This window comes from Brevibacillus porteri (assembly GCF_003013475.1).
GTDB classification, from domain to species: Bacteria; Bacillota; Bacilli; order Brevibacillales; family Brevibacillaceae; genus Brevibacillus; species Brevibacillus porteri.
The window spans coordinates 112,142-169,812 of the sequence record NZ_PXZO01000010.1 but is presented as its reverse complement, the minus strand read 5'-3'; the positions used below and the strand labels follow the sequence as shown (position 1 = coordinate 169,812).

Here is a 57,671-nt window from a genome sequence, read left to right as displayed (position 1 = left end):
GTACCGACACCGAACAATATGCCCAAGGGCTGCAAATTCGCTCCGCGCTGCAAGGATGTCATGTCTGTCTGCTGGGAAAAGGAGCCCGCCATTACGTCGGTGGGAGAGGAACGTTCTTGCCGCTGCTGGCTCTATCAAGAGGAAGGTAGGGATGTTCATGTCTAAATCACTGGTCGTGGTAGACGGTATCAAAAAAACGTTCCCGATTGATAGTGGTCTATTAAGCAGCAAAAAAAGCGTAAAGGCAGTGAATCACGTTTCGTTCGAGATTAAGGAAGGCGAGACGTTCAGTCTGGTCGGAGAGAGTGGCTGCGGCAAGTCGACGACAGGGCGCTTGGTCACAAGACTTTTGATGCCAGATGAGGGCAAGGTTTGGATCAATGGTGAAGAAATCTCCAAAATGAATGAGACAAAGCTGCGGGAAGTACGCAAGCAGGTACAGATGGTTTTTCAGGACCCGTACGCCTCACTGAATCCACGCATGAAAATTCGCGATGTGGTAGCAGAGCCTCTTCTCATTCATACGAAGCTGTCTACCCAAGAGCGGGATCGGATTGTAGCCGAAATACTCGAGGTCGTCGGGCTCTCCAGCTATCATGCGGAGAAATTCGCCCATGAATTCAGCGGAGGGCAACGGCAGCGTATCGGAATCGCTCGCGCCTTGATTCTGAAGCCGAAGCTGATCGTCGCGGATGAGCCAGTTTCCGCTCTCGATGTGTCGATTCAATCGCAAATCTTGAATTTGCTAAAAGATTTGCAGGAAGAATTTCATTTAACCTATTTGTTTATTTCCCACGATTTGAGTGTGGTCGAGCATATTAGCGACAAGATCGGCGTGATGTATTTGGGGAGTCTCGTAGAATCCGGCCCGAAGGAAACGATTTTTGCCAATCCCGGGCATCCGTATACAAAAGCGCTGCTCTCTTCTGTTCCGATTCCTGATCCACGGGCAAAGTGGGAGCGGATCATTTTGCAGGGAGATGTGCCGAGCCCGGTGAATCCGCCGTCAGGCTGTCTGTTTCATACGCGCTGTCCGTTCGTGATGGACATATGCAAGACGACACCGCCTGCATTGCGGGAAGCGGCAGACCGAGATCATTTTGTCGCTTGCCATTTGTGATTTGAATAAAAGGGATGGTTACATGCGTAGGACGGGTGATTTAAAGCTGATCCAGGAACTGAATCGCTCCATCATATTCGATACGATCCGTCATTACGGGCCCATTTCCCGGAGTGAAATAGCGAAGCGGAACAAACTGAGTCCTACTACCGTGACCTCGGCTGTCAGTGAGTTGATTCGTGACTCGTTCGTATGTGAGGTGGGAACAGGAGAGTCAAATGGCGGACGCAAACCGATATTGGTCCAGTTTTCTCCTAATAGTCGCTTTCTGATCGGCATTTCGATCTCTGGCTCGAAGATTACGATTGCCGAGATGAATCTGGAAGCTGCGGTCAAACGAAAGGAAGTTCACTCAATCAAGCAGTACCAAGGGGAGAGTGTCCTCGCTTATTTGATGGACATCATTGAGCAATTTTTGCGTGGAGCCGTGAGTCTGGAGACATGTATGGGAATCTCGATTGTCACGCAAGGCATCGTGGACTCGGTCCATGGGGTGATTCGCTATAATCCGAAGCTCCGCTTGCAGAACGCCCCTGTGAAAGAAATGATCGAGCAGCGTTTCCAGTTGAAAACATGGCTGGATAACGACACGAATGCGTATTTGCTCGCCGAGAAGACTATCGGGGATTTCAGTCATTATCAAAACATGCTGTACGTCACGATTGGGGATGGATTGGGAGCGAGTATTTTGATGAACGGTTCCATCTACAGGGGCTTTAAAGGCGGGGCCGGTGAGTTCGGTCATACCACGATTGATCGGGCAGGTGTGCGGTGCGACTGCGGAAATGTTGGCTGTCTGGAAAATTACGTGAGCTGGCCAACGATTTACTCCAAGCTGGTCTCCTCGCTTGCGAAAGGAAAGATGAGCCGCATCTCGGATTTGGTGGAGCAGGATGTTGGCCGGATTACTCCTGCGGTGTTTCGTCAGGCTTTGGCAGAGCAGGACCCGCTTGCGGTCAGCATTTTAGAGGAAACCGCTTCTTATTTGGCTTCGGGGCTGGTCAATCTGATTCATTTGTTCAATCCGGAAGTCATGATTCTGGGCGGCGAGATTGCCTTCGAAAATGAGCTGTTGATCGCAAAAGTAAAAGACTACGTGGGGGAATACGCGCATGGAATCCTGACGGAGGAATTGGAGATTCGGCCGAATTCGTTGGGTGAAAATGTAGAGGTCGCTGGAGCTGCCGCTGTTTTATTGCAGGATACGTTTCAGTTTTCGCTATAAGGGTTGTGTCAAGCAGTCCACAAAGCTCGAGGAGAGGGGGAGCGGGATCATGGTAAAAGTTGTGGTTGCAGGGGAAGCGGGAACAAGCGTCAAAAAGGCACAGGCTTGGCTTCGGATCAAAGAAGCAGAGATTGTAGGTGTGGCAGATAGCTTGTCTTCTTTGCGTGAAATCTTGCAGGGAACAGAAGTGGATATCGTGGATATTGGCTCGATTACGGACAGCGCTGACCCATGGGTGGCGCTTGCTGCCCAGGCGGGAAAGCATATTTTATACGCAAACGATTCTGCTCTAGGGTGTGAACGAATCAGTTTGTGCGATCAGCATGAGATCGTGCTGCAATTCGCAAATACACTGCGTTTTGCCCCAGAATACGAGCAAGCGTACGAACAAATAAAGAATGGGGCCATAGGCAAAGCAGGCGTCATTCGCTTGCGAAGAGGTGCTCCTGTATCGGCTGAAAATGTAGGGAAATGCATATTTCAAGAGCTTGGAATACGTGAATTCGATTGGCTGCGCTGGACGTTCGGCGAGGTTGAGCGCGTGATGGCACGAGAGGTTAAGCGCACGAATGAGTCAGGACAGATCGTCCATTATGCGCTTGTCATGCTCCGAATGGCAAGTGGGGCAATTGCGCATGTAGAGCTATCTTGGGCGGAGGGGGCCGAACATGCTTCCTTTGAGCTTACCGGTGATCAAGGAATGATTGCGCATGATAGCCGGGAAAGCACCCCCATTCGCTGGAGTCGGGGAGAGCAGTTTCTTTCGACAACATTCCCTGGGATGGACCTGATGCAGCGACAGCGGGAGCATTTCATTCGCTGTGTACAGAAACAGGAAGTGCCACGTCTGCATTCTCGTGATCTGCTCGCTGCTCTCGATGTCGCTTTGGCGGCGAGAGAATCGGTCAAGACGGGACAACCTGTGAAGCTCATGCACGGAGGTGACGAGGGATGAAGGTAGGAATCATCAGCTTCGCCCATATGCATGCGCATAGCTACGCTTCTTATTTGCAAAAGCACCCGGATGCGCAGCTGATAGCAGTCTGGGATGATGACTCGCGCCGTGGAGTGGAAATGGCGACTGCCTACCAGCTCGATTTTTACGAAGATCTGCAAGCCTTTTTACTATCTGGTATCAACGCGGTCATTATTTGCTCGGAAAATGCCAAGCACAAGGAGCACGTGATTGCGGCAGCACGAGCGAAAAAGCACATTCTGTGCGAGAAACCAATTGCTACTGAGATTGCGGATGCACGCGAAATGATTCAGGTCTGCAAACAGGAAGGTGTCATGCTTCAGGTAGCCTATCCTGTTCGTTTTGCACCCGTGATGGAAAACGTCAAACAGATCGTTCAGTCAGGTGCTCTCGGAGACATTCTCGCCATCGATGGCACGAACCACGGACAAATGCCAGGTGGCTGGTTCATTGAAAAAGAGCTGTCTGGCGGCGGGGCAGCGACGGATCACATCGTCCATCTGATGGACCTCGTACGCTGGATGCTCCAAGACGAAGTAAAAAGCGTCTACGCTGAGCTGGACACACGCTTTTACGAGATTGAGGTAGAGGATTGCGGCCTGGTTTCCGTGGAAATGGAGTCTGGCGTGATCGTCGGAATTGATCCGAGTTGGTCGCGGCCGAAGACGTTCCCGACGTGGGGAGATGTGACGATGCGGATTGTCGGCACCAAAGGTACGTTGGACGTCGATGTGTTCAAGCAACACGCGCTCTATTACAATGACCGCGATTCGACTGCAAAATGTACCTTGGGCTGTGGATATGGATGAGGGGCTTATTGCCGATTTTGTGCAAAATGTCAGGGAAGGCCGACCTCCGTCAATTACAGGAGAGGATGGACTGCGCACACTCGAAGTGGTGAAGGCAGCCTATGAATCCCATCGTCTCAAGCAAGTCGTGACTGTCAACAAGGTGCATTTCTCATCATGATGAGCAGTAGCCTTTCTATACAATAAACCGAATGAGGTGGAACGGATGAAAATTGGATTGAGCACTTACAGTCTGCTGACAGCAATCCGAGCTGGGGAAATGGATGTACTGGATGTCGTGCAATGGATCGCCGATAACGGCGGCGAACACATGGAAATCGTGCCGTACGGTTTTACGCTGGTCGATAACGACGAATTGGCAGACGCTGTTCGGGATAAGGCAAAAGCGGTTGGGATTGAGCTGTCCAACTACTCGATGCCGACCAACTTTATTCAACCAGACGAAGAAGCCTTCGAAGCAGAAGTCGCACGTGTAAAAACACATGTCGATCTGCTGCACCGCATGGGTATCAAGCATATGCGCCACGATGTGTCCGCCTTTACTGTTCCCGTAGAGGAGACGACGATCGAGTACTTCGAAAAGCATTTGGCTGAGATGGTCGAGGGAAGCCGCCGAATCGCTGATTATGCCGCGCAATTCGGAATAACGACGACAATCGAGAATCACGGCTGGCTGGTGCAGGCAAGTGATCGCGTGCAGCGTGTCTTGCATGAGGTCAACCGACCGAATTTCAAAACGACGCTGGATATCGGAAACTTCATGTGCGTAGATGAGTTATCGCTGGTCGGTGTGCAAAAAAATCTGCCTTACGCTTCGCTCGTGCATTTCAAAGATTTCTATTTCCGGCCGTCCTACCATGATCCAGGCGCAGGCAAATGGTTCAAGACCGTCAATGGCAACTTCCTGCGTGGAGCAATAGTCGGCCAAGGCGACATCAACATCCGTGAGGTCGTCAAGCTGGTGAAGCAATCCGGCTATGATGGCTATATCACGGTCGAGTTCGAAGGCATGGAGGATTGCCGCGAAGGATCCAAGATTGGGATGGACAACCTGCGACGTTTTTGGGACGAGGAGTAAAACGGTAATAGATCAAACGGCATTTGGGGAGTCCCAAACTGCCGTTTTTTCTTTGGACCAAAAATAAAAAACCTCTCCTTTATCAGGAGAGGTGATGGAGACTTTAGAAGGATTGCGAAGTTTTTGGATTCGCACCGTATTTGTTGTCTCCTTCGCTGTCTTTGCACAAGAATATGAGCAAAACAATTGCGCCGATTAAAGGAATAAACGAGAGAAGGATCCACCAACCGCTTTTTCCAGTATCGTGCAATCGGCGTGCAGTTACACTCAAACTAGGCAGTAAAACAGCTAATGAATAGATCATGCCTAAAATAGATCCTGTACCAATTAAGTAGTCTACGAGAGCAATTACCATAGATACGATGATGTTGAACAAAGTAAACATCCAATATTCTTGACGTCTAGCTCTTCCTTCAAAGGCAACATATTTCTTCAATACACTTGTATACCAATGCATGATAATTTCCCCCTTTCTTCTAAATTTTGACACACTTCGATATTTTATCACTAAACCAAGGGGATTAGAACCATATCCTGTAAAGTTTTACTAATGCTATTGAATCATTTTTGTATAGGACAAAAGTAATGGGTATTTATGAACGAGGTGGAGGAAAAAGTAAGAGCGAACGAGTTTTGGATGCTACCACAGGGGGAAATGCGCTTGGAACAAAAAACAGAACAAAACGTTACGCTGCATGGCTTCAACAATTTGACTAAGTCACTCAGCTTCAACATGTATGACATTTGCTACACAAAAACAAAAGCGGAACGGGAAGCGTATATCGAATACATAGATGAACAATACAATGCAGAGCGATTGACGAATATCCTGAAAAACGTGTCGGATATTATCGGCGCACATGTACTGAATGTCGCCCAACAAGATTATGTACCACAAGGTGCGAGCGTCACTGTTCTTGTATCCGAGGGGCCAGTTGTAGAAGTCCCTACTGAATCTTATGAGGAATCCCCCGGACCTTTGCCAGAAAATGTGGTGCTGCAATTGGACAAGAGCCATATTACGGTGCATACGTACCCCGAGTACCATCCAACGGAGGGCATCAGCACATTCCGGGCTGATATCGACGTATCGACCTGTGGCGAGATTTCTCCGCTCAAAGCACTCAATTATTTAATTCGTTCGTTTGATACAGACTTGATGACAATTGATTACAAGGTGCGCGGTTTTACCCGGGATATACATGGATACAAGCTGTTTATCGATCACGACATCAGTTCGATCCAAAATTATATTCCCAAGGAAATTAAGGAATTGTTCCACATGATTGATGTGAATGTATACCAAGATAATATTTTCCATACCAAATGCAAACGCAGGCAATTTGATCTGAACAATTATTTGTTCGGATACACGAAGGATAAGCTGACTCCGGAGGAGCAGGAGGATATTGCAAAGCAATTGCAAATAGAGATGGACGAAATTTACTATGGGAAAAATTTTGTGAATTAATTAGTAGCTCTAGTGGGGAAAGAAGCGCATTTCCAGTCTACGCTTCGGCCTACGCCCCGCTGTGGGTTAGACTGTCCACTCCGGGAGCCGCTTCAAAAGTAGGAGTTTCGTTGAGGTATTCGCAGAGTTGAAGCTAAAAGCACTCCCTCCATTCAGCCCTCCGCTTTGTCGGGCTCCAGAGGCGCTTGGACTGGAAATGCGCTTCTTTCTACGCAGCTTGTTGTGCTTTCTAAAAGTGAAATACTTCATGCAGATTACACAAGATGCTGAAACAAAAGATCATCTCCCTCAAAAAACTCCCAGACATAACTGCCAAAAAGGTCTAATCCCCCGAAATAATCATCTGCTGTTCGAAAGTCATGTCACATGTTTGGAAGGAGACCGCCCGAACGAAGAGAGGATACAGGCGACTGGAAAACATGTGGCATGGCTTCTCCCGACCTCAACAGTTGGAGGTGAATCTTTCATTTTTAGTAGGGTTCAGATAGTATGCCCGAATCTCCTCCAGCGTTTTTCTAGCAGGCTGCACGAATTCGCGGTCCCAATCTTCCGGAGGGGAATCCAGCGAGATGCCCTTTTCTTGCAAAGTTCGAAACAGCTCCTTATCCGCTTGCGTAGGTATCCACCACGTGTAGACGGGATTCGTTTTGCCATTGAGAAACGATTCGAACATAAATTTCACATAGGTAGCTGTAGAGAGTTCGCCGTAATTGACGTCGAATTCAGGCTCGGGTGCCGGATAATCCTCTGGATAGCGGAACGGGCCAAAGTGAATGGAAATACCGAGAAAGCCGACAGGTGGAATGTTGTTTCCATACCCCGGAAGGGAGAACGGCAGATCGGCTGCGAAGTGCAGACGAATCATGACGGAGTTGATGAATTGCCGTTCGAAGAAACTTTCTTTTTGCCAAATGCCGAGTTCTCGTGAAAGCGTATCCCAGTGAATAATGGACGTATTGTGCGCGAGCCAGAAGGAGGACGACATCTGTTCAAACGTTTTGTAAAATTCCTCGTCGTGATTATGGAATGGATCGATCATGTCGAACAGGCTGAAGCACCCGTGTTTTCTCCTCCATTTTTGCGCGATGATCAGAAAATCAATCAATCGTTGGATTCGCAGCTCGGGGCTGCTCTCATTATTGGCAAACAGATACGTAGCTTCTATCAAATCGGCAGTGAAGTTGCCGTTAACAAAATCCCAGTAATTGATTTCACCAGCTTCTACGCGTTCTTCATTAATCCGATTCGTGTCCGTTTCCCATCGCGCAAAGGTGGTGACATCAATGCCGAAATAAAGCTCAGGCAAGAGATCGCCAAAAATATGGAACCGATAAGGGCTGGATTGCTGGAACCAAGTTTTAATGAAGTCCAAGCGAGAAGAGGGAGACACGACTGCGGCCCGCTCCACATAGCTCGTTTTGGCAACGGTTGACTCGAATTCTTCAACGGATGAGGCGATCGCCACGAAAGGGGCTGCTGAGGTCAAGAAGTCCACTCCGTCTTCGTCGTTGTCGTATTGCACAATCATGTGCTGGAAGGTTGCTTCAGCCAAGGGAGATAACACGAGCTGATTCCAACGATGTGCGGTTGTATCGTCAATAGCGCCGATGACGACGACGGGTTTGTCTGATTCCCCGCGAAAAGAAATAGAGGCACCGTTTTGGACGAAGATCTTGTTTTGGCAGCGTACGTTGATGGAGGTACCTGCTTCAAAGCTGATTGAAGTCCCAGCAGTTATGATGGCATCCTCTGGTCCAATCATGTACGGACCATTTTCTACGGTAAATTCCTCCGATTGATGGATGATCCCCGATAGGCGTTTGTACTTATCCACGTGCAGTTGATAGATGTGCTGCGGGTCTGGATCAGGCCCAATCGTCAGTTGCACGTAGTAAAGACCATCCTCCTCCGGAAAAAAAGGAAGGATGATGGGGGCGTTCGGACTATATTCAGCTTCTGCGAGTTTGGTTCGATGGATGTCATAGATTCTGAGGGTAGTCAAAGGATGCGTCAGGTTACTCATATGGATTTCAATAGCGTCTGTAGAAGCAAGAAAGAGCTTGTACATCTCCACCTTGGCTTCAAGGTTAGGAGAAGCTTTTCGGATGCGTTTGTCCGTTTCCAAAATAGTTGTAAACGAGCTGACGGTCATGTAAAACAGGCTCCAATCAAAATGGTATAGGCATAATGGAATAGTCCACTAGTAATTGACGCCTGAATATAGAAAAAGTTTTGAGTTTAGCGGGGTCTTTTGGTCTAGAAAATAAGAAAAAGGATAGGGGTCAGGTGATTTCTGACGATCCTATCCTTCTTCATATGGGAGAAATTCTTTATTTACCGCCCGCCTGCGTGAGCATTTCAATCATTTCTTTGTAGCCATGCTTCTTCGCATGCCCGAGAGGCGTTACGCCATCGTGATCAGCGAGATTGACAGTTGCTTTGTGCTCGATCAGGAGCTTCACGATTTCCTGATGCTTCTTGCCACCATCGCCCAAAATCACTGCTTCTAAGAGAGCGGTCCAGCCCAATCTGTTGACGTGATCAATGTTGATATCAGAGGTGGTGAGCAGTTCCTTGACGATCTCGACATGTCCACGATCAGCTGCTGGAATCAAAGCCGTTCCGCCAAAACGGTTCGTAATGGTCGTGTCGGCACCTGCTGCTATCGAGGCTTTTACGAATGCGAGCTGGCCTGCTGCGCTTGCGAAGAGCAGGGGATTGTCTAAGTTGTTGTCTCGGATGTTGATGTTGGCGCCGTGTGTAACCAACAAGTTGAAAATGTCGAGTTGAGCAGTGTGGACCGCGATCATCGCAGAGGTGCGGCCCCTACTATCGGTAGCGTCAATATCCGCCCCCTCTGCAAGCAGCCTCTCAATCGCTGCTTTGTCTCCTTGACTGGTTGCTGTCAATAAGGCTTGATTTAGCTTATCCATTTCAACTTTCACCGCCTGGGTTGCTTGCTGCTCGCCACTCGCTAAAAGGGTATTCCAATTCATCTCACACCCAGTCAGAGCAATGGCGATCGTCATAAGACCAATACGCAGTATAGCGAGCCCACATCTTTCTGTTGATTTGGATACCTGCATCACACAAAGACTACCCCACTGTCAGCTCAGCAGAAGATTTGCCAGCCCAATCGCCGACAGGTGTTACCGTGTATGTGGTACCTGCTTTCAGTTTACCATCCTGCTGGATGTCAAACACGCCTGTGGTACCTTTGCGGCTGGAATATTTGTACGTCGCCAGCAGTTTTTCTCCGTCTGCACTAGTGAGTTCTACGCTGCGTCCGGAGAACAGCTCGTCTCCCGGGTCCTCTGTCAGGGTAATGGTGATAGAAGTTTCACTAGCTGCTTTAGCTTCGCTGATTTCGAGTGGAGCGATTTCTTTTGCGACGAAGGTAGGATTCCCGATATTCGCCCAGTCGGACGTAATGGTATACGTAACGCCCGGAGTCAGGACTTGGCCTTCTGGGAGACGGAATTTAATTTCTTGCTTGCCGTCTGTTGATTGTGTGAAAGGCACGTATTTCGCTACGATTGGTTGTCCGCCTTCCGGTGTAATGGTCACTTGTCTTGCTTGCATGGAAGGAATGATTTGATACGTTTTGCCGTCTGCACTGTTGTTTTGATCCAGCACCAATGCATTTGCTCCACGTCCGCCGCTGTAGGCAGAGATGATGTATCCGTAATCAAGGACACCATTTGCACGCAAGGACTCGACTTCAAACGTGTCGTTTGTTACTTGTCGTACTTCCGTCATGTCGATCTTGGTTGCGTTGCCTTGGAAGGTGCCCGCCTTTTTCCCTTTGTAAGTCAGCTCGTAGGTGATTCCTGGTTTTTGAACCGAGGTCGGCACAATGTAAGTATTGGTAGAACCCGTTTTCAGACGCGGCATGTTAGTCAGTGTCAGACCTTCGCTGAAGACAAAGTCTTCTTTTGCTTTTGCAAATGCTTCGTTTTCTGTGGTCAACGGAGCGTCGAAGGTCACAATCAATGTAATTTCGTTCAAGGCTTGTACATTCGTGATGCTCGCTTTGTCAGAAGGCATCGCCTGACGAGCCGTATTCAACAGATAAGCGGCTTCGCCGCGAGTAGCGGTGCTGTCTGCTGATAAGAAGCGTTCTGCCCAGTAGTTAACGGACTTCGCATCGCGCTTGAGCGCTTTTGCAACGACTTGAGTGAGCTCAGCATCCGTCACAGTTCCACGCGGATCGAACTTGCCATCTTTAGCTTGCATAATATCAAGAGATACCAGGTCAACCGCGTATTTGTAGAACCAATCATTTGTTTTCACATCCGTGAAGGTTACGGATTTATCTGTTTTGCCGCCTTGCAAACCAAATGTGTGCGAGACCATTTTTGCCAGTTCAGCGCGCGTAACTTGATTGTGAGCGTTGGAGTTGCTTTGCATCACTTGCAGCTTGGCGAGCTCACTAACCGCTTTTTGAATTTCTTGTGCACTCAGGGGAGTGGAAGCTGCTTGTACGTTCAGTACAGCGTAAGGAAGGGATGCTGTGCCCAAAACAGTGGCGAGCATCATGATTGCAATTTTATTGGAAAACTTTCTCATCGGTTGGTCCTCCTTTAGAGTCAGTTGTTACTTGATTACCTATAGGATAGACGAGAGACCTAAACTGCCAAGAAACAAGAGATTAATAGAATCTAAAAAAGTTCTTAAAAAAAGATAAAAAACCCCCAGATTTGACGTAGAGCGGAAAATCCGTCCTCGTTTTCGCTGAAGGTTTTTGTAATGATCATGGTGTTCACGCTTAGACAGTAAATCGGTAACCGGCACCCCAGACCGTCTCGATATACTGCGGGTTGGACGGATCGACTTCGATCTTTTCACGCAGCTTGCGAATGTGCACCGTAACGGTCGCGATATCTCCGCTGGAATCCATGCCCCAGATTCGTTCGAACAGCTCATTTTTGTTAAAAACTCGATTCGGGTGGGTTGCTAGAAATTCAAGCAGATTGAATTCTCTTGTCGTGAAAATGACTTCCTGATTGCGTACATAGACTCTTCGGGATACTTTGTCGATGACGAGACCGCGAATGTGAATCTCTGCGTTCGATGGTTGAGGTTGTCGGGCTGTCAAACGCTCGTATCTTGTCAGATGGGCTTTGGCTCTGGCTACTAATTCGCTTGGGCTAAACGGCTTTGTAATATAGTCATCGGCACCGAGATTAAAGGCGCGGATTTTATCGATCTCTTCTTTTTTGGCGGAGACGATCAGGATCGGCACTTCCTTGACTTGTCTGATCTGGCTGCACAATTCGAAGCCGTCCATGCCCGGAAGCTGCAAATCAACGATGATCAAACTGTAGTCGCCATTGATTGCAAGCGGCAAGCCCTCGTTGCCAGTGTGGCATAAATCGACCTGAAAGCCGTTCAGTTCAAAATAATCTCGCTCCAGCTGAGCGATGGTCGTCTCATCTTCAATGATGAGGATGCGTGAAGACATGGGAATGTGCACCTCCTATTGTTTGTGGGTACGTTTTAACGTAAAGAACAGGCTGGTACCTGCCCCTTGCTTGCTCTCCACCCAGATGGTGCCACCGTGACCCTCGACGATCTGGCGCGCGATGGAGAGTCCGAGACCGCTACCGCCCGTGGCAGAATTACGGGATTGCTCCACCCGATAAAAGCGTTCGAACAGGTGAGGAATGGCTTCTTGCGGGATACCGATGCCGTTGTCTTTTATTTCAATGGTCGCCCATTGGTCGTCCGCTTGAACCGAGACGTAGATGATTTTCTCAGGTTTATCCATGTATTTTTGCGAGTTGCCAATAATGTTTAAGACAGTGCGCTTGATTTTTTCCAGATCGGCGATGACCAGGGTGCCTTCGGCTGTACGCTTATTCCACTGAATCGTAATGCCCTTCTTTTCCAGATCGTAGTGTAGCTCGTCGATACAATCATCCAAAAACCGCACGATATCTACATGTTCAAACGTAAAGGGGACTTGTTTCAGATCGAGCTTGGAGTAGAGAAACAGCTCATCGACGAGCATGTCGAGGTCTACTGCTTTGGAGTAAATGATGTTCACGTACTTGTCCATTTTCTCTGGGGTATCAGCTACACCATCGCGGATTCCCTCGATGTAGCCTTTAATATTGGTAATCGGTGTACGCAAATCATGCGAGATGTTGGAAATCAATTCTTTGCGACTTTCTTCGTCCGCAAGGCGCAGCTGCACGGATTCCTGCAATCGTTTGCGCATGTTTTCGAACGCTTCGTTCAGTTGTCCAATCTCGTCCTTCGTGTGCAGATGAAGCTCAAAGTCCAGATTGCCTTCCTTGATGTACTCAGCCGAATTGCGCAGTAAATCAAGCGGCTTGACGACGCTGCGGGTAATCCAGCGGTACAACAAGACGTTTGCAATGACAATGACGCCGAGGAGGAGGAACACGAGAATCGGCAGCAGTTTGCGGATAACCTCACCAAATGGACTGCGTTCGCGGATTACAAAGACACTGCCTTTTGCGCCATCTGAAAACTTGAAGTCAAACTTGGCATACGCATAAAATCTTTCTCCGATGTTGAACGTGTTGCGAATCTGGTTGTTGTTCAAGTCATAGGGGGGCAAGCTGTTTTCCAGCTCGGGCTGATTGATGGTTGGGGAGGCAAAGACTTGATTACTCTCCCTGCGGACATACAGGCCGGCTCGTACCGTTTTAAGCTTGAAATCGTAATCGGCAAGCAGCTCCTGGTTTTGCAACTGATCCGGCTCATTCTTGGCGAGATATTTCAATTCAAGGAAAATATTCTCTTCTTGTTCAGTCAGCGGATTGAGCTGATAATGCACTTTATAAAAGTCGCGAAAGCTGTTAATATCGCCTGTCGCCGCAATTGTAAATAGGCTGGCGGCTACGAAAAACGTCAGCAAGCTGATTACTAGCATCCCTGTGTAAGAGAGCAGCAGCTTGATACGGATGGACATGGACTCACCTACTTTCGATAGGGTGAAAATAAATAGGCAAGATGACAAGTCCATTATATACAAGACGTCCAGCTGGTAAAGCATAATTACTTGGAACTCGGTCAAAATCAGTTATACTAGCAAGTAAGAAAACGAGAGCTTTGGATGAATGGAAAGGACGGGGGATACTCATGAAAGTAGCAATTGCCCAACTTACAGCGACGATGGATAAGACGCAAAATTTGCAAAAAGCAGCCGATTACATCGCAAAAGCAAAAGTAGCAGGGGCAGATTTTGTAATCTTGCCTGAAATGTACAGTGCACCTGCCACGCCAAAATCAGGGGTAACGCCAGCAGAGGTAGCGGAAAAGCTGGATGGTCCATTTGTCTCTGGCTTGGCAGAGCTTGCTCGGGAGCATGGAGTTTATGTGGTTTGCGGTGTGTTTGAATCGATCGAGAATGATGAAAACCGCGCTTACAATACGACTGTTTTTCTAGGCCGTGAAGGACAGCTGCTGCATACGTACCGCAAGACACATTTGTACGATGCCTTTTCCTACACAGAATCGGACTTCATCGCGCCTGGGGATAATCCGTATCAAGTGGTGGAAACGGAATTCGGCAAAATCGGGCTGATGGTTTGCTACGAGGTGCGCTTCCCGGAAATCGCGAGACAGTTTGCGCTCCAAGGTGCCGATATTTTGTTTGTGCCAGCAGGCTGGGTAGCCGGAGCGATGAAAGAGGATCACTGGGAGACGCTGGTTCGTGCGCGTGCCATTGAAAACACGATGTTTGTATGTGCGGCTGATCAGGTCGGAAATATTTTTGCCGGACGGAGCATGTTCGTCGATCCGATGGGGGTCGTGATCGCCAGTGCTGGGGAAGAAGAAACATTATTGATCACAGAACTGGATGTCAGTCGGATTGAACGAGTACGGGGCAAATTGCCAAGCGTAGCCAACCGCCGCGCGGAACTGTATACGAATTAAATGCCTATGCACACTTTCTCTTTTGTTCAATATGATGGTAATAGATAACTAGTCATTATTTTGGACCTTATGTAAGCGTCACCATCATGAGAGAGGGAGTGTGTACGAATGTTCTGGTTCGTATGGGCTGTCGTCGGTGTGGTCGTTTGGTGGGCAATGAGTAGGATCTGTTCAGGAAAAGCGGCAGGATCAGGCTGGTGGGCTTCGCTCATTGCTGCTCTTTTGGGTAGCTGGCTGGGCGATTTGGTACTGGGTGATTGGCTGTGGATGTGGGCCGGCTTCAACGTCATTGCCGGAGTCATTGGTGCGGTCGTCGTTACTTGGCTGTGGTGTTTGGTGGTGAAGCAGCTGAAATAAGAAAATATGGTTGTTCGACAAACAAACCAGGAGTCGTCCAAAGGGCGGTTCCTGGTTTTCTTATGTTGAGCTGTAGTGGAGAGAAGAATATTTCCAGACTAGGCTCCGTGCTCCGTCCCTCGGGAAGGTTGGACTGTCCGCTCCGAAGGGATTAACGGGGAACCGCAAAAGTGGTAGCCGCTTCGTCGCAGGGGCACGGTTGCGTTTCTATTGCCCGCTAATCCCTTCTCCGCTCGGTAGGACTCCACAAGTCGCTACGTCTGGAAATATTCTTCTCTGTCGTAACGGAGTACGTTCTTCATTCTTTTAAAGCTTTTAAAAATCGAATAACTCTAACAGCTAGTAGAGGAAACAGGAGAAAACAGCGAAGATCTTTGGTACACCGACCGAGACGCAATGCGAAAAGCGAAACACGTCTTAAGCGTCCACCTCTGAAATAACTTCGAGGAAGAGACCACTTTGGACGCGGTTTCGCTTTTTGCATGGAGTCGGGAAGTCAATCCCACAGCGGGTGGGACAAGAAGCTGAGCGTTTTCTCCTGTTTCCTCCCCACCACTACAGTTGGACAAGGTTTTTAAGACGTTATGTAAGACAGTTTGGAATAATACAAAAACAATTCATACTTGACCAGTAGGGATTGTTGGTAATATAACTATATTTATACCGAATACAATAATGAGAGGTACATAAAACGAAAGGGAGGGGAATATATGTCGACGTTACTGATCATCGTAAACATTGTTTTGTTGCTCTTATTCATTGCTGGATTGTATGCCATGCAAAAGAAGCATATTTCTTTTTCCAAGCGGGTATTTGTTGGTCTCGGACTCGGGATTTTATTTGGACTCATTTTGCAATACGTATACGGAGCCAAATCGGACGTACTTAAATCCACCATCGAATGGTACAACATTGTAGGTAAAGGCTATGTGAAGCTGCTTCAAATGATCGTAATGCCACTGGTATTCATCTCTATTTTATCGGCTTTCACCAAAATGAAATTAACTAATAACATTGGAAAAATCAGTACGCTGATTATCGGACTTTTGGTAGGAACGACTGCTGTCGCGGCAGCGATCGGGATTTCGACTACCTTGGCATTTAATCTCGACGGGGCACAATTCCAGCAAGGGGATGCGGAAGCGGCTCGGATTGAACAGGTGGAGCAGCGCTTGGGTGATATCCAGAACTTGAGCATGCCAGCCAAAATTCTGGAACTGCTTCCTGCGAATCCTTTCCTTGATCTGACTGGAGATCGGGCGACTTCTACGATTGCCGTCGTGATTTTCTCTGCGATTATCGGGGTTGCCTATTTAGGGGTAAAACGCAAAAATCCGGAGCAAGCTGAATTGTTCGCGAAAATTGTGGATACATTCCATACGATTACAATGCGTGTCGTGACTTTGATCTTGCGCCTGACGCCATATGGTGTACTGGCAATCATGATCAGAGTAGCAGCTACCAGCGATTACAATGCCATCTGGCAGCTGGGCAAGTTCGTTGTCGCTTCGTATGTGGCGATGATCATCATGTTTATCATCCATCTGTTGCTGTTGACGTTTGCAGGATTGAATCCAATCACCTATGTGAAAAAAGCATTCCCTGTCCTGACGTTTGCCTTCACTTCGCGTACCAGCGCGGGCGCGTTGCCGCTGAATGTAAAAACGCAGCAAAGCATGGGTGTTCCTGAGGGAATTGCCAACTTCGCAGGCTCCTTTGGACTCTCTATCGGACAAAACGGCTGCGCAGGGACGTATCCGGCCATGCTGGCCATCATGGTAGCACCAGTCGCAGGAATAGATCCGCTGACACCATCGTTCATCCTGACGCTGATCGCAGTAGTGGCACTCAGCTCCTTCGGGGTTGCAGGTGTTGGGGGCGGAGCGACCTTTGCAGCACTGCTCGTTTTGTCCACGATGAATTTGCCGATTGCAATTGTCGGTCTGCTCATTTCCGTTGAGCCGTTGATTGACATGGGCCGCACAGCGCTCAACGTAAGCGGAAGCATGACGTCCGGACTCTTGACGAGCCGAGTGACAAAAGAGCTGGATACAAAAGTATACAACGGCACAGAGCACCAATCGTCTGTGACTGTATAAAAAAGGAACCCGGTTGTACTGCCTCTGTGGCAGATTGCATCCGGGTTTTTCTGTATGCAAAATGTCTCATGAATGTGTTCCGATACTCGGATGACCGTTTTGTACCCATTCAAAAATGTACTGTTGCATGGTGCTGGCCAATTGAATCGCGCCCATGTCTTTTTCATTTTGCAGCGTCCAGTTTAAAAGCACCATGGCATTTGCAACGTAGAGCTTGGCCAGATAGTCAACCGAGACAGTTGGTGAAGACAGTGCCTTGTCCAAGTAAGAATAGCAGGCGTGGTATAAGATGAGCTCAACCTCTTTGCTCAAATCAGCGGAGGGAACATGCACGTTTAGCAGCGTGGCAATTTCCGTTTTATTCGCCGCGGTCAGATCGATGATCATTTCAATAACTTTTGCCACGTTGCCACGTTGGATGGACACGAAGCGACGCGCCATTTCTTTTTGAAAAAAGTCGGCCTGATACTTGACCATTTTTTCCAGCAGGTCGTACTTATCCGTATAGTGGCTGTAAAAAGTGGACTTGCTGGTGAGTGAGCGGGTACAAATATCCTTGATCGTAATTTGACTGAAATCTTTTTCCTTCAGCAGACTGACGAGCGCGCTTGCAATGCTTTTTTTGGTCTTATAGACGCGAACATCTTCATTCATCCAGTCAATCTCCTTTTAAAAGTCGCTTTTCGAACCATCAGCGTGCATATCGTCCGATTTCGTACGAATGAAGTGTTTTTGCTTATGGTTCGTTCAAGGTAGTCCCTATACGATGGGCTTGTAACCGATCAGAGGAGGGATACCATGTTTAAAATGTACGTGGACAACGAACAGTTCAATTTGCAAATCAATCGTTTTATCCATGACTACTATGAGGAAGATGAACGGACCAGCAGCGATTTGAAAACGATCGTTCCAAGATTGACAGATGCAGAAAGCTGGTATGAGGCTTGGAGAGAACATGCTGTCATGCGGGAAGATAAGCAGGATTACGATCTGGCTTCCGCCTATTATCAAGCAGCGGAATTTTATTTGCTGCCATCAGATCCGAACAAAGAGATAATGTACCAGAAATACCGCGAGACGTTTTATAAGGGATTCCATGATTTTGACTATGAATCCTTTCAAATTCCTTATGAAAATTCTTATTTGCCAGCGATCAGATTGTTCACGCCTGGTGCTACCAAAACCTTGCTAGTATTCGGGGGCTATGATTCCTACATGGAAGAACTCGTGAAGATGATGAGATTTTTGAGAGGGACTGGTTACCATATTATTGTGTTTGATGGTCCTGGACAAGGAACCGCACTAAAAAATGGGCTGAAATTCATTCATAGCTGGGAGAAGCCGATTGCGGCAGTCATTGACTACTTTCAGTTAAAGAGAGTCAGCGTGCTGGGAGGCTCATGGGGCGGATATTTGGCAATGAGAGCGGCCGCTTTTGAAAAACGGATCGATAAAGTGATTGCCTTCAATATTTTCTATTGCGGCCTCGATGCGCTGAAAATACGGATGCCGGATGAACTGTGGAAGAAGCTGACTGCCCTGTTGGCTACGGATGAAGCCGAGCAGGTCAATGCGATGTTTGAAAAAATGATGGAGGCAAGCATTGACGTGAAGTGGAAAATCACAAAAGGCATGGAAAACACAGGGGAGACAACGCCATTTGGCCTCTTGAAAAACTTTGAGAAGCATACGATGGAAGGGATTGGTGCATTGATCAACCAGGATGTATTGCTCCTGGCAGGGGAGGAGGATCAGTACGTTCCCATCAGCCGTCTGCCGCAAATTCAGCGGGAACTGTGCAATGCAGCGTCGATTACAACGAAAGTCTTTACCAGGGAAACGGGAGGCGAGCAGCATTGTCAGGCTGGGGCTCGTCATCTGGCATTTGATGAAATGAAAAAGTTTTTGTAAGAAAATGTGTACCGAAACAGAGCAACAGGCTGTACCGTCTGCGAAGGACTGGTACAGCCTGTTGTTCATGTTGCGTCGTTCTTATTTATTGACGGATGTGTACTTGAAGTACGCCCCACCGAGCGGGAAGATGATGAAATCTTTCACTTTGTCGTTCTTCACATACGGGCTTCCCCGGAAGTTGATCGGAGCGAGCGGCATTTCGTCCATCAAAATCGTTTCTGCGTCCAGCAAAATTTGCTTGCGCTTGTCGAGGTCAGGCTCGTTGTAGCTCTTGTCGATCAGCTCTTTGAACTTGGCATTTTCCCAATCCGGGTGGTTGTTTCCGCCCGTTTTGTCGCGGAACATCTCCAGGAAGTTGATCGGGTCGTTGAAGTCTGCACCCCATTGGAAGCGGATCATGTCAAAGTTGGCTTGCGATCTCATGTCGCGGTACACCTTCAGCTCCGCTGTGTACAGCTTCACGTCGACGCCGAGTGCTTTTTTCCACTGATCTTGCAGGGCTTCGGCCAGCTTTTTGTTGGTATCATTCGTGTCAAAGGTGTAAGTGACAGTCGGGAAGGTCGAGAGTCCGAGCTCCTTCATGCCTTCTTCCAGCAGTGCTTTGGCTTTCGCCTGGTCTTCTTTAAAGTAGCCGTCTGCTTTTAATCCCATGGAAGTCGGTACCCAACCATAGGCGGCTGGAACACCCGTCTGCAAAATATTGTCGATGATTTCCTGACGGTTGATGGCATAAGCGAAGGCTTGGCGAATTTTTTTGTTGTTGAATGGTGGTTTATTTGTATTAAAAACAACGGATTGTGTGCCTGGATTATCCGCGACCATCAGCTTGCCCGCATCTTTGAGTGTAGGGATTGCGTCGGTCGGAAGTGTGGAGGCAGGATAGCCGCCCCAGTCGATGTCGCCATTTTCGAACATCGAGAACGCAGTATTGTTGTCCTCGATCATAGCGATTTCAATCTGGTCGAGCTTGACGTTGTTCTTATCCCAGTAGTTCGGATTTTTCGTAAAGACGATTCTGCTTTTGTGCTCCCACTTGTCCATAATGAATGGACCATTTCCCACGATTGTTTTCGCTTCATTCGCCCATTTCGGGTTTCCTTCCAGCGTTTTTTGATGCAGCGGGAAGAGGGTCGGGAAGAAGGTTAGCTCACGGAAAAAGGGAGTCGGTGACTTCAGGTTGAACTCGACGGTGTAGTCGTCTACAGCCTTGACGCCTACATCCTCTGCTTTGCCTTTCCCCGTATTGTACTCCTCTCCTCCTTTAATGTAGTAAAGCTGATAGGCGTACTCGGACGCTGTTTTCGGATCGAGGTTGCGCTTGATCGCATAGACGAAATCATGGGCGGTGACAGGATCTCCGTTGCTCCATTTGGCGTCCTTGCGAATTTTGAAGGTGTAGTTCATGTAATCCGGCGAGTTGGTGAAGCTCTCAGCCGTAGCATTGACGAGTTGACCATTCAGGTCATAGCTGGTCAAACCTTCAAAGGCAGCGTAAATCATGTCAAACGAATCCGCGTCGACGGCGATCCCAGGGTCCATCGAAGGCGGCTCGCTGTTGATGCTCCATTTTAACACCATCGGCTCTGTTTTTGTCGCTTCTGCAGGTGTAGTGGAGCCAGTGGGTTCAGCAGGTGCGGAAGAGTTCGAGCACCCCGCTAGTACCCCGAAAAGCAAGGTAAGACAGGTTGCAATTGCCAGTCCCTTTTTCATAAATACCCCCCTTTAAAATGATAGAAAACGTATATTCAGAATATTTGTTTGCGTTTTCGATAGCAAAGGAATTTTTTTAGTTTCTCGATAAAAAATATTTACTTAGGTTATTGATAGATACGTATAGCGGTATGGAATTAATTGACTTTTCTTAAAGATTTACTTGTTTTAAAGTAAATGGTATATTTTGGTAGATGTTAATGATAGGAGAGGTGGGAATCACTATGTTCAAGAAAATGGTTTTTTCAGCATTAAGTGTAGCCGTATTTTCTGCAGTGTTAACGTCTCCGATTCAAGCCACTAGTGTTGGTGGGCAGAAAGAACAATCATTAGTTTCTGCCAGATGGAGCTCGGATGAGGAATGGATTCGTAAGTCTGCTGCTGTTCCAGCAGGGTGGGTCGTCATTCGTGAAGACCTAGGTTCCAAGCTCATTAAAAATACAGCAGGTGCTCCATATGGTACAGAATTAAGAGTTAGTAAATATTCTCCCGTTCCAGCAGGATGGGTAGTTTTACGAGATGAAGTAGCTGGTCGGGTGATCAAATATGTAATAGGAGCATCTTATCGTACGGAGTTCAATGTGACGAAGTTCTCTCCCATTCCAACTGGATGGGTTGTATCACGAGAAAATTATGATAGCAAAACGATCATGAATGTCGTTGGAGCTCCTTATGGAACCAGATTATTAGTAAGTAAATATTCACCTGTTCCACCAGGCTGGATTTACGAGGGACAAGTGGCTAATGGTAAGTACATTAAAAACTTGAATCGTTACTAGTCGTATAAAACATAAATCTTCGAACTCAACTTAATAAGAGAAAACTTTTCATAGAGAAAGAACTGATGGATAAGGTGTATATACCCATCAGTTCTTTTTAATTCTATTTAACCCGATTTTAGTTTCTCGACAAAAAATATTTACTCGCGGAATGAAAAAGTATTGTCCATTGACAAAAAAATACAGATGGATTACATTTCAAATTGTTAAGCGCTTAACTAAATAAGGGGGGAGAGTATGGCAGATGATCTCGAAACGTATGTAAAACAGCCCCCTTTACGGACAAAAGCATTCTTTTCCTTGGTAGACGCCACCGCAGATTTGGTGGGACTCTCAGAAAAATATTGGCATGCAAAAGGCATGAACGGTGCAAGAATCCGACTATTGGTAGAGATCGCGAAGCATGGTGACAGTATCCTGCCTTCACGCTTGGCAGCGTGCATTGGAGTGACGAAGGCCAACATTAGTCTTTTGCTTGCACCATTGGAAACAGACGGTCTGATACACCGGGCTCCCCATCCCAAAGACGGCAGAAAATCCGTAATCTCACTGACGGAAGCAGGTAAACAGCTTCTTTTCGAGCACCTTCCGGGGAATCGCCAGATAATTGCAGAGGGGCTAAGAGGACTGGAGGAGCAGGAGCTGCATCAACTGATATTTTTATTAGAGAAAATAAGGCAAAGTGTGAGATGAACTTTGAGCCACAGGGGAAAAGGGGGGAAAAGCAAAAGCATGGCCATTCTCATCACAGGAGCAACGGGCAAACTAGGGAGCTTGATTATCGAACAGCTTTTGAAAAGGGTGGAAAGAGAACGCCTCATTGCCTGTGTGCGCCGACTGGACAAAGCGACACGGCTAAGAGAGTTGGGAATTGAGGTAAGACAGGCGGATTATGATGACCCTCTGTCTCTGGAGCGCTCTTTTGCGGACGGCACGAAGCTTTTGTTTATTTCCAGCCCACACACTGATGATACCGTTCGTGTACGACAGCATAGTCATGTCATAGAAGCGGCGAAAAAAGCAAATATCACTCACGTGGTGTATACCAGCTTTGCCTTTTTGGAAAAAGCAAATATCTCGCTCACGCATCTCCATATGGCAACGGAACACGCCATTCGCACGACAGGGATACCGTATACGTTTCTGCGGAATGGACTTTACAGTGATGTGATTGCGGCATTTGGTATTCAGCAGGCAATCGAAACAGGAGAGCTCCTTACATACCCTGGCAAGTGGAGCTTTCATACAGTGACACGCGAGGATCTTTCATTGGCTGCTGCCACTGTCATCAGCACAGAGGGGCACGAAAATCAGACTTACGAGCTTACGGCTTCCCGAGCTTGGAATTTCGCAGAGCTGGCTGAAGTGTTGACGGCACATACAGACAAATCTATCAGGCATCGGGAGGACCCTGTTGCAGAAAGTTGGCTGTATCGCTTCTTGATGCAAATTGATACGAGCAGCACGACGACGGATTTGGAGAGAATCATCGGCAAGCCCACTGCTTCACTCGAACAAATGGTTATGCAAATCATGGAGCAAGCGTAGTACAGCATGCTTGGCATCCAGTAGACAAAGAGAACGGCACATGATATGAATGAGGAAAAGGTGTCGATCATGACCAGGTAGGAGAAAACGCCCTTATGTATAGAATCGGTGTTGTAGGACCGTTTCCTTCGGTGGAGCGGATACTGGCGGTTGCCAATGAGTTTGAGCATGAGATCGAATTTGTTCCTTTTCGTTATGAAGATGTACGGGATGTGAGTAAAATCGTTCTGGAGCATCATCCAGAATTAAACGGATGGTTTTTCTCAGGTCCGATTCCGTTTACCATCGCCAAAAACGTGCTCAGCCCGGATGCCAATCTCGTGTATTGCCCACCGAACGGTTCGAATCTGTATCGTTGCTTCATCCAGATGTCGATTGATCAAAAGACTGCGGTAAACCGTGTCTCCATTGATATGATTGACTCGGAAGGATTGCATTTGAGCGAGGCGATGTCGGAGCTGGACATACCTGATGAGGAGATTTATGTCAGTATGTATGACGAGAATTTTGACTTGGATGCGATCACGCAGTTTCATGTATCGCTCTGGCGTGAAGGCAAGACACAAGGAGCGTTCACCACATTTTCTGTGGTTGAACATGCGCTGCGCGAGGAAGGCATTCCTGTCTATCGTGTCCTGATGACGAAAATGGAGATTCGTCAGGCAATGAAAATCGTCATTGAAAAGGTGAAAAGCTCCTATTTCAAGGATACACAAATTGGGGTAGAGATCATTGAGCTGGAGCAGTTTGACAAGATTCCCGAGCGGACTAGCACGCGCTTTTACTTGCAGCATCTGGAGCTGAAGATCAGACAAATTCTGCTTGCGCTCTGCGATAGGCTGGATGGCTCTCTGCTGGCAAATGGCAACGGACGCTACCAGATTTTTAGCTCGCGTGGTGCGATTCAACGAGAGATTGAAATGCTACGACTTACAGTGGAACAGCTCTCTTTGGAGGCAGAGGTTCCGGTTGCAGTAGGTGTGGGCTTTGGAGATACAGCATTTTCTGCGGAAAACAATGCGCGAAAAGCAATCCAGCACGCAAAAGAACGACCGGGGGCGGGCATTGTCGTCGTACAGGATAATGGCGTCATGATGGAATCGGTGGGAGAAACAGAGGAGCTCGCCTATTCGTTCCGCTCCAGTGATCGCGAGCTGTTGGAAAAGCTGAACCGAGCCAATGTAAGTGTCAAATCATATCATAAGCTGCGTGCGTTGGTTCAGCGTATGGGCTGGAATTCGTTTTCGACGACGGATATCGCTTCGCATTTGTCGATGACGGTACGGAATGCACAGCGAATCATGGGCAGCTTGTGCGAAGTAAATTTGGCCGAGTTCAGCGGGGAAGAGCAGCAGGCTGTACGTGGACGACCGAAGAAGCTTTATCAGCTTAAAAAATGAGGGCACCCGACGTGATGTTCGGGTGTTTTTTCATTATGGGGCTGCGGTGAAGAGAAGAATATTTCCAGTCTAGGCTCCAGGCTTCGTCCTGCTGGGGGTTAGACTGCCCGCAAATCCCTTCTCCGCTCGGTAGGACTCCACAAGTCGCTACGTCTGGAAATATTCTTCTCTGTCGTAACTGCTGACATTCTTCAATCTTTTAGGGCTTTTAAAAATCGGATTCACACTGAAAGCTCGTAGAGGAAACAGGAGAAATAAGCGAAGATCTTAGGGACATCGACCGAGACTCCATACAAAAAGCGAAACACGCTCTTAAGCGTCCACCTCTGAGATACATCCTGAGTGGACCACTTTGAACGCGGTTTCGCTTTTTGCATGGAGTCGTGCAGTCAATCCCCCAGGGGGTGGCCCTAGAAGCTGAGCGTTTTCTCCTGTTTCCTCCCCACCACAACAGCCGGGAAAAGTTTCTATTTTTCAAGAAGTCTAACAACTTCTATTGAAAAAACAGAGAGGCAACTATATAATTCAATTAAGCGAAAATGTCTTTTAATATTCGTATATTGTAAGGGTTTACATTTGCCGGTCTTCTCATATTTCTAGAGCTTGCCTATCGGACCTGGGCATGGAAAAAGACATGCTCCAGAGTTAACAGGAGGAATTGAACGATGTTGGATCTGGTTTCGTTGCGAAGAGATTTTCATAGACATCCAGAGGTGGGTTTTACGGAGTTCCGTACCGCTTCCAAGGTAGTAGAGATTTTGACGTCCCTCGGCTATGATGTCATATACGGACAAGAAGCAATCGATGGAGATTCCCGTCGGGGCTTGCCTTCTGAGGCGGCTCTTGAGGCAGCGTATGAAAGAGCTTTGCGTGACGGTGCAAACCCGGCGATCGTTGAAAAAATGCGCGGTGGCTATACAGCAGTGATCGGTGTGAAGAAAGGGAAGGCACCTGGACCAACGGTTGCTTTTCGTTTTGACATGGATGCACTGCCTGTATTGGAAAGTACGGAGCAAGACCATTTTCCACAAGCGAATGGCTTCCGCTCCCATTATGAAGGCAACATGCATGCCTGCGCTCACGACGGCCATACCACGATTGGCTTGGGATTGGCAGAAGTGCTTGCAGCAGGAGATTTTTCCGGTACGCTCAAACTGATCTTCCAACCAGCCGAAGAAGGTGTTCGCGGTGCATACGCGATTGTGGAAAAAGGCCATTTGGACGATGTTGACTATATTTTCTGCAACCATTTGGGTGTCAATGTGCCGCTGGGTGAGGTACACGGCGGCTCCTATGGATTTTTGGCTACCACGAAAATGATGGCGCATTTCTACGGTGTTTCTTCTCATGCTGGTGCGTCGCCAGAACAAGGGAAAAATGCATTGCTCGGAGCGGCTACCGCCCTGTTGAACATTCATGCGATTCCTCGCTTCAGCACTGGTGATACGAGAATCAATGTGGGTGTGCTAGAAGGCGGAACAGCAGCGAATATCATTCCGGCTTATGCCAAGATGGTTGTGGAGACTCGCTCCATTACCGAAGAAGTAAATGCAGAAGTAGAAAACCGCGTACGCAACATCATCGCGCACAGTGCAGCTATGCATGAGCTCGACTACAAAATCGAAGTCGTCGGGGGAGCAATCCCGATCAATTACGATGTGGAGATGGCAGAGCTGGCACTGGAAGAAGCCAAGCAGGTAGAAGGCTTCCATTCCTTTAAGCACGGCGCTTACAACTCAATGGGCAGTGAAGATGCCAGCTTTATGATTAAACGCGTTCAGGATCGTGGCGGAAAAGGAACGTACATGGCAATCGGTACGGATATCCCGGCGCCTCACCACCATCCGAAATTCGATATACAAGAAGAGATTTTGCCACGCAGCGTAGCGCTTTTGAACCGAATTGCAAGACGATTGCTGACGTGAAAAACGTTCCTACCTGAGCGGAAAAGCACGTGGACAACGAGGGCAGAGAGGATGTTTGCGAATGCATACCAAACGAATTGCAGAAATGATTGAGAAAAAACGAGATACCTTCATCAAGGTGAGCGACCAGATTTGGGATTTCGCGGAGACGCGTTTTGAAGAGTACCAATCTGCAGAACTGCTGGCTCAAACACTCGAAGGAGAAGGGTTCACGGTTGAGCGCGGAGTAGGCGGAATCAAAACGGCCTTCATCGGAAGTTTTGGCAGCGGCAATCCTATCGTGGCGATTCTGGGAGAGTTCGATGCTCTGTCGGGCATGAGCCAAAAAAAAGGCCAAACTACAGAAGAGCCTCTCGTAGCAGGCGCAAACGGCCATGGGTGCGGACACAACTTGCTCGGTACCGCTTCTCTTGCGGCAGCCGTTGCAGTGAAAGCGTACATGGAAGAGAACGACATGACAGGGACTGTTCGTTACTACGGCTGCCCAGGGGAAGAAGGCGGTTCCGGGAAAGCGTTCATGGCGCGAGCAGGACTGTTTGACGACGTGGACTTCGCACTTTGCTGGCACCCAATGGGCTATAACAGCATCATGTCCATCGATTCACTCGCGAACTATCAAATTTACTTCAAGTTCAAAGGGAAGAGTGCCCATGCGGCAGCAAGTCCACATCTCGGTCGAAGCGCACTGGATGCAGTGGAATTGATGAACGTCGGCGTGAACTACTTGCGTGAGCACATTATCCCGGAAGCACGTGTGCACTATGCCATCACGAACTCCGGCGGCTTGTCGCCAAATGTGGTTCAACCAAAGGCAGAGGTGCTCTATCTCGTACGTGCGCCAAAGGTTGATCAAGTACAGGAGATTTACGAGCGCGTATGCAAAATTGCGCAAGGCGCTGCGCTCATGACCGAAACCGAGGTAGAGATCGTATTCGACAAAGCGTGCTCGAACCTCGTACAAAACAAGCTGCTCGAAGAGGTCATGTACAAAAACTTCCAGGAGCTGGGCGTCCCTGTGCATGACGAAGCAGAACTGCAATTGGCAAAAGAAATGCGTGCGACGCTGTCCAAGCAGGAGCTCGCTACTTCGGAAAAGCAGTCACCGGACATGCCTGCTCCAGACATGGTGACATGGCTCCATCCATTCGACGGATCAAAAATCCCGCTGAACGGCTCTACAGATGTAGGAGATGTGAGCTGGATTGCGCCGACCGCACAATGCACGACTGCGTGCTATATGAACGGCTCCACGCTGCACTCCTGGCAATGGGTGTCTCTCGGGGCGACATCCTTGGCACATAAAGGGATGCTGCATGCGGGGAAAGTCATGGCTTCTACAGCCATTGACATGCTAAATCATCCGGAGCTGATTGAACAGGCAAAAGCCGAGCTGAAACAGCGTCTGGGCGGTCAAACGTATGTGTGCCCGATTCCAGAGGGTGTCATGCCTACTGTGAAAAAATAAGAAAATAGACGGGATGGCTCCTGAATGGATGAGGAGCCGTCTTTTTTTGTTCTCGTTGGGATTGCAAGAACAGCATGGCATGCTGTAGAATGATTTTCAAATAAGTTTTGCCTTAAGGAAAAACTTTTTTCTTAGGTAAAAAAACATGGCGTTGTGCAGAAAGGATACGAATATGTATTCAGCTCAATCACCATCCGAAAGGTTGGCCAGGGAAGAAATGCCACTTCCGAACAAACAGGGGTTTCATTGCTTTCTCTTTTCAATGATTGGCTTGTGCTTGGCGCTCTTTGCTGTGATTGTATTCGCCAGTTCAGTCGGGCCTGTACCTATCCCCTTTGAGCAGACAATCGCCATCATTTTGGGAAAGCTGGGAGTACACATGGAAACAAACTTTACTGAGCGGGAACTACTGGTCATCTCAGAAGTTCGGCTACCGCGTATTCTCGTCGGAGCGTTGATTGGTGCAGCGCTTGGGATATCGGGGGCAGCTATGCAAGGTGTGTTTCGTAATCCGTTGGTGGAGCCAGGATATGTCGGGGTTTCCAGCGGAGCCGCGGTCGGAGCTGTATGCGCGCTATTCTTTGGGTGGAGTCAATTCAGCCTGTGGGCACTGCCCTTATCTGCATTCATGGGTGCCGTTCTTGCTGTGATCGTCATTCTGGCTGTCTGGCGGGGAAGCCGAAGCCGATCGATTGCTACATTGCTGTTGCTTGGAATCGGCATCAATTCACTATTGTCAGCGCTGATTAACATTATGATGGCGAGCTCAACCAACGATCAGGAGCTGCGCAGTATCATTTTTTGGCTCCAAGGGGGTTTGGAAGCGCGAACCTGGGAGCATGTGCAATTGATCATACTGCCCATTCTTGCCGGGTGTCTGATCACCCTTTTATTCGGACGTCATCTGAACATGATGCTGTTGGGCGACGACCAGGCAGCAAGCTCCGGTGTGAATGTACGCAGAACACGCTACATTTTGCTCGCACTCGCTTCCCTCATGACTGGCTCCGCGGTAGCTGTTAGTGGCATCATCGGGTTTGTCGGCCTCGTTGTTCCCCATATGATCCGTCTTTTGACCGGACCCGATCATCGATTTTTGCTGCCAGCGAGTGCCTTTGGAGGCGCCATTTTTCTTGTTCTGGCTGATGTTGTCTCAAGAATGGTCCTGCAGCCAGTGACTTTGCAGGTCGGTGTTGTCTGTGCTTGTATTGGAGCACCGCTGTTTATCGCGTTGATATTGCGATCTCGCAAAGGAGGGAGGACGACATGAACATTGTGGCGGCAGAAAAGATATCAATCTGGATCGATGGCTGTCCCATTTTGCGTGAGCTTTCGTTTTCTGCACAAGCAGGAGAGTTCATCGGGCTCATTGGACCCAATGGCAGTGGCAAATCGACGTTATTGCGGATGGTGGCAGGATTAACACCCCCCTCGTCTGGACAGCTGAAAATTCTCGGAAGACCAATCGCGGAGTATAAGAGCAAGCAGCTTGCACGCATCATCGGCTATGTGCCACAGGATACGTCTATTGATTTTGATTTTTCAGTAAGAGAGATTGTGCTAATGGGAAGGCATCCGCATTTGTCCCGCTTTGGCTCGGAACGTCAGCTTGATCGCATCATGGCGCAGAAAGCAATGCAACAAACAACGACGTTACATTTGGCAGATCGAATGGCGACCACTTTGTCTGGTGGACAACGGCAAATGGTATTGATCGCAAAAGCCTTGGCTCAAGATCCGCAGCTGCTCCTGCTGGACGAGCCGATTTCTGCTTTGGACATCCGTTATCAGTTGTATGTGCTGGAGCTGATGCGCAAGCTGACGGGAAAAGGCATAACAGCCATGGCTGCTTTGCACGACCTCAATCTTGCTGCCCGGTTTTGCGACAGGCTAGTACTGCTGCATCAAGGCGAAATACTCAGCATGGGGAAACCCGATGAAGTGCTGACACCAGACATCATCCAAAAAGCTTACGATGTGCATGCAAACGTGAGCATTGATCCGTTGCTGGGCGCACTTACCGTTACAGCGTTAGGAGAGCGTAATGATTTCACCCACCATAACTTTCATTAGGAGTACCTACATATGAACAAGAAAAAACGTTTGACGATAAACTGGATGATTCTGCTGACTGTCGTATGGGTAGCTGGATGTGGAAGCCCAAAAGACCAGAGCGAGCAACCGCTAATCCATTCAACCACACAAAGCGCGGAGCAACAGTATCCGATAACCGTCTCCGTGGACGGTAAGGAAGTGACCATACTTAAAAAGCCACAACGGATTGCGGCCCTTTCACTTGATGCGGCAGAAGTCGTCTTGGAGCTGGTTGAGCCGGAGCGAATGACAGTCGTTCCGAAAAGCATCAGCAACCGCTCCCTTGCTTATCGCACGGAAGAAGGCAGCAAGGTAAAAAACAAAATTGCCGGGGCCACCTCGCTCGATCCCGAACAAATTTTGTCTTATGAAGCAGACCTATTGATCATGACGAAGCTTCATGATAAAGAAAAAGAAGCGAATACGCTGCTTCAACAGTCAGGTATTCCGATTATTTCACTGGAATCATGGAGCACGCTGGATGCTGTCATGGCGAATATCCTCACGATTGGCAAGGCAACAGGCGAAACGTCCAAGGCGGAAGAGATTGTCGCAGACATGAGGGGAAGAGCAGAGAAAGTAAAAAAAGCAATCGAAGGGACCAACCAGCCTTCTGTCCTCGTTGTTTCTCCGCTCGGTCCGGGAACGGGTCCGTATTTGATGGGGTCCACTAATATCTCGTATGATCTCGTTAGGCTCGCAGGCGCGAAGCATGCTGCGGACAACCTCGGTTTAAGTCGGACGACGAAAGCGACCATCGAACAGATTATCAAGGCAGACCCGGAGTACATTTTGCTGGTAGAATGGCAGGAAGGAAAAGTAGATGACATGAATGACATCATGCAGGCTCCGGGCTGGTCCACCTTGCAGGCTGTGAAAAACGAACAAGTGAAGCGCATGCCCGCGAGAAAGCTGTTGAATCCTAACGGCTACAGTATTGATACACTAGAGGAAATCGCTCGGTGGCTTCATCCCGACAGGTTTTGAATGATGGAAAAGGAGTGGCAACCATTACGATGAAAGCCCTGCTCATGTTGTCTTATGCCTCATTGAAATCAATCGATGATATACTGCCCTTTTATACTCATCTGTTTCACGGTAAAATCCCTTCGCCGGATACGTTGATGGCTGCCAAGACACGCTTTCAATCAATCGGCGTTGCAGATCCGCTTGGCTCGGTAACAGCTCGGCAAGCGCTGGCCTTAGAGCGGCGGTTGAATCAAATGGGAGGTAGCGAGCGAATCAAGATCTATCAAGCTACAAAGCATACGTCTCCTTTTGTGCACGAGACGGTTCAACAAATGGTCGCGGACGGCGTTACCGAGTTGTACGCGTTTCCGACATCGCCCTTGTATTCGAGAACGGGAACGGCAGCCTATTATCAGAGTGTTCGAAAGGCGCTTGAGGCCAACGGTGCAAACATTCCGGTTGTAGAAATCAATCATTGGCACCGCTATCCGGGGATTGCAGAAGCGATCAGCCTTCGCCTGCGGACTGCTCTGCAATGGCTCTCTATAGAAAATCGTTCCGATGCGACTGTGTTGTTTACGGCACATAGCCAACCGGGGGTGCCAGAGGTGAACAACGAGTTCATCCAAGCTTTTACGGAACTGGCCGAAGAGGTTGCTCTGCGATCCGATTGCAAAAAGTGGTTGCTCGCTTACCGAAGCGCCGGACCGGCTCCGCAGAAATGGTTAGGGCCTGATGTGCTTGTGATGATCGAAAAGGTGGCCGAGTCAGGTGGCAAGGCAGTCGTTGTCTGTGACTTGCTGTCTTTGACCGAAAATGTGGAGGCGATTTTCGATTGCAGAATCCACTGTCGTATGAAAGCAGAAGCTTGCGGGCTGGAATTTGTCTCTACTGAATTTCTGAATGATTCGGCTGACTATATCGAGGTTCTTGTAGAGCTGATTCGTGAGAGAATAGAGCAGAGTATATAGTAAGGCCAGCCGGAAAAATCCGATTGGCCTTTTTTATTTTCATACAGTCAGCCACCATACCCCCGCACATTCCGGCAATGTCACCAGCTTTTCCCGAGCGACTCTGTCCGCAAGCTCATCTCCAAAGAAAAACCGTGAAAGCCGTTCTGCTTCCGCTATGTCTTTAAACTGATAGTCCAAGCGAATCCATTTGTGAGAGAAGCCGTATTTGGTTTCCAACAAGGAATAGTACTGCGTAAGAAAGTGGGGTGGGTGAGGTGTCTCATATCCAGTCCCCATCGTCTCCATGATGACGATCGTGCCACCAGGACGAAGCACGCGTTTCATCTCCTGAATGATCTTTTCAAGATGGAGCTCGTTGTTGGGAACTTCAGAACTGGTGAGGTAACAAACCGTCCACCCTGCTACGAGGACATCCGCACTATTATCGTCTACGGGAAGTTCTCGATGATCCGCTACGTTGGTTTTCCAATTGGTAAGACCGGCTTGCGTCAGTTGTTGCGCATTCACTTCTAGCATGGCAGCAGAAGCATCGAGAGCCAGAATGGACTTGGCATGAGGAGCGAGCACAGACGTAAGTCTTCCTGAGCCAGCTCCCAGATCGATCACGTCCTGTCCTTTGATGGGGGTGATTTCTTCGATGACAGCGAGCAGACGTGGTTGTCTAGAAATCATCAGATCGTACTGTTCTGCTTGATTTTTATAAATTTGTTCGTGGTTTGGCATTGTTCACCCTCCAGTTCCTTGATCGTACTGGAAAATATCGTAAAGCTTCACGCCACGTGAAGGTCAAGAGATAGAAAAAAGGATTCCGCCTCGCAGTCGTATGACCTACAGGGGAATCCTTCTTTTTCATTTAGGAACGGACAGAAATGAATCCTTCGCCAGCGCTACCATCTGATCATGAAGGGTAGGGTCCAGTTGAGTGCTTCCGGTGTGGTACGCGAGATGATACAAGATTCCTTGATCATAGAACTCCATCTCATGGGCGTTTGTGACGATTAGATTTACTGCCTGATTTTCATCATCGTACTTGTAAAAGTTATACACATAAGAGCTGTTCGTCGTGATGATATGATGATAGAAAGTGATATCGTCGGTCAGTGGCTCAACGCGCATGACGTTCCCAAACGAATCCAGTCCAGAAGCAGATGGCTTTACATGGGCCAAGGGATTTTCATCTGTCTCTGTCATACGTACGATGAAGAAGTTTTCCGTAATAGGAGCTTCGTTATCCTGCGCGTATGTCAGCTGTAGTTGGTGTCGCATTTCTTTTTCGGGGCCTGAAGAGAATGAGACGAGATAGGCCATCTCTTTTTCGACAGGAAAAGGCAGCTTCGTTTTATCCACGAGCTTGATTCTGCTTTGGAGAGACGAAGGCAATTGCGGTGTCATTTCCTGAATACGCATCGGCCGGTAATGCGTCACGTTTTCAGGATCTTGGGTCAGTCTGTGAATTTCGCTCTGGGCAAAAACTTCTCCGCTAGCTTTTACGAGACCAGTAGAAGAGGAGCAACCGACAAGCAATAGAAACAGGCTCACTGCAAGGGAACACACAACTTTTGGTCGAAAATTTCTCAAGGCTTTCCTCCTATTATGCCTCCGCCCCCTTCGTTTGATTGACGAGACGGAGCATCTTATTCCCGACGTTAATTGCTGCTTGAATAATGTAGCCAGTCGTAAACGACAGCACGACTGTTCCGTAATAAATCGGGCCATCTAGCAGGAAGCTTGCGCTAAGAAACATGCACGCCAGCAAAATTTCTGTCCGTCTGAATGTCCACTTTAATCTTTTCGACATCACCAGTACAAATGCCTCTTGGGGAGCTGTGCACACTTGCGTACACACATACAACCCGATACCACTACCGATGCAAATGTTTCCGAGTGCCATGGTCAGAAGCGGCGGCAATGTACGGATAGCAGCCATAAGCGCATCGATGGACCCGATCATATCGACAAAGAGGGAGATTAGCACCATGACCAAAATGGCACCGAAAGTAATGTAACTGCGATCCATGAAAAGGACGATGATGACAAAGGTCAGGTTAATGGCAAACATCCAGAAGCCAATCGATACCCCGAAGTTTTGATACAGGGCAATAAACAGAGAATCATACGGGCTAAGACCAAAGGATGTAATGGTCGTCATCATGTTGATCCCGAGCGCCAATATCAATAAGCCTACGATAAACAAGAGATATTCAAATTTTAAGCGAATCACAAAACACGACTCCTTTCATTCTACATAAGGAGAGCATAATATGTGGAACGCTTTTCAGAGCAAGCGGAATGTGTTTTGATGTATGTAATAATTACTGATCCGACTTAGAGGAGTAATCTGAGTGGCTAACATAAGAGAAATCGCGAAATTGGCAGGTGTATCCGTTTCAACCGTTTCCCGTGTGCTTAACAACCATCCGTACGTGAACGAGAAAAAACGCGCGGAGATTCTCAAGATTATTGAAGAACAAAATTATGTTCAAAACAGTAATGCAGTCCACCTCTCTACCGGAAAAACGATGGTCATCGGTGTGACATTACCTCTCGTCAACAACCAATATTACAGCTCCATTATCGAAGGCATTGCAGCAGAAGCAGTCCAGCATCATTACAAACTGATGGTGTGCCAAACAAATAACAACCCCGAGCAAGAACGCAGTGTCTTACACTTGCTCAAAAATAAAAAAATCGACGGGCTAATCATGTGCTCCAGGTCCAGCTCTTGCGAAACGCTCAATGAATATGCAGGATACGGACCTATCATCACGTGTGAAGCAAATGATACTACCTCTGTTTCGAGTGTTCATATCGACCACTATCAAACGTTTCTGATCGGGATGGAGTATCTAATGAAGAAGGGGCATCGCCGGATCGGGTATTGCATCGGCAGAAAAAACAGCTTTAACAGTCAGCATCGCAAACGTGCCTATTACGAAAAGCTGCGTTCGATTGACGTAACACCCTCTGCTGAGTGGTCGTTTGAAGAGTGTTTAACGATCCAAGACGGCAAGGATGTCGTGGGGAAATTGCTGCAAACAGAAGAGCGGCCGACAGCAATGATCGTATCGTGCAATCATATAGCGGCAGGGATTATCAAAGAAGCGAGTAGGTTGGGGATTAGCGTACCAGAAGACTTAGCCGTAGTCGGTTGTGATGATCAGCCAATCGGAGAACTGCTAGAGATCACCACTGTATCCAGCTCCAGTACGTTGATGGGAAAATACGCATTTGAGATGCTGCATAAGCGGATTTGGACACAGCAGCTGGTTGGGAAAAAGGAAGAGAAGGAACTGTCACCCGTTTTGGTAGAGCGATTGACGACGTAAAGCTTGAAAGATAGCACAGTTGATCAAAAAAATGTCAGTGATCTCCCGCATACTAAAGAAAAAATAGGTGAAGGAAGTCAAAGATGGACACGTACAAGCGGATTCAGGACGCGATTGATTATGTGGAAGAGCATCTTCAGGAAGAAATGAACATCACAGAAATTGCTTCTCAAGCGCATTTCTCTGCGTTTCATTTTCAGCGGCTGTTTCAGGCAATCTCAGGCTTCAGCGTACAGGCGTACATTCGCAAGCGCAGGCTATCGGAAGCTGCACTTGCGCTAAAACAGACAAGTGACAATGTGCTCGAAATTGCTGTGGCCTATCAATACCAGTCGCAGGAGGCACTGACACGCGCTTTTGAGAAGCAGTTCGGGATTACACCTGGAAGGTATCGCAAAGAAAATCATTTGCTTCCTTATCTAGCCAAGATGGACTTCTTGGCCTTTCGCCAAACGATCAAAGGAGAGATCACGATGAACAAGCCGACGATCACGATTTTGGACGAAATTTGGATTATTGGGCGCAGTCACCGGACGAGCTTGCAGGATGAAAAGTATTTCGCGGACATCCCGGGCTTTTATCAAGCGTTTGGCAGCAATCAAGATTTTTTGCGGATTCCGAATAAAGCGGCAGCAGACATGTCGTATGGAATTGCCTGCGAATTTGCAGATGACGGAAGCTTTTCTTTTGTGGTGGGGGAAGCGGTGCACAGCTTTCCGGATGAACTGCCTGAGGGCTTCACTTCACTTGTCTTGCCTGCGGGGAAATATGCGGAGTTCAAGGTGAACGAGCCTGTCGATCAGGTGCAAAACACACGTCGGTACATTTACGGAACGTGGCTGCCTAATTCGAATTACGAGAGAGGCGAGGGGCCGGATTTTGAAGTGACGGATGTGTGGGGCTCGCGTTATCCTGATGCGATGAAGATGACGATTTATATCCCGATTAAATAACGCATGACATAATAGTCAGACGTTTAGTTTGATTAAATGAATAGTAATTTCTAACCTTGATAGGCTTCGTGTCTTGCAAGGTTTTTTCTTTTGTGGGACTACCCAGTGCAGGTGTAAATCTGATGGGTAAACGATGGTTGATAGTTTCTATCGATAACGAAGCTGTTGCATGATACGATAGAACTAAGTATATGAATAATAAACGATTATTTGGAAGTTTATGATGATATTGGGGGTAAAGCAACGAGATGAGTCAGTTATCCTTACAGGAATTAGAATCTCATTTATGGAAATCAGCCGACATTTTGCGCGGTTCGGTGGATTCGAGCGATTATAAGAACTACATATTCGGACTGTTATTTTTGAAACGATTGAGTGATGTTTTTGAAGAGCGCCGCCAAGAGCTTGTGACGGAGCATGGCGAAGAGATCGGGCATATGCTCGCAGATGACCCGGATCAATACCAATTCTTCGTGCCTGTGTCTGCTCGCTGGGGAGAAGTTCGCAAGCATGCGGATGATATTGGTTCCGCAATTAACGTAGCATTTGAAGCGCTGGAAAATGAGAACCGCACACTTGAAGGCGTTCTCACACCTATCGATTTTAACCGGAAAGAAGTGTTGACAGACAGCGTACTGCAACGGCTGTTACAGCATTTCTCCTTATTAGATCTGAGAAATGCGAACCTGTCCGAACCAGATATGCTAGGTCGTGCATACGAGTATTTGATCAAAATGTTCGCCGACGATGCCGGGAAAAAGGGTGGAGAGTTCTATACACCATCCAAGGTTGTGGAACTAATTGTGAAGCTCATCAAGCCACAGGAAGGCATGCGTGTGTATGACCCGACTTGTGGATCTGGCGGGATGTTAATTCAGTCTGTAGATTATGTGAAGGAACATAACGGTAACCCGAAATCGTTATCTTTGTACGGGCAGGAGAAGAATCTGGGAACATGGTCAATTGCGAAGATGAACTTGCTACTGCACAACTTGCCTGATCATACTATTGTAAAAGGCGATACGATTCGCGAGCCAAAGCTAGTAGAAGACGGAGAAATCATGATGTTCGACCGTGTAATCGCGAATCCTCCATTCTCCTTGAAAGAGTGGGGGCGTGAAGAAGCGGAGAATGACCCGTATGGTCGATTTCAATATGGTATCCCGCCTAAAAATGCGGGTGACTATGCGTTTATTCAGCATATGATTGCTTCGCTCAAAGCAGAGGGCAAGGCTGGGATAGTGATGCCGCATGGTGTGCTATTCCGTGGTGGAGCGGAAGGGAATATTCGACAAGGATTGTTAGAGGCTGACTTTTTGGAAGCGGTAGTGGGCTTGCCTTCGAATTTGTTCTATGGGACGGGTATTCCGGCTTGTGTGTTGATCTTCAATCGGAATAAGGCAGCAGAACGAGCGGGTACGGTGCTGTTCATCGCAGCAGAGGATAAGTACCAAGAGGGGAAAAATCAAAATACGCTTCGGGATGAAGATATTGCGAAAATCGTGGCGACGTTCGATGCGTATGTAGATGTGGAGAAGTATGCGCGAGTTGTGACGCTGGATGAGATTAAGGATAATGATTACAACTTGAATATTACTCGGTATATTGATAAGTCTGAGGAAGAAGAGAAAGTGGATATTGAGTCGGTCATTGTGGAACTATCGGAGTTGGAAGGGAAGCAGGCGAAAATTAAGGCGAAGCTGAACGGCTATCTTCGTGAGCTGGGATTGGGTGAAGTGTAATGCTAAAGGTTCGTGAAGGTTACAAGATGACGGAACTCGGGGAGATCCCGGTTGAATGGGATGTACAATCTATTGATGATGTATTCAATATTATTGGTGGCGTACCTTTACCTAGAAGTAAAACGGGAAATGGCAATACTTACTATCTACACTATGGTGATATCCACAAGTTATCAAGATCTTTAATTAATACTGAATTCGATAAATCCTGGTTACCTCTAATTGACGAGACTAGCAATGTGTTAAGAAGAGATGCTTATTTAGAAGATGGGGATGTTGTTTTTGCAGATGCGTCAGAGGATTACCTAGATATAGGTAAAAATGTAGTTGTTCGTATTAGTACTCCCCATGAGTTTGTTGCTGGTCTCCATACAATCGTTGCGAGAGAAAAAGCAGATAAGTTGATATTGGGCTATAAGCAGTTTTGTTTCAAGACTGAAGAAGTAAGAAAACAACTGGCAACTTTAGCGACAGGTAGTACTGTTCTAGGTATTTCCAAATCTAATATTTCAAAGGTGAAATTTTTACAGCCCCCATTAGAAGAACAACAAAAAATAGCCGAAATCCTTACGACAGTGGATGAACAAATCGAGAATACCGAACAACGGATCGAAAAAACAAAAGAGCTGAAACGCGGATTAATGCAGCAATTACTGACAAAAGGCATTGGGCATACCGAATTTATGCAGACGGAGCTTGGGAGGGTTCCAGCACTGTGGGATTTGAAAAAAATTGGTGAGGTCACAGATATTAAGTCTGGTTTGACTCCATTAAGATCTGAATCAAAGTATTTTGAAAATGGGACTATTCCATGGGTGAAAACAACCGATTTAAATAATGATGATATTGTTGAAACATCGGAAAATATAACAGAGAAAGCTTTAGAAGAAACATCTTTGACTATTCATAATGAAAATACTGTATTGGTTGCGATGTATGGGGGCTATAACCAAATCGGTAGAACTGGTTTATTAAAAATTAAAGCAACTACTAATCAAGCAATTTCATCATTGGTTTTAACAAGTAACGATCTGGACCCGAAATATTTACAAATATGGCTAAATGCTAAAGTGAATTTGTGGAAGAAATACGCTGCAAGCAGTAGAAAAGATCCCAATATTACTAAAGCAGATGTTCAAGATTTTAAAATACTCATCCCCTCCCTATCGGAACAACAAAAAATCGCCTCAATCCTCTCATCCGTAGACAAACAAATCGAAAGCTACGAACAAGAAAAACAAAAATACCTCGAACTAAAAAAAGGATTAATGCAGCAGCTACTGACAGGACAATTGCGAGTGACGGTATAACCAAACCGTCACTCCATACTTGGAGGAAACGAAGATGAATCCTTTAGAATATTCGGAAGTCGAACTCCCCTTTATTGAGCAGCTACAACAATACGGCTATACATACATAAAAGGTACCCACCTAGAAAACGATCGTACATCAAAAGCAAGCCTCGTTCTTGAAAAACGCTTCGCCAGCGCCATTCAAAAGCTCAACCCATGGATTGACTCCACCAATATAGACCGGGTCGTGAAACAGTTCATCACCTTGCAAGCAGAAGACCTATGGCATGCGAATAAGACAATATTCGATTGGCTATTCGGCCAAGGCATATCCGTCATGCAAGACGTTGGGGCCGGTAAAAAAAATCAAACCGTCCGCCTGTTCGATTACGAGCAAGTGGAAAATAACGACTTTGTCGTCGCGGGCCAAATCACTTACGAAAATGCGGCAGGAAAAGTAATCCCCGATCTCGTCCTGTACATCAACGGTCTACCACTCATTCTGATCGAGTGCAAAAGTCCGAAGCTCCAAGCAGAGAAGCAGCTACCCGAAGGAGTTCGTCAATTTGAGCGCTATATGGAAACGAACGAGAAGCTGTTCTGGTATAACCAGATGCTCATCGTGACGAGTCGGGACCGGGCACGTGTGGGAACGATCTTTGCGAAACCACAGCATTATGGACTGTGGAAAGACCCGTATCCGTACACGTATGAAGAGAGTGGCAGTGATAGGGCCCAGGATGTGATGGTGTCGGGGATGTTGCGCAAAGAAGCGGTGCTGGATCTCATGCGCAACTTCATCGTATTCGATGGCAAAGTGAAAAAGCTGGCACGCTATCAGCAGTATCGAGCGGTCAACAAGACAATGGAGCGTATGACGAAGGAGAAGAAACCTTCCCTGCGAGGCGGTGTCGTCTGGCACACGCAAGGCTCCGGTAAATCGTTGACGATGGTCTATCTGGCGATGAAGTTACGCCGACAAGCAGCGTTGGAGAACCCGATGCTCGTCATCGTCACAGATCGTCAAGATTTGGATGATCAGATAACGAAGACATTTCAACAATCAGGTTTCCCCAATCCGACACAAGCCACGTCCGTAACGGACTTGAAGCTACAATTAGGAAAAGGACCGGGCACAACGGTCATGACGCTCATTCAGAAGTTCCAAGGCGACGAGGAAAAGGCATTCCCGATTATTTCTCAGTCCGAGAATATTATAGTCATGACGGATGAATCCCACCGTTCTCAGTACAAAGGGTTTGCGCTCAACATGCGCAAAGCATTGCCAAATGCGACCTTTATCGGATTTACGGGAACGCCAATCGATAAGAAGACGCGTTCGACGACGGGCAAGTTCGGTGGTTACATTGATAAATACACAATCGAACAAGCGGTTGAAGACGGTGCTACTGTCGCAATTCATTATGAATCTCGCTTGCCAAGCTTACATATGAAGGGCGATACGCTTGATGAGCTGTTTGCGCGTACCTTTTTCGAATATGATGAAGAGGCTAGAGAGAAGATGCAACAAAAATATGTCAATGACCAACTGCTGTTAACCGCACCAGAGCGGATGAAAGAAGTGGCATTAGACATCGTTCGTCATTTTGAATCTCGTATTCTTGTAAATGGTTATAAAGGCCAAGTCGTAGCAATATCCCGTACAGCAGCTACTGAATACAAGAAGCTCATCGACCAGTATGCGATGGGGCAGTTTGAGACGGCGGTCATCTTCTCAGCGGGGCAAAATGACACAGAAGAGCTCCGAAAGTATCACATCTCAAAGGAAGAAGAGAAGCAGCTTATTGAGCGATTTAAGAAGCCATTCGCCGAGGATAAGCTAGCGCTATTAATCGTCTGTGACAAGCTGTTGACAGGGTTCGATGCGCCGATTGAGCAAGTCATGTACTTGGACAAGCCGCTTCGAGAACATAATTTATTGCAAGCGATTGCCAGAACGAATAGGAAATACGATGCGAACAAGAAATATGGCCTGATTGTTGATTATTTTGGTGTCTCCCGATTCCTGGATCAAGCGCTCGAAATTTTTAGTGCGAACGATGTACAGGGGGCATTGCAATCGATCGATGATGAATTGCCGAGGCTGGAGCAGCGTCACCGTGCTACGATGCGTTTCTTCGATGGATTGGGGCCTGTGCAATGGGAAGAGAGTGTTCTACGATTGGTGGAGGAAGATGTCCGAGCAGACTTCGATATTGCTTACAAACGGTTTGCAGAGAGTATGGACAAAGTGATGCCGAGTCCGAAGGCGGAGCGGTTCCTACATGATCTCAAACGCGTCGGAACCATTCGTCAACTAGCGAAGTCCCGCTTCTCCATTGATGATGGTATGGATATTTCTGATTGTGGGGAAAAGGTTAGACAGCTCGTACACGACTATTTGCATGCAGCAGGTATTGATGCCAGAGATCCGGTGTCCATCTTGGATGTTTCCTTTCAAGAAGAATTACAGAAGAATACTTTACCAGAAACAAAAGCGGCACAGATGGAGCACGCGATTAAGAAAGAAATTTCCGTTCGTCTAGGTGAAGATGAGGTGTTCTATACATCTCTGAAGCAAAGGGTCGAGGAATTGTTGGCACGTTACAAGGAACGTCAACTCACGATCTTTGAGCTGTTAGAAAGACTAGATGCTGTCCGCGAAGAGATGGTGGACAAAGTAAGCGGTAAGACGGACAGTGGTCTATCGTACATGCAAGAGCCATACTACAACAAATTGTACGAAGTTTGTGAATCGCGGGCAGATTATGAGTTGAAGGAAATCGCGATTGAGGTGCAACAGTTCATCGAAGAACGTGTAACACCAATTAGTGATTGGACTTCCAAGACGGACTTTAAGCGCCAATTGACAGCCGATCTGAAGGTGAAATTGTTGAAGAAAATGATGAACATGAACGATGCTTCGATGCTGACAGGCTATTTCACGGCCCTGGCAGAAACACAATATGGAAAAAAATAACAAAATGACCAGCAACGAGCTTGCTGGTCATTGCTTATATATACAACGTATTGCCGTATAGACGAAGCCATTCTTTCTTCTCTTCATAGTCGGATAATAGCATCCGAACGGTGTCCCAATAGTCCTTGGAATGATTCATATGTTGGAGATGAACCAATTCGTGGACGAGTACATAATCGACAATGGACGCAGGAGCCAGAAAGATACGCCAGTTCAGCAAAATGGTTCCTGCTGGTGTACAGCTTCCCCAGCGTTGATCCTGATCCTTAACGACGATGGCCTTCGGTTGATGGGAGAACTTGATCGTGAATCTATTGATTCGTTCTTTGGCTAATGCAGATCCTCGATGCTTCACCCAGTCGATATACAAGGGCATGATTATATCTCGATGCTGGTGCTCAGCGATATCTTGGGGCAATCGCGCACGAAATTGTCCTTGATAGAAGCTTAACTTAGGTTCTTGTGTTCCAGTAGTCTTACACACTTTTAGCCGATATTGTCGACCAAGGTAGGGCAGCTTTTCACCGGATACGAACTTTCTCTGTAAGCTGTGTTGTTGCATTTCCTCGAAATGTAGCAGTTGAGTGCGTATCCAAATTCCTTTATGGTGTAATATCTGTTGAATCGCTTGATCTTCAGTATTGGAAGGAGCAACTACCTTTACACCGTGCTGATTGATGGATATGGTTACGGTTTTACGCCGATCGCTTCTCGTTATTTCGTAGTGAATCGCTTGAGAACCGAACTGAAAAAATGGCATGATGACTCCTCCTGTCACTGAATTATAGCAGTTGTGAATCGACCAATTCCAGCGAAATATCGTGTATAATAATACCAATTGAGGTAACTGAAAGTAGAATTATCTACATAGTACAAAACGAGCAAATACATAGAACTGAGGATATAGAAAGGGGAAATGAATCTCCATATGTCATCTGTATTTACATTCTTACAAGAGGTGAACGAGGGATTGTGTACTTTGGCGCTTCAAGCAGAAGCTGATGTGTGGAGCAATCCCCGTGCTACTCTTATTCAAGGCAGGTTATTTAGTGAAGAGATGGCGACGACAGTATCCAAGACGGAGAAGGTCGAGCCTATGTATAGTATTAAGTCGAACGAAAGGATACAGCTGCTCGCTCGTAGAGACATCATCTCAGAAGAGCTGAAGGAAAGTTTCGAGTGGCTGCGTAGGAACGGCAATATGGCCGCGCATGATGTGAAGCCTGTCCCACCTGACTTGGCGTTAACCGCACATCGGCAAATCTTTACCCTCGCACTATGGTTTGTAGAGTCATATGGATCGCTAGACATTGAACTTCCGACGTACGCAATGCCGACGATGCCTACAAGTGGTGACCACGAGCAGAGTGTGACAAAGCTGGATGTAAGTGAGCAGCTCGAACAACTAGTGAGCGCCCAGCTAGAAGCGAAGATTTTGCCCACGTTAAAGGAACAATTCAAGCATTTACATGATAAGATCACGCAAGTAGCGGGGATAGGGACTACCGTTTCTCAATCAGTAATAACGGGAGCGGTGGATGTTGGCGATTATTTAACGGGGCAAGGATTGACGACTATTGACAAGCGTCCGAATGGTGGAGCGCTGTGGGTTGTCGGTGGTTGGGAGCTCAAGGATGTATTGTTTGCACTGAAGTCTTACGAAATCCACTTTAAGTTCGCGAAGAACGGCAGTCAATCGACTAAGCGTAAGCCAGCTTGGTTTGTGTTGGGCAATGCAACCATACCAATCGCTACGCAGGAGAAAGTCTCAAGCACCCCAGTGGGTCCTGATATGGAGGAAGAAGTCGGAGCACAGCTACGTAAGTCTTTTCGAAACAAGGAGCTTATTTTTCCGGCGTCTATGATCGATCTAGGACTGGATGATATTGAGATTAGTGGTTGTACATCGTTGGTTCAGTATTTGAAGGAAGAATGTAACGTTACTACGATCCAAGAGCTGCCAGAAGATCTGACGACGATGACTGAGAAAATAAACGGAGTAGGACCAAAGACAATCGATCGATTCGTCAAGCAATTAGAAGAAGCGATTGCAGAAGAGAAACGACTGATCGGTTCGGGGAAACGAAAAGAACAGGCTGTCATTTCGTACAGGGAGCTCAAGAAGAAGTTTGGGCGTCGTCCTACATATATGGAGCTTCATCAGCATGCGAATGTGGATAGTCAGGAATACCGTCAGTTATTTGACTCTTACTATACCTTTTTATTGCAGGCAGGACAGTTGGACAAAGAAGAAGCTGCAATTGCGAAACGTTATACGAGTTGGCTGAAAGAAGTAGAGAATACGATTATTCGTAAAAGCTACAAAATGGTACTTTTGCAGGCGATGCTAGGGCGTGGTGCACACGACTGGATGAAGTCGATCACGGCTGAAGAAGTAGCACCGTGTTTCTATCAATATTACATGAATGACGAAATACGCAAGAGTGTCGACTTCTCAGATAACGAGACGCAAAAGCTCTGGGATGCTCCTTTAGAGCGCACTGCGCAGCTTATTGCTCGTATGCCTATGACCCATTGGGCGAAAGCAGCCAACAAGCTGCTCCAATATGCGGATGGTACATTCCAGATAAAATTCCCGATCCGAGAGACGGATGAACAATTGCTGTATAAGTGGACGAGGGAAATATGTGAATATCGACTGTACTTGTACTTTGAACGGAAAGCAACCGCTGTAAGTACGGATACTCAATCCTAATTATAGTGAGAAAGGTGCAATAACCGATGGGGGACATAAAGCTATTTCGTTTAACGGGTAGTGGAATAGAGGAACTGAGTGGTTACACGGTCACGGTAGAAAAGTCGTTGCAGACGTTGATGGAGAGAAATTTGGATGTGTTATTGGGGATTCGGTTTCTCGCTTCAGAATATTCGACGGGTAAGAAGCACCGGGGAAGAATCGATACGCTCGGTATTGATGAGAATAATTCACCAGTCATTATTGAATATAAAAGGGCGACTAATGAAAATGTGATCAATCAAGGTTTGTATTATCTAGATTGGTTGATGGATCATCAAGCAGATTTCATGGTGCTAGTCATGAATCGACTGGGTAGAGATATAGCCCAAGCGATTGATTGGAGTGCACCCAGACTTCTATGTGTAGCTGGAGGGTTTACCAAGTACGATGAGCACGCCGTACAGCAAATTAATCGTAATATTGAATTGTACACATATAAGCGATATGGAGACGAGTTGCTGTTGCTGGATCTTGTTAATGCGACAACAGCCCACGTGGAGTTAGACCATGAAAACCCATCCAATATCAAACCTTCATCCATATATAAGACTGTGTCAGAGTATCTAGAGCAAGCGAGCGAGGAGTTAGTGGATCGTTTCGAAGCGTTACGTTCCTTTATGCTGGCGCTTGGGGATGATGTGCAGATGAACACGCTGAAATACTATATCGCTTTCAAGCGGATTAAGAACTTTGCTTGTGTGGAAATTCATCCGCAAACGAAATGTATTACTATATATGTTAAAGTCAGTCCAGATGCGATTGAACTGGAGCCTTCGTTTACGAGAGATGTGCGTCAGATTGGTCATTACGGTACAGGTGATCTAGAGATTACGATTTCGAATGATGAGCAGCTAGCACGGGCGAAAGAGCTTATTCAGAAAAGTTACGAGATGAGCTAATTGTAATTTTACACTACCTTCACACGACATCCATTCCAGCTTTATACCCGTTTGCTACAGTGTAAATGTAAGAGCGAATGTACAGGAGGCGGGTAGGGTGGAAGTGCAGATTGAGCGCGTCGTAAGAGATGATTTTGCGGAAATGATTACGTTGGCGGATATGACATTACCCGATCGAATGAACTTACATGAGCTGAAAAAATATATGGAGCTGTTTCCTGAGCTGATTTTCAAGGCGACCTATAACGGCCAGCTCATCGGTTTTAGCTGCGCCGGAATTGATATGTACCAGACGACTGGCTGGCTTCTGTTCAGCAATGTGAGCAAGGAGTTTCAAGGTCAAGGCATTGGCAAACGGCTAATCGAAGCCAGACTGCAAGCCCTTCGCCAATTCCCGACACTTCGCACTGTGCAGGTCACGGTGAGTGAAACGAACGCATCCTCTATTCGCGCGCTGTCTGCCTATGGCTTCCGTCTCGCTCATGCTGAGCAGGATTACTACGGGCCGGGCAAGCATCGGAATTTGATGGAGCTACCAATTTTGCCTATCATTCAACCAGAAAAAATAGAGTCGTCCATCGTGACTACTTAGGTGGATTCATGAAAAAAGCGGAGGAGCTAAAAGCCTTGCCGCTTTTTTTTATAGGCTGGTATCGATGGTGTAGTGGAAGGAAGAAGTGCATTTCCAGTCTACGCTTCGGCCTACGCCCTGCTGAGGGCTGTTGCTGTCCGCTCCGAAATGAAGATCGGGAGCGCTTCAAACCAGAAATCGAATGCGTTTTTGTATGTAATAAAAGCTGAAATTCCCCGTTATTCATTTCTACGCTGGGTAGGGCTCCAGAGGCGCTTGGACTGGAAATGCACTTCTTCCTAAGTGGCTTTGGTCAAGACCTTGAAAGTGATTCGAGAAGTTGTAGTAAGTAAGCTACTTTGCACTGACATACAAAACGATTTAAGACATAAATGATAACACTGCTGTAAAGAAGTCCTGCCACATGTTTGGAAGGAGACCGCCCGAACGAAGAGAGGATACAGGCGACTGGAAAACATGTGGTAGGGCTTCGGGCTCCACATCTGTTGGAAGACAACTATAATTATCCCTTTTCCATAATCAGCAAAGCCGTCAACACCTGCTGCCCAAAAGCAGTAATCTGCGTCCCTTGCTTCTTAACGCCGATGGAGACACATCCAGCACGGTCCAGTGCGGTCAGCTTGTGCCTGATTTGGGCTTCAGTCATGGAGGGACTCTCCATTCTTGCGAGCAGGGCACTGCGTCCAATACGCTCCTGACGCTTGTAGCAATCGGACAGTACTTGCAGGATCGCTGCGTAATCTCCCAAGGAGCCTTGCCTGGACAAATACCGGATCGTATCTTCCAGCGTATCATCCCGGTGAGAGAGAAGGGGCGGAGTAGAGACATGCCCCGCAAAAAAACGCTCCGGCAAATGAGCTAATTCCACCTGATTCCCCTCAGCGATGACGACTGCATAGTGAATGAAATTTTCCAGCTCGCGAATATTGCCTGGCCAATCGTAACGGAGTAGCTGTTCCGTCACTTCCCGTGAGAAGGATAGACGCTGCTTTTTTTTCTGCAAGAAATAATCGATCAGCACCAAAATATCATCGGGACGATCACGCAGGGGCTGAATGTGCAGTGGCAGGACGTTCAGCCTGTAGTACAAATCCTCGCGAAATGTCCCTTTTTTGACCATTTCCATCAGGTTGCAATTGGTAGCGGCGATGACGCGGACATTGACTGGAATGACGCGATAGCCCCCTACGCGCATGACCTGCTTTTCTTGGAGAACTCGAAGCAGTGACGCCTGAATGCTAAGCGGGGCGTCCCCAATCTCGTCCAGAAAAATGGTCCCGTTGTGAGCCAGCTCGAATAGCCCCATCTTTCCGCCTTTTCGCGCTCCTGTAAAAGAACCTTCCTCGTACCCGAACAATTCACTCTCTACCAAGCTCTCGGTCAGCCCTGCAAAATTGACGGGGACGAACGGACCGTCACGACGCGTCGAGTGTTGATGGATGGCTTGGGCAAAAACTTCCTTCCCGGTTCCGTTTTCCCCTGTGATGAGAATCGTAAAATCGCTTTCGGCCAGCTTGGTCGCCACTCGTTTGTTGGCCTGAATGGACGGGCTTTTGCCGATGATACTGTCAAACGAATACTTGGTCATCAGTCCGAGATTGGCACTCTTCGTCCGTATTTCCTGTTCGATCTGCTGTACCTTTGTCACGTCCTGAAAGGTAATGACCGCGCCCAGAAACTGATCATCCAAGAACGTGGGAATCTTCGTCACCAAGAGGTACAAATCGCGGAATTCCAATACCTGCTTCGTTACTTCCATGTGTGATTCTACTACTTCCAGAATTAGGAATTCAGGAATGACCTCCGCTACATTTCGCCCGATGCAAGTGGTTTCAGACATATGCAAAATTTTCTCGGCTTCTTTGTTCAGCACAGTGATATTCCCTGTGGCATCTGTGCCAATGATGCCTTCATGTACGGCATTTAAAATGGAGCTCAGCTTTTCATTCAGCTTCCGCTCATTGTGTACCGAGTTGGTCAGCTTGCGCCCGATATGGACGAAATCGCTGATGAAGTCAGCCGTGTACAGGTTTGCCTTATCCGGAGAAAGATCAAGTAGGCGTGAAATATCAAAGATCGTCGTCAAATCCAAAGGGCGGTGCCCCAACTCAATGACGTTTTCAAAAAGAGCAGGAATTAGCTCCCTGAGTCCATGACAGACAGCAACATCGATTTGATCTTTTTCAGGAAGCGGAGTCTCGGTATCGGGTACGTACGGCACAAATGTCAGATGAGAGAATCCGAGATGAAACAATAGCTCAATCGCGCCTTCTACCATTTCGATGGAGTTGGAAACAAATAGACAGCGCGTTCCTGGCGGCAAATCCATGAGTTGATCCAATTTGTTAATGTCAATCGTGCGCCTTGCTAGCAGCACGGGGATGTCTGACGGAGGAACTGGCTGATCGTGCAAGAGACTCATGTCTGAAACGAGGATGAGATCAACTTCATCGTACACACTCGGATGAAGCCGTTCTTGCATATGGTTTCGAATGATGTCCAAGCGGTTGCCGAAAAAAGACGTGAGCGTGTTTGCAAACAGCAGGCTGATCGTCTCTAGTCGGGTCATCAACAAGATGCATGGTTTCTGTTTGATCATGATGGGACTCCTTTTTATCTGCCGAATAGCTTTTTTATTTAGGTGGAAATATTGGATTAGATATCTGTAAAAACCAACCTATATTATAACCTAAAAATCCGAAATTGTTCAGAAATGCTTAACTTTTATAATAATATAGTTTTGGCACAATTCTTGCTATACATCCGGTAGAGCAAAGAGAGATACTTGAGAAGACATCAGGGAGGATGATGGATCGGATGAATCCGTTCTTATATATGGACGAGCATCGCGACGAAATAGTGCGAACATACAAAGAGTTGCATCAATTAGCGGAGCCGAGCTGGCACGAGGAAAAAACGGCGAGATATTTGCGGGAACGCTTGGAGGCGGCCGGAATTGCCGTCACATGCTTCGAAGGGCATCACGGCTTTTATGCAGAGATTCCTGGAGAGAGTGCTGAAATCGTGGCTTTGCGCGCGGATATGGATGCACTCGTGCAGGAAGTGGACGGCGTAGTGAGACCGAATCACTCATGCGGACACGATGCTCACTCGACACTGGCTCTCTACAGCGCCCTTGCGATTCAAGCAAGCGGAGTGGTACCGCCGAAAACGATGCGCTTTCTGTTCCAGCCTGCTGAAGAGAAAATGGGCGGAGCCTTGCAGATGATGAAGGATGGCGCTCTGGAAGGCGTGACAAAGCTGATCGGCGTTCATCTCCGTCCGGAAATGGAAGTGCCGTATGGGAGCGCTGCTCCGGCGATTTTGCATGGATCATCCAGCTCCATCAGAGGGACGATTACAGGTCTGCAAGCACACGGAGCACGTCCGGCGCTCGGGAAAAATGTCATCGAAGCCGCTTCGTTTTTGGTTATTGCGTTGCAAAACATTCGCCTGGAAGACGGATGCTCTTTTTCCGTGAAGATGACCCAATTGCAAGCAGGGGGAGAAACGGTGAACGTCATTCCTGATCGAGCGACCTTTAGCCTCGATGTACGTGCACAGTCCAATGAAGGCATGGCAGAATTGCGGAGAAAAACCGAGCATGCCATGAGTCAGACTGGGGCTTTGATGGGCATGGATGTGGAGTGGGAATGGTCGGGAGTCACACCGGCTGCGGTCGCCAATGCGAACATGATCCAAGTAGCTAAAAAGGCAATTGGGCAAGTATTGGGTGAGGACAACATTGCCGATACATGTGTGACGCCAGGCGGAGAGGACTTCCATTTTTACACGATTCACCGCCCAGAGCTGGCTACGACGATGATTGGTCTGGGATGTGGGCTCACGCCAGTCTTGCATCATCCACAGATGACTTTTCAGGCGGATGCCTTGATTTATGGGGCAAAAATCATGACAGCTGCGATTTATGAAGCTGCCCAACATTCTTAGAGAAGCGCTACACACGCAGGGGGTTACCTTATGACAGAGAGCAAGCAACTAAAAAAGAAAAGCTTATTTCGGCTAGACGCCTATGTCCTTTTGTTTTGCATCTTACTTCTATGTGCGTTGGCTACCTATGTGGTCCCGACAGGAGAATTTGACCGTGTAAAAAACGGCAATGTGACGACGGTTGTCCCGGGCAGCTATCATGCGGTGGAGCCGAATCCTACGGGCTTTATCGAGTTTTTTACCGCGATCCAGACAGGGATGGTCAAAGGCGCGCCGATCATCTTCCTCGTTTTGTTCACAGGCGGTGCCTTAGCTGTTTTGGATAAGACAGGTGCACTCAACGCAGCGATTCTGACTATGGTACGAAAATTAGGAAATCGAGAGTGGCTGCTGGTTATTTTGATCACCTCCGTCTTTTCCGTATTGGGTACGTTGGGTGTCATCGTCAACTCCGTCATTGCTTTCGTTCCGCTTGGCATCATGATTGCGAGAGCGATGAAAATGGATGCGATCTTCGGTGTGGCTCTGATTTATTTGGGTGTGTATGCCGGATTCAATACGACAATTGCCTTTCCAGGAACGCTGGGCTTGTCCCAACAAATTGCGGAGCTGCCGCTGTTTTCAGGTATCGGCTACCGTACCATCATTTATGTTACGTTTGTGATCGTAACCATTCTGTACATCGGGCGTTACGCGCGGAAGGTTCGTCAAAACAAGAGTATCTTGGGGGACGAGCTCTTTCCTTCAGATAGTGGCTCAACCACGATGGAAGCAGACACGAAAAATGTTGATTTTACAACCCGTCACAAATTGATCTTGGCGTTTACGGGGATCGTTCTGATTGGTTTTATCGTCTGCACGATCTTGTTCAAATGGGACGTAAACGAGATGTCCGGAATCTTTATTTTCATTGCGATCGGAGTAGGCTTGCTCAACAAGATGAGCGGCAACGATATCGCCAAAACATTCTTAAAAGGCTGTCAGGGCCTGATTTATGGGGCTTTGATTGTCGGAATGGCACGTGCGATCACGGTCATTTTGGAAGATGGGAAGTTCCTTGATACCATCGTGTACGGGCTTGCTACCATTCTGGAGCCGCTGTCACCGATGGCAGGTGCAATTGGGATGTTCCTCGGAAGCGCCGGGCTGCACTTCTTGATTTCGTCCGGTTCAGGTGAAGCCGTTATGCTGATGCCGTTGTTGGCACCATTGTCTGACCTGATGGGCATTACGCGCCAAGTGGCAGTAGAGGCTCTGATGCTCGGAGAAGGTGTGGTCAACTGCATTAATCCGACCTCAGGTGTTCTGATGAGTATTTTGGCGATGAGTGGCATTTCCTACGGCAAGTGGCTGAAGTTCATGCTTCCGCTCACAGCGGTATGGACAGCTCTCTCCATCGTGTTTATCGTTATCGGGGTATTGATTAACTGGGGCCCGTATTAAGTCGACATTCGATGACAAGGAAGAGGCTGTCCAAAAAGTCCATTTTAGAGTAAATTGCACTGAAATGAAAAACCCCAGAATGCTGATTTTACGGCATTCTGGGATTTTGCTTTTTTTACATTTGGAATGACGAATTATTTATATTTTATGGAGGATAAATTGTAATGATAAAAAATAATTTTAAAATAGAAAACATTCCAGCGATTTTGTGGGGTGACAAATCAGATAAGTTATTTGTGGTGGTGCATGGTAACATGTCAAATAAGGCAGATGACTCGATTATTGTATTTGCAGAAGAAGCAACAGCACTAGGTTATCAAGTGCTTAGTTTTGATTTACCTCAACATGGTGACCGTAAGGATGATACTTATCTTTGCAAAGTTCAAAACTGTGTTCAAGACCTTAATACAATTATGACCTATGCAAAATCGTTATCCAATAATATAAGCATTTTTGCTTGTAGCATAGGAGCATATTTTAGCCTATTAGAATATAGCCATGAGCCGTTGAAGCAGTGTTTGTTTCTCTCTCCTGTGGTAAATATGGAACGTATCATAAATAATATGATGACATGGTTTAACGTAAGTGAGAGTAGACTAAAAATAGAGAAAGAAATTTCTACACCTATTGGACAAACTCTCTATTGGGATTACTACTGTTATGTGAAAGAACATCCTATTGTTGCTTGGAATAATCCAACTTCCATTCTCTATGGTTCAGAAGATAACTTATGTGAGTTTGACGTTGTATCTGAATTTAATAAACGTTTTAACTGTAATTTGCAAGTAATGGAGAATGGAGAACACTATTTCCATTCTGAGGAACAGTTGCAGTATTTCAGACAATGGCTGAAAAAACATATTTACGTTTAATGATAATTTAATTTCAAACATTGTTTTAAAACATCGCCTTTCATTAAAATTCTTCACGCGCATAAACTGTGCAACGACACATCATTTTCGAAGGCAGAAAGTGGGGAAGTTCACCCTGAGTACGGAAAATCAATCCGCTTTTGATTATCGGAATACTGGGAGGATCATTACGCTTCGGGTGGAAATTCTGGACTTGGCTCCTATGGCGTGCTAGCTCTTTTTAAAGCAGAAGTCATCAATGAATACATCAAGGAGCAGCAAGTGAAAAGCGTCATTGAATTTGGCTGCGGAGACGGCAATCAACTTCTCTTTATGAAATATGCCAATTACTTGGGGTTGGACATTTCACCGACTTCGGTACAGATGTGTGCCAGAATGTTTGGGAAGGATTCGTCGAAAAGCTTTCTTTTATACCATCCGAAATCCTTTTACAATCAAGGATACTTGAAAAGTGATCTGGTCGTTTGCCTGGATGTGCTGTATCACATTATCGATGAGGAAGACTTCGAGAAAACATTGGATGACATCTTTTCTTGCGCCAAAAAGCATGTCATTCTCTACACGAAGGTAACGGATGGGACAGAGTCGTAAGTCGTCGATATGATCAAAGACCGAGACATCTTGCACTACTTGTAAAAGTACAACGATTTCTCCGTTACGCGAAAGATTGAACAGAAATACCCAGACCTGTCTTCTGCAAGCTTTTTGATTCTAGAAAAAAATCCCCCAACGGCTACATAGCTTTGGGGGATTTCCTTTCCTCTATTGACCAATGATGATGCGTTCTTTTGGATAATGATAGCGTACGATCCGGTCATTGCGCTTCAAGAAGAGGAGCAAATTGATAATCCCGATACGTCCGATCATCATCGTAATAATCAGAATGAGCTTGCCACCTACGCCCATCTGAGCTGTAATCCCGGTAGACAATCCGGTCGTACCGAAAGCAGAGCAGACCTCGAACAAGACGTGCTGGAAAGGTAAATCCTCCAGCCAGACGAGCAGCATGACCGCTGTGAACACCATGATAATCGCGATAAAAAAGACGATGAAGGAGCGCTGAATGTCCTCATCAACCAGCTCTCTTCCGAACACCTTTACTTCCTTGTAGCCACGCATGTTGGCAAAAACCGAGGCAATCAGGACGAAGAACGTCGTGGTCCGTATCCCCCCGCCCACGCTGCTCGGGGAGGCGCCAATGAACATCATCCCGGAGAGCATGATGAGTGTCGCGGTCGACAAGAGGCTGATATCCATCGTAGCCAAGCCGCCACTACGCGAAGAGACGGAGTGGAACAACGAATAGAACAGCATTTCATGCCAGGTCTTATCGGCCAAAAACTGATTTCGCTCAAAAACGAAAATGAGCAGGGCGCCAATGACGATCAAGGAAAAGAACGTCAGTGTCGTAATCTTGGTGAAAAGTGAAAAAGTAAAACGCACTTTTGCATGGCGATAGGAAAAGTACGTTCTCAGCTCTACGAGTACGGGAAACCCGATCGCTCCACAAATTATCAAGATCATCGTGATGGTCTGAAACACGTAATCGTGGGTAAAATCGAGCATGGAATTTCCGTGCAGGTCAAACCCGGCATTCGTAAAAGCACTGACAGATGCAAAGTAACCGTGGTAGAACGCGATGTACCAATCGTCGTAGTAGCCGGCGTAAATAAAATGACAGCCTAACAGGATGGTTCCCACCAGCTCAATCAAGAGCGCAATCACGAGAATATTGCGCATCAGGTCGACCAAACCGGACAACGTGGAGCGGTTGTGGTCCGTCGCGATCCAGATGCGCTGTTCCAGACCGATTTTATGGCCCATGAGTATCCAGATGAACGTTCCGAGTGTCATGATTCCGACCCCACCAACCTGGAAGAGCAACGTAAGAAAGAGAACCCCCCACTGGTTGAAAACTTCATGAATCGTAATGACAGTAAGCCCGGTAACGCTGATGGCACTCGCCGCGGTAAACAAAGCGTCAATAAAAGAAAGAGAGACTCCCGGCAAGTGAAAAAATGGCAATGACAGAAGAAACGCTGAGATCAGGATGAGCCCAACGTAGGCGAACACGATGATTTGAACAGATGTCAATCGTCGCTTTTGATTGGAAGATAACAAAATAAATGGCCTCCTGAATGAGCTTCATGGGGATAATCATACCAAATAAATGAAAGGAAGCAAAAGCGCGGAAAAGATCAGTTGACAATGTATCCGCAAGAATGGTAAAGTTCAGAATGTATTTATTGGAAATTCAAAATATTAATGGAAAGGTGGGCTAGTCATGAAAAGAATTGTACGCATGGGTCATCCATACAAGGGCATACATGTAACCCCACCATTGATACGAGCGTAGTATCGTTTTTTTGATCTCGTTAACATGGCGTAGGTTACCTATTTCGTAACTTGCGCCTTTTCTATTTTTGTTGATGAAAAGGCATGTTGCTCACGGGCGATGTGTCTTTTTTGTCCTCTAAAAAAGGTCACCCAGCCAGTTAAAGAGAGGGGAGAAACACGGATGTTCTCGGTTTTGGCAAAGCTTGATTGGTTTTTCAAGGAGCATTGGAAACGTTATACGGTCGCTATTCTGCTATTGATTCTGGGCGGCTTACTGGAGATTATCCCTCCAAAAATCATCGGGGTGGCTATTGATGAGATTCACCTGGGGACACTGACTGGCGAGCGGCTGGTATCCATTTTGCTGTTTTTCGGTGTATTGTCTGTCGCGATTTATTGGGTCAATTTTATCTGGATTCGCCAGCTGTTTGGAGGAGCGTTTCTGGCGGAGCGGACGTTACGGTCGAAGCTCATGACGCATTTTTTGCGGATGACGCCAACGTTTTATCAGCGCAATCGTACCGGTGATCTGATGGCGCGAGCGACAAATGACCTCAAGGCTGTCTCGATGACGACAGGCTTCGGAATTTTGACGATGGTGGACTCGTTATCCTTTACAGGGGCAATTGTGCTGACGATGGGCTTTTTGATCAGTTGGAAGCTGACCTTAGCAGCGATCCTTCCATTGCCGTTCATGGCCTATATCATCAAGCAATATGGGAAAAAAATTCACGAGCGTTTTTCAACCGCGCAAACATCGTTCGGCGAGCTGAACGACCGCGTCTTGGAATCCGTCTCTGGCGTTCGTGTGATTCGAGCTTACGTACAGGAGATGGCGGATCAGGAGCGCTTTCGCCAAAAAATACATGAAGTGTATCAAAAAAATATCGATGTGGCGAGAATCGATTCGCTGATTGAGCCAACCGTCAAAATATTAGTTGGAATCAGTTATATGATTGGCTTGATCTACGGTGGATACCTCGTGTTTCAAAGAGAACTGACCCTGGGAGAGCTGGTCTCGTTCAACGTCTATCTCGGGATGCTGATTTGGCCGATGTTTGCGATTGGTGAATTGATCAATGTGATGCAAAGAGGAAGTGCCTCGCTGGATCGCGTCACTGAAACATTGGCTTACGAAGCAGATGTGACGGATCACGACAGACCAGTTCATGTTGCAGTACCAGAAGTCATTCGGTTTGATTCTGTGACATTCCGCTATCCATCTGCGCATGTTGACCAATTAAGCGAGGTCTCCTTTACTCTTGGTCGGGGTCAGACGCTAGGAATCGTCGGGCGTACGGGAAGCGGAAAATCCACGCTGGTGCGACAGCTGCTTCGCGAATATCCGTTAGGACGGGGAGCCATCAGTGTTTCGGGAGAGGCGCTAGAACAGATCAGTCTGGATAACATCAAGAGCTGGATCGGTTATGTACCGCAGGAGCAGATTCTGTTCTCGAAGTCAGTCCGCGAAAACATCCTGTTCGGGAACAACGAGGCAACAGAAGAACAATTACAGGAAGTGTTGAAGCAGGCCGCATTTGCTCGGGATGTGCAACTATTGCCTGAAGGCTTGCAAACGCTCGTTGGTGAAAAAGGCGTAGCCCTTTCAGGTGGGCAAAAACAGCGGGTCTCGATTGCCCGAGCGCTTTTGGTCAATCCGGAAATCTTGATTCTTGACGATGCCATGTCGGCGGTGGATGGCAAAACCGAAGCGGAGATGATCACGAATATTCGCCGGGAGCGTGCAGGCAAAACAACACTGATCACCACACATCGCTTAACGGCCGTCCAGCATGCAGATTGGATTCTCGTCATAGACGAAGGCCGAATCGTCGAGGAAGGTACACATGCACAGCTATTGGAGCTGGGCGGTTGGTATAAAGAACAATTCGAGAAACAGCAGATAGAAGCGACGCTGACAGAAAGCGGGTGAATGAATGACGACGGGGAAAAGGCTAGTTCACTATGCAGCGATTTTTAAAAAGACCATCCTCTTGGCGATTCTGATGCTCTCCATATCTGTTGGGGCAGAACTGACAGGACCATTTTTGGCGAAAAAAATGATCGATACGCACATTCTGGGCATTGAATTCGCTTGGTATGAGACGGCACAGTATGAGGATTCCGTGCTATACAAAGGGAAGTATTACACGAGACAGGATCATTTGGCAGCAGGTGAGAGCACTGGTGGGGAAGTTCGTGTTTTGCAGGTAGGACGCGATTATTATTTCTTGGATCAGGCGATTTCGTATGATGGGCAGCGATCCATTGAGGACGGGAAGCTCATCATTGTCAAAGGTGCGGATCGAGCAGAGTATCAGGCCACTCTCTTAAGCAATCAGGAGATATTCGAATTTTTCCGGCCAGAGACAAGAGGCTTGTTCACACTGGCTGCTCTCTATTTCGGATTATTGGTAGTTGCTTCGCTTTTCCACTATGGACAAAAGTTCTTATGGCAAAAATCAGCGAATCAGGTCATCGAGAGGCTGCGCATGGATGTGTTCGCGCATATTCAACGATTGCCTATCCATTATTTCGATCATCTCCCTGCCGGGAAGGTGGTTGCTCGTGTTACAAACGATACGGAAGCAGTCCGTGAGCTGTTTACGAATGTCCTCGGCAACTTCATTACGAGCGGGATTTATTTAATTGGTATTTTCGCAGCGCTGTTCTTGCTTGATGTACGACTCGCGCTCGTTTGT

At 47.3% G+C, this 57,671-nt stretch carries 48 protein-coding genes and 1 pseudogene (2 of these 49 running past the window's edge); 35 read left to right on the top strand and 14 right to left on the bottom strand.

What is annotated here, in order from left to right:
• From C7R92_RS07755 to C7R92_RS07730, 6 genes and pseudogenes are all read left to right on the top strand, one after another.
• Positions 1–165: the 3' end of an ABC transporter ATP-binding protein gene (locus C7R92_RS07755; RefSeq protein WP_069847024.1), read on the top strand. It extends 828 nt beyond the left edge of the window; only the last 165 of its 993 coding nucleotides appear in the window; the start codon falls outside the window, past its left edge; its stop codon occupies positions 163–165.
• Positions 158–1,120: an ABC transporter ATP-binding protein gene (locus C7R92_RS07750; protein WP_106833850.1), complete on the top strand. Its 963-nt coding sequence runs from the start codon at positions 158–160 to the stop codon at positions 1,118–1,120. The genes C7R92_RS07755 and C7R92_RS07750 overlap by 8 nt, the downstream gene beginning before the upstream one ends.
• 22 nt (positions 1,121–1,142) lie before the next feature.
• Positions 1,143–2,345 carry an ROK family transcriptional regulator gene (locus C7R92_RS07745; RefSeq protein WP_106833793.1) on the top strand — a complete coding sequence of 401 codons (1,203 nt, stop codon included), beginning with the start codon at positions 1,143–1,145 and terminating at the stop codon, positions 2,343–2,345.
• Between the two features lie 49 nt (positions 2,346–2,394).
• Positions 2,395–3,300, top strand: a complete 906-nt coding sequence (locus C7R92_RS07740; RefSeq protein ID WP_106833792.1) for a Gfo/Idh/MocA family protein — start codon at positions 2,395–2,397, stop codon at positions 3,298–3,300.
• Positions 3,297–4,290 (top strand): annotated as a pseudogene (locus tag C7R92_RS07735) (Gfo/Idh/MocA family protein). Before C7R92_RS07740 ends, C7R92_RS07735 begins: the two are co-directional and overlap by 4 nt.
• A 45-nt stretch (positions 4,291–4,335) precedes the next feature.
• The gene (locus C7R92_RS07730; RefSeq protein WP_106833791.1) at positions 4,336–5,208 is read left to right on the top strand and encodes a sugar phosphate isomerase/epimerase family protein; all 873 of its coding nucleotides are present in this window, start codon (positions 4,336–4,338) and stop codon (positions 5,206–5,208) included.
• 103 nt (positions 5,209–5,311) lie between these two features.
• Here the strand turns inward: C7R92_RS07730 and C7R92_RS07725 are convergent, their stop codons facing one another.
• Positions 5,312–5,665, bottom strand: coding sequence for a DUF805 domain-containing protein (locus C7R92_RS07725; RefSeq protein WP_069847012.1), 354 nt, complete (start codon positions 5,663–5,665; stop codon positions 5,312–5,314).
• A gap of 204 nt (positions 5,666–5,869) precedes the next feature.
• Between C7R92_RS07725 and speD the strand changes: the two genes are divergently transcribed.
• Positions 5,870–6,679: an adenosylmethionine decarboxylase gene (gene speD, locus C7R92_RS07720; RefSeq protein ID WP_106833849.1), complete on the top strand. Its 810-nt coding sequence runs from the start codon at positions 5,870–5,872 to the stop codon at positions 6,677–6,679.
• Positions 6,680–7,121: 442 nt separating this feature from the next.
• Here the strand turns inward: speD and C7R92_RS07715 are convergent, their stop codons facing one another.
• From C7R92_RS07715 to C7R92_RS07695, 5 genes are all read right to left on the bottom strand, one after another.
• The gene (locus C7R92_RS07715) at positions 7,122–8,831 is read right to left on the bottom strand and encodes a hypothetical protein (protein WP_106833790.1); all 1,710 of its coding nucleotides are present in this window, start codon (positions 8,829–8,831) and stop codon (positions 7,122–7,124) included.
• A 178-nt stretch (positions 8,832–9,009) separates the two neighbouring features.
• Positions 9,010–9,675, bottom strand: coding sequence for an ankyrin repeat domain-containing protein (locus C7R92_RS07710; RefSeq protein ID WP_106833848.1), 666 nt, complete (start codon positions 9,673–9,675; stop codon positions 9,010–9,012).
• 100 nt (positions 9,676–9,775) lie between these two features.
• Positions 9,776–11,248, bottom strand: coding sequence for an S-layer homology domain-containing protein (locus C7R92_RS07705; protein WP_106833789.1), 1,473 nt, complete (start codon positions 11,246–11,248; stop codon positions 9,776–9,778).
• Positions 11,249–11,447: 199 nt separating this feature from the next.
• Positions 11,448–12,143 carry a response regulator transcription factor gene (locus tag C7R92_RS07700; protein ID WP_069847003.1) on the bottom strand — a complete coding sequence of 232 codons (696 nt, stop codon included), beginning with the start codon at positions 12,141–12,143 and terminating at the stop codon, positions 11,448–11,450.
• 15 nt (positions 12,144–12,158) lie between these two features.
• A complete protein-coding gene (locus C7R92_RS07695; protein WP_208636188.1) occupies positions 12,159–13,622 on the bottom strand; it encodes a sensor histidine kinase in 1,464 nt (487 codons plus the stop codon).
• A 170-nt stretch (positions 13,623–13,792) separates the two neighbouring features.
• On the opposite strand from C7R92_RS07695, the gene C7R92_RS07690 reads away from it, so the two are divergent.
• The 3 genes from C7R92_RS07690 (at position 13,793) to C7R92_RS07675 (ending at position 17,046) form a co-directional block, all read left to right on the top strand.
• Positions 13,793–14,590, top strand: coding sequence for a carbon-nitrogen hydrolase family protein (locus C7R92_RS07690; RefSeq protein WP_106833787.1), 798 nt, complete (start codon positions 13,793–13,795; stop codon positions 14,588–14,590).
• A 108-nt stretch (positions 14,591–14,698) separates the two neighbouring features.
• Positions 14,699–14,947: a hypothetical protein gene (locus C7R92_RS07685; protein WP_069846996.1), complete on the top strand. Its 249-nt coding sequence runs from the start codon at positions 14,699–14,701 to the stop codon at positions 14,945–14,947.
• A gap of 710 nt (positions 14,948–15,657) precedes the next feature.
• Positions 15,658–17,046 (top strand): L-cystine transporter, encoded by a 1,389-nt coding sequence (locus C7R92_RS07675; protein WP_106833786.1) that lies wholly within the window; start codon positions 15,658–15,660, stop codon positions 17,044–17,046.
• 66 nt (positions 17,047–17,112) lie between these two features.
• Here C7R92_RS07675 and C7R92_RS07670 read toward each other — a convergent pair whose 3' ends face one another.
• Complete coding sequence (locus tag C7R92_RS07670) at positions 17,113–17,700, bottom strand: TetR/AcrR family transcriptional regulator (protein ID WP_069846990.1); 588 nt, start codon at positions 17,698–17,700, stop codon at positions 17,113–17,115.
• Between the two features lie 144 nt (positions 17,701–17,844).
• On the opposite strand from C7R92_RS07670, the gene C7R92_RS07665 reads away from it, so the two are divergent.
• Positions 17,845–18,957 carry an alpha/beta fold hydrolase gene (locus tag C7R92_RS07665; protein ID WP_106833785.1) on the top strand — a complete coding sequence of 371 codons (1,113 nt, stop codon included), beginning with the start codon at positions 17,845–17,847 and terminating at the stop codon, positions 18,955–18,957.
• 81 nt (positions 18,958–19,038) lie between these two features.
• Here C7R92_RS07665 and C7R92_RS07660 read toward each other — a convergent pair whose 3' ends face one another.
• Positions 19,039–20,670 (bottom strand): peptide ABC transporter substrate-binding protein, encoded by a 1,632-nt coding sequence (locus C7R92_RS07660; RefSeq protein ID WP_069846986.1) that lies wholly within the window; start codon positions 20,668–20,670, stop codon positions 19,039–19,041.
• A gap of 224 nt (positions 20,671–20,894) precedes the next feature.
• On the opposite strand from C7R92_RS07660, the gene C7R92_RS07655 reads away from it, so the two are divergent.
• From C7R92_RS07655 to C7R92_RS07605, 10 genes are all read left to right on the top strand, one after another.
• Positions 20,895–21,449: a hypothetical protein gene (locus tag C7R92_RS07655; RefSeq protein WP_106833784.1), complete on the top strand. Its 555-nt coding sequence runs from the start codon at positions 20,895–20,897 to the stop codon at positions 21,447–21,449.
• Positions 21,450–21,686: 237 nt separating this feature from the next.
• Complete coding sequence (locus C7R92_RS07650; RefSeq protein WP_106833783.1) at positions 21,687–22,142, top strand: MarR family winged helix-turn-helix transcriptional regulator; 456 nt, start codon at positions 21,687–21,689, stop codon at positions 22,140–22,142.
• A 39-nt stretch (positions 22,143–22,181) separates the two neighbouring features.
• Positions 22,182–22,997, top strand: coding sequence for an SDR family oxidoreductase (locus C7R92_RS07645; protein WP_106833782.1), 816 nt, complete (start codon positions 22,182–22,184; stop codon positions 22,995–22,997).
• A 95-nt stretch (positions 22,998–23,092) separates the two neighbouring features.
• Positions 23,093–24,397 carry a hypothetical protein gene (locus C7R92_RS07640; protein WP_106833781.1) on the top strand — a complete coding sequence of 435 codons (1,305 nt, stop codon included), beginning with the start codon at positions 23,093–23,095 and terminating at the stop codon, positions 24,395–24,397.
• 665 nt (positions 24,398–25,062) lie between these two features.
• Complete coding sequence (locus C7R92_RS07630; RefSeq protein WP_106833780.1) at positions 25,063–26,322, top strand: amidohydrolase; 1,260 nt, start codon at positions 25,063–25,065, stop codon at positions 26,320–26,322.
• A 61-nt stretch (positions 26,323–26,383) separates the two neighbouring features.
• Entirely contained in the window at positions 26,384–27,787 is a 1,404-nt protein-coding gene (locus C7R92_RS07625) for a M20 family metallopeptidase (RefSeq protein WP_106833779.1), read from the top strand.
• A gap of 217 nt (positions 27,788–28,004) precedes the next feature.
• A complete protein-coding gene (locus C7R92_RS07620; RefSeq protein ID WP_244195683.1) occupies positions 28,005–29,057 on the top strand; it encodes a FecCD family ABC transporter permease in 1,053 nt (350 codons plus the stop codon).
• Positions 29,054–29,860 carry an ABC transporter ATP-binding protein gene (locus C7R92_RS07615; RefSeq protein WP_106833778.1) on the top strand — a complete coding sequence of 269 codons (807 nt, stop codon included), beginning with the start codon at positions 29,054–29,056 and terminating at the stop codon, positions 29,858–29,860. Before C7R92_RS07620 ends, C7R92_RS07615 begins: the two co-directional genes overlap by 4 nt.
• A gap of 12 nt (positions 29,861–29,872) precedes the next feature.
• A complete protein-coding gene (locus tag C7R92_RS07610) occupies positions 29,873–30,868 on the top strand; it encodes an ABC transporter substrate-binding protein (RefSeq protein WP_106833777.1) in 996 nt (331 codons plus the stop codon).
• Positions 30,844–31,821, top strand: a complete 978-nt coding sequence (locus C7R92_RS07605; protein ID WP_244195682.1) for a ferrochelatase — start codon at positions 30,844–30,846, stop codon at positions 31,819–31,821. The genes C7R92_RS07610 and C7R92_RS07605 overlap by 25 nt, the downstream gene beginning before the upstream one ends.
• Before the next feature lie 39 nt (positions 31,822–31,860).
• Here the strand turns inward: C7R92_RS07605 and C7R92_RS07600 are convergent, their stop codons facing one another.
• From C7R92_RS07600 to C7R92_RS07590, 3 genes are all read right to left on the bottom strand, one after another.
• Positions 31,861–32,547 carry a class I SAM-dependent methyltransferase gene (locus C7R92_RS07600; protein ID WP_106833776.1) on the bottom strand — a complete coding sequence of 229 codons (687 nt, stop codon included), beginning with the start codon at positions 32,545–32,547 and terminating at the stop codon, positions 31,861–31,863.
• A gap of 126 nt (positions 32,548–32,673) precedes the next feature.
• A complete protein-coding gene (locus C7R92_RS07595; protein ID WP_106833775.1) occupies positions 32,674–33,402 on the bottom strand; it encodes a hypothetical protein in 729 nt (242 codons plus the stop codon).
• 13 nt (positions 33,403–33,415) lie between these two features.
• Positions 33,416–34,045: a YczE/YyaS/YitT family protein gene (locus C7R92_RS07590; protein WP_017249950.1), complete on the bottom strand. Its 630-nt coding sequence runs from the start codon at positions 34,043–34,045 to the stop codon at positions 33,416–33,418.
• 121 nt (positions 34,046–34,166) lie between these two features.
• Between C7R92_RS07590 and C7R92_RS07585 the strand changes: the two genes are divergently transcribed.
• The 5 genes from C7R92_RS07585 to C7R92_RS07565 all read left to right on the top strand — a co-directional run bounded on the left by C7R92_RS07585 (position 34,167) and on the right by C7R92_RS07565 (position 42,117).
• Positions 34,167–35,150, top strand: a complete 984-nt coding sequence (locus C7R92_RS07585) for a LacI family DNA-binding transcriptional regulator (RefSeq protein ID WP_106833774.1) — start codon at positions 34,167–34,169, stop codon at positions 35,148–35,150.
• A gap of 83 nt (positions 35,151–35,233) precedes the next feature.
• The gene (locus C7R92_RS07580) at positions 35,234–36,103 is read left to right on the top strand and encodes an AraC family transcriptional regulator (protein ID WP_106833773.1); all 870 of its coding nucleotides are present in this window, start codon (positions 35,234–35,236) and stop codon (positions 36,101–36,103) included.
• Between the two features lie 248 nt (positions 36,104–36,351).
• Positions 36,352–37,845 carry a type I restriction-modification system subunit M gene (locus C7R92_RS07575; RefSeq protein WP_106833772.1) on the top strand — a complete coding sequence of 498 codons (1,494 nt, stop codon included), beginning with the start codon at positions 36,352–36,354 and terminating at the stop codon, positions 37,843–37,845.
• Positions 37,845–39,155 (top strand): restriction endonuclease subunit S, encoded by a 1,311-nt coding sequence (locus C7R92_RS07570; RefSeq protein WP_106833771.1) that lies wholly within the window; start codon positions 37,845–37,847, stop codon positions 39,153–39,155. The genes C7R92_RS07575 and C7R92_RS07570 overlap by 1 nt, the downstream gene beginning before the upstream one ends.
• Positions 39,156–39,189: 34 nt before the next feature.
• The gene (locus C7R92_RS07565) at positions 39,190–42,117 is read left to right on the top strand and encodes a type I restriction endonuclease subunit R (RefSeq protein WP_106833770.1); all 2,928 of its coding nucleotides are present in this window, start codon (positions 39,190–39,192) and stop codon (positions 42,115–42,117) included.
• 34 nt (positions 42,118–42,151) lie between these two features.
• On the opposite strand, the gene C7R92_RS07560 is transcribed toward C7R92_RS07565, so the two are convergent.
• Entirely contained in the window at positions 42,152–42,877 is a 726-nt protein-coding gene (locus C7R92_RS07560) for a M48 family metallopeptidase (RefSeq protein WP_106833769.1), read from the bottom strand.
• A gap of 168 nt (positions 42,878–43,045) precedes the next feature.
• Between C7R92_RS07560 and C7R92_RS07555 the strand changes: the two genes are divergently transcribed.
• From C7R92_RS07555 to C7R92_RS07545, 3 genes are all read left to right on the top strand, one after another.
• A complete protein-coding gene (locus tag C7R92_RS07555) occupies positions 43,046–44,833 on the top strand; it encodes a DUF8090 domain-containing protein (protein WP_158265728.1) in 1,788 nt (595 codons plus the stop codon).
• Positions 44,834–44,859: 26 nt separating this feature from the next.
• Positions 44,860–45,774, top strand: a complete 915-nt coding sequence (locus C7R92_RS07550; RefSeq protein ID WP_106833767.1) for a DUF5655 domain-containing protein — start codon at positions 44,860–44,862, stop codon at positions 45,772–45,774.
• Between the two features lie 97 nt (positions 45,775–45,871).
• Positions 45,872–46,366 (top strand): GNAT family N-acetyltransferase, encoded by a 495-nt coding sequence (locus C7R92_RS07545; RefSeq protein WP_035291419.1) that lies wholly within the window; start codon positions 45,872–45,874, stop codon positions 46,364–46,366.
• Positions 46,367–46,868: 502 nt separating this feature from the next.
• Here the strand turns inward: C7R92_RS07545 and C7R92_RS07530 are convergent.
• On the bottom strand, positions 46,869–48,965 hold the full coding sequence (locus tag C7R92_RS07530) for a sigma-54 interaction domain-containing protein (RefSeq protein ID WP_106833764.1): 2,097 nt from the start codon (positions 48,963–48,965) through the stop codon (positions 46,869–46,871).
• A 218-nt stretch (positions 48,966–49,183) separates the two neighbouring features.
• Between C7R92_RS07530 and C7R92_RS07525 the strand changes: the two genes are divergently transcribed.
• The 4 genes from C7R92_RS07525 to C7R92_RS07510 all read left to right on the top strand — a co-directional run bounded on the left by C7R92_RS07525 (position 49,184) and on the right by C7R92_RS07510 (position 53,223).
• Positions 49,184–50,317: a M20 peptidase aminoacylase family protein gene (locus C7R92_RS07525; protein ID WP_106833763.1), complete on the top strand. Its 1,134-nt coding sequence runs from the start codon at positions 49,184–49,186 to the stop codon at positions 50,315–50,317.
• A gap of 30 nt (positions 50,318–50,347) precedes the next feature.
• Positions 50,348–51,760 carry a YfcC family protein gene (locus C7R92_RS07520; protein WP_017249956.1) on the top strand — a complete coding sequence of 471 codons (1,413 nt, stop codon included), beginning with the start codon at positions 50,348–50,350 and terminating at the stop codon, positions 51,758–51,760.
• 164 nt (positions 51,761–51,924) lie between these two features.
• The gene (locus C7R92_RS07515; RefSeq protein WP_106833762.1) at positions 51,925–52,632 is read left to right on the top strand and encodes an alpha/beta hydrolase; all 708 of its coding nucleotides are present in this window, start codon (positions 51,925–51,927) and stop codon (positions 52,630–52,632) included.
• Positions 52,633–52,839: 207 nt separating this feature from the next.
• On the top strand, positions 52,840–53,223 hold the full coding sequence (locus C7R92_RS07510; RefSeq protein ID WP_244195681.1) for a class I SAM-dependent methyltransferase: 384 nt from the start codon (positions 52,840–52,842) through the stop codon (positions 53,221–53,223).
• Positions 53,224–53,394: 171 nt separating this feature from the next.
• Here the strand turns inward: C7R92_RS07510 and C7R92_RS07505 are convergent, their stop codons facing one another.
• Positions 53,395–54,753 carry a TrkH family potassium uptake protein gene (locus C7R92_RS07505; RefSeq protein WP_106833761.1) on the bottom strand — a complete coding sequence of 453 codons (1,359 nt, stop codon included), beginning with the start codon at positions 54,751–54,753 and terminating at the stop codon, positions 53,395–53,397.
• Between the two features lie 397 nt (positions 54,754–55,150).
• Between C7R92_RS07505 and C7R92_RS07500 the strand changes: the two genes are divergently transcribed.
• Entirely contained in the window at positions 55,151–56,902 is a 1,752-nt protein-coding gene (locus tag C7R92_RS07500) for an ABC transporter ATP-binding protein (RefSeq protein ID WP_017249960.1), read from the top strand.
• Between the two features lie 4 nt (positions 56,903–56,906).
• On the top strand, positions 56,907–57,671 hold the 5' end (the start) of the coding sequence (locus tag C7R92_RS07495; protein ID WP_106833760.1) for an ABC transporter ATP-binding protein. The gene runs 1,293 nt beyond the window's last position; the window shows 765 of its 2,058 coding nt (coding positions 1–765); its start codon is at positions 56,907–56,909; the stop codon falls past the right edge of the window.

Bases quoted from the DNA above. Each gene is read 5' to 3' on its own strand.
- C7R92_RS07655 (WP_106833784.1), top strand. From the start codon at position 20,895: ATGTTCAAGAAAATGGTTTTTTCAGCATTAAGTGTAGCCGTATTTTCT.
- C7R92_RS07740 (WP_106833792.1), top strand. From the start codon at position 2,395: ATGGTAAAAGTTGTGGTTGCAGGGGAAGCGGGAACAAGCGTCAAAAAG.
- C7R92_RS07515 (WP_106833762.1), top strand. From the start codon at position 51,925: ATGATAAAAAATAATTTTAAAATAGAAAACATTCCAGCGATTTTGTGG.
- C7R92_RS07550 (WP_106833767.1), top strand. From the start codon at position 44,860: ATGGGGGACATAAAGCTATTTCGTTTAACGGGTAGTGGAATAGAGGAA.
- C7R92_RS07600 (WP_106833776.1), bottom strand. From the start codon at position 32,547: ATGCCAAACCACGAACAAATTTATAAAAATCAAGCAGAACAGTACGAT.
- C7R92_RS07690 (WP_106833787.1), top strand. From the start codon at position 13,793: ATGAAAGTAGCAATTGCCCAACTTACAGCGACGATGGATAAGACGCAA.
- C7R92_RS07565 (WP_106833770.1), top strand. From the start codon at position 39,190: ATGAATCCTTTAGAATATTCGGAAGTCGAACTCCCCTTTATTGAGCAG.
- C7R92_RS07710 (WP_106833848.1), bottom strand. From the start codon at position 9,675: ATGAATTGGAATACCCTTTTAGCGAGTGGCGAGCAGCAAGCAACCCAG.
- C7R92_RS07750 (WP_106833850.1), top strand. From the start codon at position 158: ATGTCTAAATCACTGGTCGTGGTAGACGGTATCAAAAAAACGTTCCCG.
- C7R92_RS07610 (WP_106833777.1), top strand. From the start codon at position 29,873: ATGAACAAGAAAAAACGTTTGACGATAAACTGGATGATTCTGCTGACT.
- C7R92_RS07700 (WP_069847003.1), bottom strand. From the start codon at position 12,143: ATGTCTTCACGCATCCTCATCATTGAAGATGAGACGACCATCGCTCAG.
- C7R92_RS07625 (WP_106833779.1), top strand. From the start codon at position 26,384: ATGCATACCAAACGAATTGCAGAAATGATTGAGAAAAAACGAGATACC.
- C7R92_RS07705 (WP_106833789.1), bottom strand. From the start codon at position 11,248: ATGAGAAAGTTTTCCAATAAAATTGCAATCATGATGCTCGCCACTGTT.
- C7R92_RS07500 (WP_017249960.1), top strand. From the start codon at position 55,151: ATGTTCTCGGTTTTGGCAAAGCTTGATTGGTTTTTCAAGGAGCATTGG.
- C7R92_RS07580 (WP_106833773.1), top strand. From the start codon at position 35,234: ATGGACACGTACAAGCGGATTCAGGACGCGATTGATTATGTGGAAGAG.
- C7R92_RS07555 (WP_158265728.1), top strand. From the start codon at position 43,046: ATGTCATCTGTATTTACATTCTTACAAGAGGTGAACGAGGGATTGTGT.
- C7R92_RS07715 (WP_106833790.1), bottom strand. From the start codon at position 8,831: ATGACCGTCAGCTCGTTTACAACTATTTTGGAAACGGACAAACGCATC.
- C7R92_RS07670 (WP_069846990.1), bottom strand. From the start codon at position 17,700: ATGAATGAAGATGTTCGCGTCTATAAGACCAAAAAAAGCATTGCAAGC.
- C7R92_RS07560 (WP_106833769.1), bottom strand. From the start codon at position 42,877: ATGCCATTTTTTCAGTTCGGTTCTCAAGCGATTCACTACGAAATAACG.
- C7R92_RS07665 (WP_106833785.1), top strand. From the start codon at position 17,845: ATGTTTAAAATGTACGTGGACAACGAACAGTTCAATTTGCAAATCAAT.
- C7R92_RS07615 (WP_106833778.1), top strand. From the start codon at position 29,054: ATGAACATTGTGGCGGCAGAAAAGATATCAATCTGGATCGATGGCTGT.
- C7R92_RS07570 (WP_106833771.1), top strand. From the start codon at position 37,845: ATGCTAAAGGTTCGTGAAGGTTACAAGATGACGGAACTCGGGGAGATC.
- C7R92_RS07620 (WP_244195683.1), top strand. From the start codon at position 28,005: ATGCCACTTCCGAACAAACAGGGGTTTCATTGCTTTCTCTTTTCAATG.
- C7R92_RS07575 (WP_106833772.1), top strand. From the start codon at position 36,352: ATGAGTCAGTTATCCTTACAGGAATTAGAATCTCATTTATGGAAATCA.
- C7R92_RS07695 (WP_208636188.1), bottom strand. From the start codon at position 13,622: ATGTCCATCCGTATCAAGCTGCTGCTCTCTTACACAGGGATGCTAGTA.
- C7R92_RS07725 (WP_069847012.1), bottom strand. From the start codon at position 5,665: ATGCATTGGTATACAAGTGTATTGAAGAAATATGTTGCCTTTGAAGGA.
- C7R92_RS07645 (WP_106833782.1), top strand. From the start codon at position 22,182: ATGGCCATTCTCATCACAGGAGCAACGGGCAAACTAGGGAGCTTGATT.
- C7R92_RS07525 (WP_106833763.1), top strand. From the start codon at position 49,184: ATGAATCCGTTCTTATATATGGACGAGCATCGCGACGAAATAGTGCGA.
- C7R92_RS07520 (WP_017249956.1), top strand. From the start codon at position 50,348: ATGACAGAGAGCAAGCAACTAAAAAAGAAAAGCTTATTTCGGCTAGAC.
- C7R92_RS07660 (WP_069846986.1), bottom strand. From the start codon at position 20,670: ATGAAAAAGGGACTGGCAATTGCAACCTGTCTTACCTTGCTTTTCGGG.
- C7R92_RS07745 (WP_106833793.1), top strand. From the start codon at position 1,143: ATGCGTAGGACGGGTGATTTAAAGCTGATCCAGGAACTGAATCGCTCC.
- C7R92_RS07630 (WP_106833780.1), top strand. From the start codon at position 25,063: ATGTTGGATCTGGTTTCGTTGCGAAGAGATTTTCATAGACATCCAGAG.
- C7R92_RS07650 (WP_106833783.1), top strand. From the start codon at position 21,687: ATGGCAGATGATCTCGAAACGTATGTAAAACAGCCCCCTTTACGGACA.
- C7R92_RS07640 (WP_106833781.1), top strand. From the start codon at position 23,093: ATGTATAGAATCGGTGTTGTAGGACCGTTTCCTTCGGTGGAGCGGATA.
- C7R92_RS07530 (WP_106833764.1), bottom strand. From the start codon at position 48,965: ATGATCAAACAGAAACCATGCATCTTGTTGATGACCCGACTAGAGACG.
- C7R92_RS07730 (WP_106833791.1), top strand. From the start codon at position 4,336: ATGAAAATTGGATTGAGCACTTACAGTCTGCTGACAGCAATCCGAGCT.
- C7R92_RS07685 (WP_069846996.1), top strand. From the start codon at position 14,699: ATGTTCTGGTTCGTATGGGCTGTCGTCGGTGTGGTCGTTTGGTGGGCA.
- C7R92_RS07675 (WP_106833786.1), top strand. From the start codon at position 15,658: ATGTCGACGTTACTGATCATCGTAAACATTGTTTTGTTGCTCTTATTC.